This window comes from Bacillus sp. JJ1122, from assembly GCF_036964885.1.
GTDB lineage: Bacteria > Bacillota > Bacilli > Bacillales > Cytobacillaceae > Mesobacillus.
Genome location: NZ_JBALQL010000001.1, coordinates 184,515 through 242,185 on the forward strand (window position 1 = coordinate 184,515; position 57,671 = coordinate 242,185).

The 57,671-nt window shown below is 41.8% G+C and carries 52 protein-coding genes (1 of these 52 only partly in view); 2 read left to right on the plus strand and 50 right to left on the minus strand.

What is annotated here, in order from left to right; translation table 11 throughout:
• Positions 1-79: 79 nt before the first annotated feature.
• From V7201_RS00925 to V7201_RS00960, 8 genes are all read right to left on the minus strand, one after another.
• Positions 80-1,225, minus strand: a complete 1,146-nt coding sequence (locus tag V7201_RS00925; RefSeq protein ID WP_335374904.1) for an FAD-dependent monooxygenase — start codon at positions 1,223-1,225, stop codon at positions 80-82.
• A 172-nt stretch (positions 1,226-1,397) separates the two neighbouring features.
• Positions 1,398-1,766, minus strand: coding sequence for a monovalent cation/H(+) antiporter subunit G (gene mnhG / locus V7201_RS00930; RefSeq protein WP_335374905.1), 369 nt, complete (start codon positions 1,764-1,766; stop codon positions 1,398-1,400).
• Positions 1,744-2,025, minus strand: coding sequence for a Na(+)/H(+) antiporter subunit F1 (locus V7201_RS00935; RefSeq protein ID WP_438825001.1), 282 nt, complete (start codon positions 2,023-2,025; stop codon positions 1,744-1,746). Before V7201_RS00935 ends, mnhG begins: the two co-directional genes overlap by 23 nt.
• A gap of 8 nt (positions 2,026-2,033) precedes the next feature.
• On the minus strand, positions 2,034-2,510 hold the full coding sequence (locus tag V7201_RS00940; RefSeq protein WP_335374906.1) for a Na+/H+ antiporter subunit E: 477 nt from the start codon (positions 2,508-2,510) through the stop codon (positions 2,034-2,036).
• A gap of 6 nt (positions 2,511-2,516) precedes the next feature.
• Positions 2,517-3,998: a Na+/H+ antiporter subunit D gene (locus tag V7201_RS00945; RefSeq protein ID WP_335374907.1), complete on the minus strand. Its 1,482-nt coding sequence runs from the start codon at positions 3,996-3,998 to the stop codon at positions 2,517-2,519.
• Positions 3,991-4,332 carry a Na(+)/H(+) antiporter subunit C gene (locus tag V7201_RS00950; RefSeq protein ID WP_335374908.1) on the minus strand — a complete coding sequence of 114 codons (342 nt, stop codon included), beginning with the start codon at positions 4,330-4,332 and terminating at the stop codon, positions 3,991-3,993. Before V7201_RS00950 ends, V7201_RS00945 begins: the two co-directional genes overlap by 8 nt.
• Positions 4,332-4,754, minus strand: coding sequence for a Na(+)/H(+) antiporter subunit B (locus V7201_RS00955; RefSeq protein ID WP_335374909.1), 423 nt, complete (start codon positions 4,752-4,754; stop codon positions 4,332-4,334). Before V7201_RS00955 ends, V7201_RS00950 begins: the two co-directional genes overlap by 1 nt.
• 2 nt (positions 4,755-4,756) lie before the next feature.
• Positions 4,757-7,159, minus strand: coding sequence for a Na+/H+ antiporter subunit A (locus V7201_RS00960; RefSeq protein WP_335374910.1), 2,403 nt, complete (start codon positions 7,157-7,159; stop codon positions 4,757-4,759).
• 228 nt (positions 7,160-7,387) lie between these two features.
• Between V7201_RS00960 and V7201_RS00965 the strand changes: the two genes are divergently transcribed.
• Positions 7,388-7,606: a hypothetical protein gene (locus V7201_RS00965; protein WP_335374911.1), complete on the plus strand. Its 219-nt coding sequence runs from the start codon at positions 7,388-7,390 to the stop codon at positions 7,604-7,606.
• Between the two features lie 151 nt (positions 7,607-7,757).
• Positions 7,758-8,315 (plus strand): YufK family protein, encoded by a 558-nt coding sequence (locus V7201_RS00970; protein WP_335374912.1) that lies wholly within the window; start codon positions 7,758-7,760, stop codon positions 8,313-8,315.
• Positions 8,316-8,894: 579 nt separating this feature from the next.
• Here V7201_RS00970 and recA read toward each other — a convergent pair.
• The 42 genes from recA to V7201_RS01180 form a co-directional block, all read right to left on the minus strand.
• Positions 8,895-9,935, minus strand: coding sequence for a recombinase RecA (recA, locus tag V7201_RS00975; protein WP_335374913.1), 1,041 nt, complete (start codon positions 9,933-9,935; stop codon positions 8,895-8,897).
• A 265-nt stretch (positions 9,936-10,200) separates the two neighbouring features.
• Positions 10,201-11,451, minus strand: coding sequence for a competence/damage-inducible protein A (locus V7201_RS00980; protein ID WP_335374914.1), 1,251 nt, complete (start codon positions 11,449-11,451; stop codon positions 10,201-10,203).
• A gap of 25 nt (positions 11,452-11,476) precedes the next feature.
• Complete coding sequence (gene pgsA, locus V7201_RS00985) at positions 11,477-12,055, minus strand: CDP-diacylglycerol--glycerol-3-phosphate 3-phosphatidyltransferase (protein WP_335374915.1); 579 nt, start codon at positions 12,053-12,055, stop codon at positions 11,477-11,479.
• 157 nt (positions 12,056-12,212) lie between these two features.
• The gene (locus tag V7201_RS00990) at positions 12,213-13,097 is read right to left on the minus strand and encodes a helix-turn-helix domain-containing protein (RefSeq protein WP_335374916.1); all 885 of its coding nucleotides are present in this window, start codon (positions 13,095-13,097) and stop codon (positions 12,213-12,215) included.
• Between the two features lie 20 nt (positions 13,098-13,117).
• Complete coding sequence (locus tag V7201_RS00995) at positions 13,118-13,909, minus strand: DUF3388 domain-containing protein (RefSeq protein WP_335375098.1); 792 nt, start codon at positions 13,907-13,909, stop codon at positions 13,118-13,120.
• Positions 13,910-14,202: 293 nt separating this feature from the next.
• Positions 14,203-14,460 carry a DUF3243 domain-containing protein gene (locus V7201_RS01000; RefSeq protein ID WP_335374917.1) on the minus strand — a complete coding sequence of 86 codons (258 nt, stop codon included), beginning with the start codon at positions 14,458-14,460 and terminating at the stop codon, positions 14,203-14,205.
• Between the two features lie 103 nt (positions 14,461-14,563).
• Positions 14,564-15,286 carry an elongation factor P 5-aminopentanone reductase gene (gene ymfI / locus V7201_RS01005; RefSeq protein WP_335374918.1) on the minus strand — a complete coding sequence of 241 codons (723 nt, stop codon included), beginning with the start codon at positions 15,284-15,286 and terminating at the stop codon, positions 14,564-14,566.
• Positions 15,287-15,387: 101 nt separating this feature from the next.
• Positions 15,388-16,680: an EF-P 5-aminopentanol modification-associated protein YfmH gene (gene yfmH / locus V7201_RS01010; protein ID WP_335374919.1), complete on the minus strand. Its 1,293-nt coding sequence runs from the start codon at positions 16,678-16,680 to the stop codon at positions 15,388-15,390.
• On the minus strand, positions 16,680-17,957 hold the full coding sequence (yfmF, locus tag V7201_RS01015; protein ID WP_335374920.1) for an EF-P 5-aminopentanol modification-associated protein YfmF: 1,278 nt from the start codon (positions 17,955-17,957) through the stop codon (positions 16,680-16,682). Before yfmF ends, yfmH begins: the two co-directional genes overlap by 1 nt.
• A 235-nt stretch (positions 17,958-18,192) precedes the next feature.
• Entirely contained in the window at positions 18,193-19,281 is a 1,089-nt protein-coding gene (locus V7201_RS01020) for a GGDEF domain-containing protein (RefSeq protein WP_335374921.1), read from the minus strand.
• 190 nt (positions 19,282-19,471) lie between these two features.
• Positions 19,472-20,425, minus strand: coding sequence for an ABC transporter permease (locus tag V7201_RS01025; protein WP_335374922.1), 954 nt, complete (start codon positions 20,423-20,425; stop codon positions 19,472-19,474).
• A 1-nt stretch (position 20,426) separates the two neighbouring features.
• Positions 20,427-21,506: an ABC transporter permease gene (locus tag V7201_RS01030; protein ID WP_335374923.1), complete on the minus strand. Its 1,080-nt coding sequence runs from the start codon at positions 21,504-21,506 to the stop codon at positions 20,427-20,429.
• Complete coding sequence (locus tag V7201_RS01035) at positions 21,503-23,026, minus strand: ABC transporter ATP-binding protein (protein ID WP_335374924.1); 1,524 nt, start codon at positions 23,024-23,026, stop codon at positions 21,503-21,505. The genes V7201_RS01030 and V7201_RS01035 overlap by 4 nt, the downstream gene beginning before the upstream one ends.
• A 192-nt stretch (positions 23,027-23,218) precedes the next feature.
• Positions 23,219-24,313, minus strand: a complete 1,095-nt coding sequence (locus V7201_RS01040; RefSeq protein ID WP_335374925.1) for a BMP family lipoprotein — start codon at positions 24,311-24,313, stop codon at positions 23,219-23,221.
• 87 nt (positions 24,314-24,400) lie between these two features.
• A complete protein-coding gene (locus tag V7201_RS01045) occupies positions 24,401-25,126 on the minus strand; it encodes a GntR family transcriptional regulator (RefSeq protein WP_335374926.1) in 726 nt (241 codons plus the stop codon).
• A gap of 310 nt (positions 25,127-25,436) precedes the next feature.
• The gene (locus V7201_RS01050; protein ID WP_335374927.1) at positions 25,437-27,773 is read right to left on the minus strand and encodes an FtsK/SpoIIIE family DNA translocase; all 2,337 of its coding nucleotides are present in this window, start codon (positions 27,771-27,773) and stop codon (positions 25,437-25,439) included.
• 155 nt (positions 27,774-27,928) lie between these two features.
• Positions 27,929-28,141, minus strand: a complete 213-nt coding sequence (locus V7201_RS01055) for a YlzJ-like family protein (protein WP_335374928.1) — start codon at positions 28,139-28,141, stop codon at positions 27,929-27,931.
• A complete protein-coding gene (locus V7201_RS01060) occupies positions 28,138-28,890 on the minus strand; it encodes a ClpP family protease (protein ID WP_335374929.1) in 753 nt (250 codons plus the stop codon). The genes V7201_RS01055 and V7201_RS01060 overlap by 4 nt, the downstream gene beginning before the upstream one ends.
• Positions 28,891-29,097: 207 nt before the next feature.
• Entirely contained in the window at positions 29,098-30,768 is a 1,671-nt protein-coding gene (locus V7201_RS01065) for a ribonuclease J (RefSeq protein ID WP_335374930.1), read from the minus strand.
• A 386-nt stretch (positions 30,769-31,154) separates the two neighbouring features.
• The gene (gene dapA / locus V7201_RS01070) at positions 31,155-32,021 is read right to left on the minus strand and encodes a 4-hydroxy-tetrahydrodipicolinate synthase (RefSeq protein WP_335374931.1); all 867 of its coding nucleotides are present in this window, start codon (positions 32,019-32,021) and stop codon (positions 31,155-31,157) included.
• A gap of 81 nt (positions 32,022-32,102) precedes the next feature.
• Complete coding sequence (gene dapG / locus V7201_RS01075) at positions 32,103-33,347, minus strand: aspartate kinase (protein WP_335374932.1); 1,245 nt, start codon at positions 33,345-33,347, stop codon at positions 32,103-32,105.
• A 46-nt stretch (positions 33,348-33,393) separates the two neighbouring features.
• On the minus strand, positions 33,394-34,443 hold the full coding sequence (gene asd / locus V7201_RS01080; RefSeq protein WP_335374933.1) for an aspartate-semialdehyde dehydrogenase: 1,050 nt from the start codon (positions 34,441-34,443) through the stop codon (positions 33,394-33,396).
• 186 nt (positions 34,444-34,629) lie between these two features.
• Positions 34,630-35,226, minus strand: a complete 597-nt coding sequence (dpaB, locus tag V7201_RS01085; RefSeq protein WP_335374934.1) for a dipicolinate synthase subunit B — start codon at positions 35,224-35,226, stop codon at positions 34,630-34,632.
• Positions 35,223-36,125 carry a dipicolinic acid synthetase subunit A gene (gene dpaA, locus V7201_RS01090; protein ID WP_335374935.1) on the minus strand — a complete coding sequence of 301 codons (903 nt, stop codon included), beginning with the start codon at positions 36,123-36,125 and terminating at the stop codon, positions 35,223-35,225. The genes dpaB and dpaA overlap by 4 nt, the downstream gene beginning before the upstream one ends.
• Positions 36,126-36,309: 184 nt before the next feature.
• Positions 36,310-36,555, minus strand: a complete 246-nt coding sequence (locus V7201_RS01095) for a YlmC/YmxH family sporulation protein (protein WP_335374936.1) — start codon at positions 36,553-36,555, stop codon at positions 36,310-36,312.
• A gap of 139 nt (positions 36,556-36,694) precedes the next feature.
• Positions 36,695-37,927 carry a M16 family metallopeptidase gene (locus tag V7201_RS01100; protein ID WP_335374937.1) on the minus strand — a complete coding sequence of 411 codons (1,233 nt, stop codon included), beginning with the start codon at positions 37,925-37,927 and terminating at the stop codon, positions 36,695-36,697.
• Between the two features lie 85 nt (positions 37,928-38,012).
• Complete coding sequence (locus tag V7201_RS01105; protein ID WP_335374938.1) at positions 38,013-38,975, minus strand: polysaccharide deacetylase family protein; 963 nt, start codon at positions 38,973-38,975, stop codon at positions 38,013-38,015.
• Between the two features lie 125 nt (positions 38,976-39,100).
• Positions 39,101-41,215 carry a polyribonucleotide nucleotidyltransferase gene (gene pnp, locus V7201_RS01110; RefSeq protein ID WP_335374939.1) on the minus strand — a complete coding sequence of 705 codons (2,115 nt, stop codon included), beginning with the start codon at positions 41,213-41,215 and terminating at the stop codon, positions 39,101-39,103.
• A 262-nt stretch (positions 41,216-41,477) separates the two neighbouring features.
• Complete coding sequence (rpsO, locus tag V7201_RS01115; protein ID WP_335374940.1) at positions 41,478-41,747, minus strand: 30S ribosomal protein S15; 270 nt, start codon at positions 41,745-41,747, stop codon at positions 41,478-41,480.
• Positions 41,748-41,871: 124 nt separating this feature from the next.
• Entirely contained in the window at positions 41,872-42,825 is a 954-nt protein-coding gene (gene ribF / locus V7201_RS01120) for a bifunctional riboflavin kinase/FAD synthetase (protein ID WP_335374941.1), read from the minus strand.
• Between the two features lie 34 nt (positions 42,826-42,859).
• Positions 42,860-43,777, minus strand: coding sequence for a tRNA pseudouridine(55) synthase TruB (gene truB, locus V7201_RS01125; RefSeq protein WP_335374942.1), 918 nt, complete (start codon positions 43,775-43,777; stop codon positions 42,860-42,862).
• A gap of 177 nt (positions 43,778-43,954) precedes the next feature.
• A complete protein-coding gene (gene rbfA, locus V7201_RS01130) occupies positions 43,955-44,329 on the minus strand; it encodes a 30S ribosome-binding factor RbfA (RefSeq protein ID WP_207498393.1) in 375 nt (124 codons plus the stop codon).
• An 18-nt stretch (positions 44,330-44,347) separates the two neighbouring features.
• Positions 44,348-44,629, minus strand: a complete 282-nt coding sequence (locus V7201_RS01135; RefSeq protein ID WP_207498394.1) for a DUF503 family protein — start codon at positions 44,627-44,629, stop codon at positions 44,348-44,350.
• Positions 44,629-46,920 (minus strand): translation initiation factor IF-2, encoded by a 2,292-nt coding sequence (gene infB / locus V7201_RS01140; protein WP_335374943.1) that lies wholly within the window; start codon positions 46,918-46,920, stop codon positions 44,629-44,631. The genes V7201_RS01135 and infB overlap by 1 nt, the downstream gene beginning before the upstream one ends.
• Before the next feature lie 19 nt (positions 46,921-46,939).
• Positions 46,940-47,242, minus strand: a complete 303-nt coding sequence (locus V7201_RS01145; RefSeq protein WP_335374944.1) for a YlxQ family RNA-binding protein — start codon at positions 47,240-47,242, stop codon at positions 46,940-46,942.
• The gene (gene rnpM, locus V7201_RS01150; protein WP_207498397.1) at positions 47,242-47,523 is read right to left on the minus strand and encodes an RNase P modulator RnpM; all 282 of its coding nucleotides are present in this window, start codon (positions 47,521-47,523) and stop codon (positions 47,242-47,244) included. The genes V7201_RS01145 and rnpM overlap by 1 nt, the downstream gene beginning before the upstream one ends.
• 15 nt (positions 47,524-47,538) lie before the next feature.
• Positions 47,539-48,648: a transcription termination factor NusA gene (nusA, locus tag V7201_RS01155; RefSeq protein WP_335374945.1), complete on the minus strand. Its 1,110-nt coding sequence runs from the start codon at positions 48,646-48,648 to the stop codon at positions 47,539-47,541.
• 70 nt (positions 48,649-48,718) lie between these two features.
• Positions 48,719-49,189 (minus strand): ribosome maturation factor RimP, encoded by a 471-nt coding sequence (rimP, locus tag V7201_RS01160; protein WP_335374946.1) that lies wholly within the window; start codon positions 49,187-49,189, stop codon positions 48,719-48,721.
• A gap of 281 nt (positions 49,190-49,470) precedes the next feature.
• On the minus strand, positions 49,471-53,796 hold the full coding sequence (locus V7201_RS01165; RefSeq protein WP_335374947.1) for a PolC-type DNA polymerase III: 4,326 nt from the start codon (positions 53,794-53,796) through the stop codon (positions 49,471-49,473).
• 347 nt (positions 53,797-54,143) lie between these two features.
• Positions 54,144-55,847, minus strand: a complete 1,704-nt coding sequence (locus V7201_RS01170; RefSeq protein ID WP_335374948.1) for a proline--tRNA ligase — start codon at positions 55,845-55,847, stop codon at positions 54,144-54,146.
• A 191-nt stretch (positions 55,848-56,038) separates the two neighbouring features.
• Positions 56,039-57,301: an RIP metalloprotease RseP gene (gene rseP, locus V7201_RS01175; RefSeq protein ID WP_335374949.1), complete on the minus strand. Its 1,263-nt coding sequence runs from the start codon at positions 57,299-57,301 to the stop codon at positions 56,039-56,041.
• A gap of 62 nt (positions 57,302-57,363) precedes the next feature.
• A protein-coding gene (locus tag V7201_RS01180) for a 1-deoxy-D-xylulose-5-phosphate reductoisomerase (RefSeq protein WP_335374950.1) crosses the window boundary here: on the minus strand, positions 57,364-57,671 show its 3' end. The gene runs 835 nt beyond the window's last position; the window shows 308 of its 1,143 coding nt (coding positions 836-1,143); its start codon lies off the right edge, out of view — the gene reads right to left on this strand; it ends in the stop codon at positions 57,364-57,366.

The following is a 57,671-nucleotide window of genomic DNA, read 5'->3' on the forward strand; positions in this document are numbered from 1 at the left end:
CTCAGGTGAAGTCAAAGAAGGACTTCACTGGTCGGCCCTCCAGCGCTTGTCGGGGCTGAGCAAGGCGCTTGCGCTTTTCTTATATTTCATCGTTAATTTCAACCACTTTTCTCAGTTTTTCATTATGATATCCTGCTGGAGCCAGTTGCAGTAATTTATTGCGGATGGAACAAAGTATAGGGAAGTCGACTTTTGCTGCCAGCTCGTATACTTTCGTTTCATTTTTAACTAGCTTCATCCGTGTAAGCCGGTTCAACTCGTACTTCTCGAATGCCTTTTCAATCGAATCTTCTGTACTGATCCATTTTGAAAGATAGGCGGCTTCTTCGATAGCCTGTGAAGCACCCTGTCCGATATTCGGCATTGAAGCATGAGCAGAATCTCCAACAAGGAGGATGTTGCCATAATAAAAGTGTTCCAATGGTTGGAGGACAAATAGTTCATCAAAAATTATATTTTCCGAAGGGGTATTTTCAAGTATTTGCTGGATAGGGTCGTGATAATAGAAGAAGTTGAACAATAAATCCATCGGATTCCAATTGAACATATTCGTTGTGCTTGAAGCGGCTTTTTTAAATGCATACCAGTATAAGCGATTGCCGGGCATTGGAGTGATTCCGAATCGGCCTCTTGGTCCCCAAGTTTCTGTATATAGAATTTCGCTAAATGATGGGTTATCTATGATGCCGCGCCAACACACTGATCCAGATAAGGTAAGTTGGCTTTCTGGAATTAATTTTTTCCGTATAAGGGAATCGGCTCCGTCGCAGCCAATAAGATATTCAGCTTCTGCAGTGCAACCATCCTTGAAGTTCAATTTGATTGTGTGAACATTCTGTTCAAAGTCAATTAATTCCTTATTTATATGGAGAGAACCTGGAAGAAGTGCTCCTGCTAAAATATTCATGATGGTGGACCGCTTCATGAATAGATAATTTGGGATATGAGAGGGAGAGTGGTAATCAAATTTTGTAATAACTTCTCCTGAATGGGATTTAACATAACAATGATTAGTTGTAACTCCATTTGTAAGCATCTGTCGGCTTAATCCCATGATATAAAATGCTCTTATCGCATTGCCGCTTAAAACAATGCCAGTATCAGGGCCAATGAATTCTTTTGCCTTTTCATACACTTCAGTGTAGATTCCTTTTTTCTGCAAGGCCACAGCTGTGCATAAACCGCTAATTCCGCCGCCAATTATGGCAATTCTGACATGAGCCATAAAAACCCCATCCTTTCAAAAAGAAAAAAGCTTAATTTCCCTGTATGGCTCCTGAAGAATAATCTCCTCATCCTTACTATACTTCACGTTATATTAGAAAGGTATGGATATTAATTGAACATTCTGTAAAAAAGTAAAGCCACCAGGTGGTTAACCCGATGGCTTTACTTTTTTACTGATTCATTTTCTGCATTGATTTTCTTGCTTCAGCCAGATCATCCTGTACCGTCTTATCCGACAGCTTGATGCCTGAGTTATAAGCTGCGCGGCTGATTAAGTGGCCTGCAACCGGTGACGTAAGGAAAATAAATCCGATACCCAATAATAATCTTGAATTAAAATGATCCTTAATAAACCAAAAATATAAGAAGGTTCCTATCAGCACAAGCATGACACCCATTGTAGCGCTTTTTGAGGCAGCATGGTTCCGCGTATAAACGTCAGGAAGCCTGATCAGGCCGAACGCGGTAACAAGGCTGAGAAATGCCCCCACAAGGATGAACAAGCCGGCAAAAAATTTAGCTATTTCCATTTCTGTCATATTCCATGATTACTCCCTTCTCAAGATATTTTGAAAAGGCGACTGTGCCGATGAAAGCAAGGATGCCGATGAGCAGGATGATGTCCAAAAAGGCACTTGTTTCAAGCAGGATAGAGACGAGTGCAATAAGGGATACGAGGCTGATTCCGATTGCGTCAAGGGCGACTACCCTATCAGCGATCGTTGGTCCCTTTATCACGCGATAGATTAGGCCGATCATTGCCAGGGATATGAATGTCGCTGAAACCCACATAATCATGTTAAACATCATCTGCTCACCTCCATGATCGATTTTTCAAATGTATCTCTGATTCCTTTGATAGAATCCTCTGCATCATCAATATCCATAGCGTGCACATACAGGATTTTATTATCAGGTGAGACATCAACGACCAGGGTACCGGGAGTTAATGTAATGAGATTAGCGAGCACGGTAATCTCCCAGTCTTGTTTCAATTCCGTTGGGTATGCAAAAATTCCAGGCTTTATATCTAGCTTAGGTTTTAGGATTACCTTAAGGACCGCAATATTCGAAAGGATTAATTCCCTGGTGAAAATATAGACCAGATTTATTACAGCAATGAACCTCAACAAGTAAAACCGCGAATTGAAAAAGCGGCGGAACATATAGATGATGAGCAGGCCAAAGAAATACCCGACGAAAAAGGCGGCCGGGGAGTAGGATGTCTTCAGAAACATCCATACAAATGCCAGAATGAAATTCAGCAAGATTTGAAAAGCCATAGCTCATTACTCCTTTAAAACTGCATCAATGTAGATTTCCGGATTTGCAAGTGTTTCAGCAGCCATTGAGATTACCGGATATATTGCATCTGTTCCAATTCCGTACAGAACAGCAAAGGCTGTTAAGAGCGCTGGTGCGGCAAGGAGCCATTTAACAGGAGCACTTTGCTCAGACTTATATGCCCTCTCAGAACCCCAGAAGCCCTTAATGAAAATCTTCATTACCGAAAACAAGACGAAAAGGCTGGACATGAGGACGGTGAATGCCCCAAAATAACTGCCTGCTTCAAAGCCAGAACGCACAATCATTAGTTTCCCTGCGAACCCGCTAAGCGGAGGGATGCCCGCAAGTGCCAACGCGGCGATAAAAAATGTCCAGCCCAGGCGCGGATATCTATGCAGCAAGCCGCTGATTTTATTAAGATCGCTCGTCCCTGTGATCCTGATGATGATCCCGATCAGCAGGAAGAGGGCAGCCTTGATGTTCATGTCGTGTATCAAGTAAAAGATAGCGCCAGTTAGTGATTCCTGTGTCAGTACGGATACACCAAACAGGATGACGCCGACCGCGACAATAATATTATAGATAATGATTTTCTTAATGTCGGAATAAGCGATTGCCCCTATCACTCCAGCGATGATTGTCAGGATCGCCAGAATTTGCAGCAATTGATGTGTGTAACCAGCATCATGGTAAAAGAATAGCGAGTAGGTCCGGGTGATCGAGTAGACCCCAACCTTAGTCAGCAGTGCTCCGAATAAGGCCATAACCGGTGCGGGCGGTGCGTAATAAGATCCAGGAAGCCAGAAATAAAGTGGGAAAATGGCACCCTTCAGACCGAATACGATTAAGAATAACACTGCAATAACAGTTATAATCCCGAGGTTGCCAAGCTCGCTGATTCGAACAGAAATATGCGCCATGTTGAGCGTGCCGACTACTGAATAAAGATACGCAACAGCGATGACAAACAGCGCGGATGAAATGACATTCACCAGTATGTATTTGATGGATTCGCGGAGCTGGATTTTCGTTCCGCCCAAAACAAGCAATACATATGAAGACATAAGCATGACTTCAAAAAATACAAACAAGTTGAAAATATCACCTGTTGTGAAGGCACCGTTCACGCCAACGAGCAGGAAGTTAACGACAGGGTAGTAATAAAATTTTTCCCGCTCTACGCCGATTGACTTGAAGGAGTAAATCATGGAAGCAAACGCAATGATACTGGTGGTAAGCACTAGCAATGCAGAAAGCATGTCCGAAACGAGCGTGATGCCGTATGGTGCCTCCCAGTTGCTGACGTCCATTGTTTGGATTCCATTTTTATAAACATGGTTAGCAAGCAAGGAGGCAGCAATAATCCCTGAAAATGAGCTTATTGCCGAAACCCATCGCTGTGCCAGTACGTTTTTTGTGAAAAAGATTAGTATAACCCCTGTGATCAGAGGAATTAAAATGGGTAAGATAATTAGATTATTCATGTCCTTCCTTTCCTCTCAAGCGATCCATATTATCCGTTCCAAGCTCCTGATAGGCTCTGTAGGCTAAAACCAGGAAGAAGGAGGTAACCCCAAAGCTAATGACAATTGCTGTCAGGATTAGTGCCTGAGGAAGCGGATCGACATAAGTTTCAGCGTGTTCGCCAAGAAGCGGAGCAGCACCTCTTTTTAAGCCACCCATCGTTAAAATCAACAAGTGGGCGCCGTGGCTCAGAAGTCCTGTACCGATAATGATCCTGAGCAAGCTTTTGGAAAGCATGAGATAGGTCGCTGTCATAAACAAAATACCAATAAGAAAAGCCATTAAAATTTCCATTATTCGCTCTCTCCAATCGTTTGAATAATGGTCATTGTTACACCAATGACAACCAGGAACACGCCAGTGTCGAACAATACCGCAGTATGCAAAGAAGTTTTGCCAAGGAGTGGAAGATCAACATAGGTAAAGGCATGAGTCAGGAAGGGCATGCCCATGATCAAACCACCTACTCCAGTTCCCACGGAAAAAAGGAGTCCAACTGCAATAACCTTGATATAATCGACCGGCAGGATCGCCTTCACTGTTTTTATATCGAAGGCAAGCAGCAGAAGCACAATTGCCCCTGATGTCATCAGCCCGCCGATAAAACCGCCGCCAGGGTGATAGTGCCCGGCAAAGAACAGATGGATCGAAAACAGGATGATGACGAACAAAGTGAATTTAGTAACTGTCTGCAGGATAATATCATTTGTTTTCATCCTTATTCTTTCCCCCTTGTCAGCCGTAGTTTGATCATGGCAAAAATACCAAGAGCGGCAATGCCGAGCACTGTAATTTCGAACATCGTATCAAAACCGCGGAAATCAACGAGAATGACGTTAACCATGTTTTCACCGCCGGCTTTTTTATACGTATTCTCGATATAATACTGTGCTATTGAATCGAACATTTTATTGCTGTGCGCTGATAATGCGATAAGAGTGACGATTGTACCAACTCCAATTGAAACAATTGCATTTCCCAGCTTGAAGCGAATCCGTTCCTCGTTTCTTCCGAGTTTTGGCAAATGGTAAAAGGCCAAGAGGAAAAGGGCTACGGAAACTGTTTCAATCACAAGCTGTGTCAGCGCTAAATCTGGAGCGCGGAAAATGACAAAGAAAAGTGCAACTGTATATCCGACCGCTCCTAGCAGGATGATTGAAGTCAGCCTTGATTTTGCGAACATTATCGTGATGGAGGAAACAGCAATAATCAATACAAGGATCACTTCTAAAAATCTGATCGGCGCGACATTGCTAAAATCGAGTTTGAACGTATTCCGATATACCAAAGTCGTGGCCAGGATCAAGATAAAGAATGAAAAAATGTAAACTAGATATGTCCGGATAAAACCGTTCATATACGTCTTGGTTATGTTTCGAGACGCGATCTGGATGAGCTCCAGGCCGCGGTCATATATATGGTTCAACGCAAGCCGCTCAGGGAAGACCCGATAGATGCCTGTCCATTTTGGCAGTGTTTTGAAAAGTAAAAATCCTAAAATAATGACACCTATCGTCATATATAATTCAGGTGTTGGACCATGCCAGTGAGAGATATGGACATCAAATCCTTCACGGTTTTCAAGCAGTGATGGCAGAATTGCTCCCATAGCGGGAGAAATAATGCTATGAGAAAGCACATTTGGGAAAATCCCGAAAATGATGACGAGTGAAGCAAGGATGACAGGTGAAACCAGCAATCCAATCGGCGCTTCATGCGGTTTCTTTTCCAGTTTTTCTGGCTGGTATTTTCCAGTGAATGTCTTAAATACATACATCATGCTGTACAGGAATGTGAACACACTTGCGGCCCAGGCGATAATTGGGAAAAGGATTCCCCATGTATCAAGGCTGAATATGTCCATTTTCGCAACCCGAAGCATCCCGGTGAAAAACATCTCTTTACTCAAGAAGCCATTGAAAGGCGGAATACCTGCCATTGAAAATGTCCCAATGATTGCGAGAGTGAACGTAATTGGCATGAAATTCATCAAGCCGCCAAGCTTGCGGATATCCCTTGTCCCAGTTTCATGGTCGATGATTCCCGTAACCATGAACAGACTGCCCTTGAATGTGGCATGATTGATTAAATGGAATATAGCTGCTGTGACAGCGACGATATAATATCCATCCTTGATCGTGCCATAGTGAAGGGCGGCGGCGCCAACACCAAGCAATGACATGATCATGCCAAGCTGGCTGACTGTTGAAAAGGCAAGGATTGCTTTTAAATCCGTTTGCTTTACCGCTGAAAAAGAACCCCAGAATAAAGTAAGCACTCCAATACCAGCTACGAGCCACACCCATACGCCAGAATGGGCAAATACAGGTGTCATCCTGGCGACAAGATAAATTCCCGCCTTAACCATCGTCGCAGAGTGTAAATACGCACTGACTGGGGTAGGCGCTTCCATCGCATCAGGCAGCCAGATGTGAAATGGGAACTGGGCAGACTTTGTGAATGCCCCTAAAAGGAACAAAATTAAGGTTGCTGTGAACAAAGGATGATTAATAACTTGATTAGACATTGCAATGGTTTCGGAGATGCTGAAAGTGCCAGTGATGATATAGAGCATCAAGATGCCCCCCAGCATTGACAAGCCGCCGAAAACGGTGATCAGCATTGATTTTTGCGCGCCATATCTCGAACCTTCTTTATGGTTCCAGTATCCAATTAAAAGGAAGGAAGAAAAGCTCGTCAATTCCCAGAATGTATATAGGACAATAAGGTTATCCGATAAAACAACGCCGAGCATGGCTCCCATGAATAAAAGCAAATATATGTAGAATGTATTCAGCTTTTCTTTTTCAGGTGAAAGGTAGTAGATCGAATATAAGACGACCAGTGCTCCAATCCCCGTGATTAGCAGCGCAAAAAGTAATCCTAATCCATCAATCTTAAGGGCGAAATCAACCCCCAGCGAGGAAATCCAAGGAAAGGATTCAATTACTGCATCCCCATTTCTTGTCACGCTTATAAATTGAAGGAAATATACAAAAAGCACGGCGGGCAGCGGCAAAAGGAACCACCCTGTATGTATGGTACGGAAGTGCTTATGTAAAAATGGAATTAATAGCGCTAATAAAAGCGGTGATAAAACTGCAAGGTGAAGTAATGACAAAAGATAATACCTCCTTATAATTCCAAATTTAATTATTCGATCCAATCGTTAACATTATATATTTTGCCAATTTTACCAGGTTCATGCTCCCGAAGATCCGATGTAAAAATTATATCGTAAAAATGAGGGAGATGCATGCCATGGCCCTTAATAATCAAGGACTCGCCAAAATTGCTGTATAAAAATGCAAAACTGTTTGCATACTAACAGGGAATAGGGGGGATAACCATGGCCCGGAAACTTGTTATATGCGTTGGGATATTCCTTAGTTTGTTTACGGGATTCTTCATCCTGGATAACCGGGAAGACAAGGAGTTGTCAAAACAAGGAACTGGTGCAGAATCTGGTGTACTGCGGATTCAGCAAACAGATATGGACGAGGTTGAAACAGCAAAAACATATGTACCATTTGGGTCGAGGGAATACGTCAGGATTTTACCTAAGTAGCCTTCAACCTTTTAATACGGATGAAGATGAATAAAGTTTCAAATCTTTTAAGTTCCTTGAGTAAGGGGCTTTTTCTTTTTGTTGCCGGAAGCATACTTTTCTTTCATAATATCCAAGTAGGAATAAGAAAGAATTGAGTGAAGAGGCTATCATGAAAAATCCGTATTTAACAAGCTATTTTCCGCTGCTCGCCATTGTTTTGTTCAGTTTGTCGCTCTCGGTCCGCACAGAAATGGAGCTAGTGGCACTCCTGAAAAACGCCGGGATTTATGAAGGCATGCTGGAGTTTTTTTCGGAAACAGGAATCAAACTTTCTCTTCTGGCACTGCTGATGGTCATGTACTTCATGGTTTTTGCAGCCATGAAGCTGATTGCCGATACGATCAATGAGGTAAGCCTGCTATTTTTTTCAAAGGATCATGAAGGTGAGAGCCTTAAAATGATACGCAGTGGTGCAACCGTCTATTTTGGAGCTGGGGTGGTTTCCCTTTTCAGCATTTACAGCTTCATAGGAATCGGCGTTATTTTTGCAGCGGCAACATTGATCTACTTTATTTATTTTGTCTATAAAATAAGCCCTAATTTATCTATCACCGGGGTCATAGGGACCGTTTTCTTCCAGGTCATCCTTTGGAGTACCATGCTGCTTGGTATCATTTATCTCGCGGTAAAAGTGTATAACAGCATAATGGCAAGTTTGCCTATTTAGTGAGCTGATTCGACTATAGAATCAGTTTTTTTATCATAAGAGGCCCTAAAACTGAACGGTGTCAGAAGAATAACCGGAAAAATTCCGTTTAAATTGGGAAACACCCATTTTTCCTTAAAAATAAGCGGAGTTTTTTCGCTTATATGATCCAAATGTCTGGATACTGGCTTATTTAGAGCCGATAACCGGAATTCTTCCGTTTATCTTTGCTTCGTAAGCTTCCTCATGTACATTAGCCGGAAATACTCCGCCTATTCATTCTCATACCTATACGAACATCATCAATGAATCATTACAAAGTCAAAGGTTTTCTAATAAAAAGGCTCTGTGAAACAAGGCTGTTGATTTTCATTCCAGGCGTTTTGCGTTCCGCGGGGCTGGCGCTGAGCCCGCAGTATACTGATTTGCTTCCCCGAATCTGCCCACGCACAATTGAAATGCATTAGCATTTTCGCTGGAGGCAATCGCCTTCCAGTCCAATCAACAGTCTTTAAAACTAGCTTTAATAGAGCCTAAAAAACAAACCAAACAAGGCCTCCTGGTTACAGGAGACCTTGTTTTAATATTTAAGCTAGATTTTTAATCCAGTTCAAGTTCTTCCTGGTCTTCTTCACTTTCAGTTACGGTAAATTCTCCATCAAGGCCATAGTGATTCCGAATCTTCTGCTGGATTTCAAGGCGGATGGATGGGTTCTCTTTAAGGAAAATCTTCGCGTTTTCTCTTCCTTGTCCAAGACGTTCTTCATTATAAGAATACCATGAACCGCTCTTTTGAACGATATCGAGTTCAGAGCCGATATCGATGATCTCGCCCTCTTTAGAGATTCCTTCGCCGTACATGATATCAACTTCAGCTGTACGGAACGGAGGAGCAACCTTGTTCTTAACAACTTTAATCTTTGTTTTGTTACCTACCATATCATTGCCCTGCTTCAATGTTTCAGCACGACGAACTTCCAGACGTACACTTGAATAGAACTTCAATGCGCGTCCACCAGGTGTTGTTTCAGGGTTACCGAACATTACACCGACTTTTTCACGAATCTGGTTAATGAAAATGGCAAGAGTCTTAGATTTATTGATAGCACCAGACAGCTTACGCAAAGCCTGAGACATCAAACGAGCTTGAAGACCTACGTGGGAATCACCCATTTCCCCTTCAATTTCAGCCTTTGGTACAAGTGCAGCAACAGAGTCAATAACGATAATATCAATTGCTCCGCTTCGAACAAGTGCTTCAGCAATTTCCAAAGCCTGTTCACCCGTATCTGGCTGTGAAAGAAGAAGTTCATCAATATTTACACCAAGCTTTTGAGCATATACAGGATCAAGAGCATGTTCTGCATCGATAAACGCAGCTTGCCCGCCGTTAGCCTGTACTTCTGCAATAGCATGAAGCGCAACTGTTGTTTTACCTGAACTTTCTGGTCCGTATATTTCGATAACACGTCCGCGAGGATATCCGCCTATTCCTAAAGCAACATCCAATGCGAGCGAGCCACTTGGAGAAGTTGAAATCTTAGTGTCAGTCTTCTCTCCCAATTTCATAACTGAGCCTTTACCAAATTGTTTCTCAATTTGCTTTAACGCCATATCTAATGCAGCTTGACGATCACTCACTCAATTTTCCTCCTTTTATATAAAAAACGAACTGGCATTCTGCCTGCCCGCAAATCTCTTATTTAATTCCTACTATTACTATACCTTTTTCATAGCAGTTTGTCCATCAAAAAGTCGAACATTTATTCGTTTTTTTTCATCAGCATCAATTAGGCAAAACTGATTTTCTATATCCTTTTTTACTAATTTTCAAATTGCCAATCCACTGAAAACACCATTTCCAAAAAGAATCTGTCTATTTCACGCTAACAAAAAAACACGGAGCTCATCGCTTCCGTGTTCCTGCCAATCTATTAAGCAATAAAAAACAGCCATACTTTACTGCACGCGTTCTGATTGCTTTCCTGGATCCGCCAAGCTGAAGTTTTTCGGCATGTGCTGGCTGGCCCTTTATCGATATCCCAATATATACAGTTCCTGCAGGGCGGCCTTCTAATTCATCTGGACCTGCAACGCCCGTAAAACTGATTCCTATGTCTGCGTTTAGGAGTAAAGCTGCATTAACTGCAAGTTCCTTTGCACATTCGCTGCTTACGGCACCAAAAGTTTCGATGGTCTTTGGCGGGACGTTCACTAATCCGATTTTGGCCTCATTTGAGTAGCAAACGATTCCACCTTTAAAAATTCTGCTCACCCCAGGAATAGAAGTGAGTTCCTGCTGGAACATACCTCCAGTCAGACTCTCAGCTGCTGTTAAAGTCAAATCTTTTTCCTTTAGAAGCTTCGAAAGTTCAGCCATAAGTGAAGTTTCGTCATAACCATAAAAAAATTCGCCAACACGTGCCATGATATCAGCTTCAACTCTGTCAATGAGCGTCTGAGCTGTTTCAGAGGAATCATCTCTTGCAGTGAGCCTTAATGTCACTTCGCTGTCCCCGGCTAAAGGTGCAATCGTTGGATTGCTTTGGGCATCGATTAGATCCTCAATTTTAGCTTCGAGTGCCGCCTCGCCAATTCCAAAGAAACGGAGCACCCTTGACTCAATTTTTGCCTGCCTGCCAAACATGCCGGAAATCGCTTCCTGTCCATATTTAGTGAACATTGGTTCCATCTCGGATGGAGGACCAGGGAGAAGCATATATTTGTGATTCTCAGTTGTCAGAAACATTCCTGGAGCCATTCCATAATCATTATTCAAAATAATCGATCCGTCTATCACTAGTGCTTGCCTTCGGTTGTTTTCTGTCATTTCCCTGTTTGTCTTTTTAAAATAATGCTCAATTGATACCATTGCTTCCTCATCCATTACAAGCTGCTTCCCAAGCTGTGCAGCAATCGTATCTTTTGTAAGATCATCTTTGGTAGGTCCTAGACCTCCGGTGAACAGGATGAATTCGGCACGTTCTTGTGCTACTTTTACGGCTTGCTTCAGCCTCTCGGGATTATCCCCAACAACAGTATGAAAGAAAACATTTATGCCGAGGTCAGCTAGTTGCCTTGACAGAAATCTAGCATTTGTATTGACGATTTGCCCCAATAACAATTCAGATCCTACCGCAATAATTTCAGCATTCATCTCCATAATCCCCCAGTGGCTGCCATTATTTTGAGTTCTTGAAAATATCCTTATTTTTCGAAAAATAGTCCCATCCAGACCAAATTGTAAAGAACATCGCTACCCATAAAGCGATGTCTGCAAATGGAATAGAAAACGCTTCGAATATGATATTGTGCAACAGCAACGCAGAGATGGCGACAGTTTGAGCCCACATCTTTATTTTGCCAGGCATTTTAGCTGCTACAACCTCACCGCCCCCTGCGAGGAGAAGGCGAAGGCCAGTAACGGCAAACTCCCTGCTGATGATCACGATGACGATCCATGCAGCAGCATAGCCAAGTTCTACTAATACAATAAGCGCAGAAGAGACAAGCAGCTTATCTGCCAGCGGGTCCAAAAATTTCCCCAGGTTCGTGACAAGGTTGTGCTTTCTGGCTAAATAACCGTCTACCCAGTCAGTCACTGATGCAAAAATATAAATAAGTGCACCAATTAGATGGGTAACTGGCATTGTTGTACCAAGCAGAGAAATTTCTCCCCACGAAAAAGGTACAATCATCACGATTAGAAATAACGGAATAAGAAAAATCCGTGAAATCGTAATTTTATTAGGCAAGTTCATATTCTTTATCCTCCAAGATGAAAAGTAGCAAATTACAGATAACTGCATTCCACTTTAGTATGCAATATGTAGTTATAATTACTATCCATTATAATTTTAGCCCGTATAAACATAAGTCCATACGGGCGGTTCAAACTTACTTTAGGTTCAATAAGAATTATTTCACAAAATTAATGATGATTTTCTGTGTCATGTCTTCTTGCGGGGAAACAGCATACTCCAGCTTTTGGTCATTCACATAAATTTCCGTATCTGGCGCATATCCGACATTAATAATTGCTTGCGTTTCATTTGATAAATCCACTGATTTATTCTCATTCTTTCCTTTTACCAGTGTTTCCTGGAAAACAGCCTTGCCTGTCCCATTTGAAACCCCAACCCATGTCTGTCCTAATGAAACGATCTTCACAACAAATTTATCTGTATTCTTCACTTCATAAGTTGTATTGCTCCCACTGTTAGAGACCATAGTTAGTTCCTGTGCAGGCGTTTCTTCTGGTGCTGTTTCCTCATCTGCAGGCTCTTCCTCGACGTCACCAGATGAATCCCCTTCATCAGTACCGTTGCCCTCATCAGAAATTTTTTCTGATTCTTCTAACGCAGGTTTCCCTTTTTCAGTTGTTGCGGGTTCTTTCGCATCATCACCAGCATTCTGGACAATCAAATACCAGATTAATGCGATTGCACCGATTATAAATACACCAATTAAAATTTTGGGAAGTACATCCAAGATTTTAGAGGTGTCTGGTGAAAGGCTTTTCCTCGACTGAACCCGGGAAAGCTGCTCAGGGAGCTCTTCATTGTATGTATTGGGAATCTCGTTTTTATACTGCTCGAACAACGGATCTGGGTCCAGCCCTACTGCTTCGGCATACTGTTTGATAAAGGCGCGGACATAAAATTTACCTGGCATCATAGAATAATTCCCGTCTTCTATGCCAATTAGGTAGCGCTTTTGTATTTTCGTGATGGACTGCAACTCGTCCAGGCTGAGGCCCCTTGCTTCACGTGCTTCTTTTAAAATATTTCCTAACTCAGTCACGATAACACCTTCCAATACTGTTAAAAATCAAATCCTCCAAAATCAGAATCAGTAAACATGTGGTTTTTCTGTACCATATCGTAAACAATTTCTTCGTTCGGATCATTGCGAAGCTCAATAATATAATCAAAATCATCCAATGTGTATTCCGTATTTTGCACGAAAATATCCGGATGTTCCACTACTTTTACCGCTGGAAGCCGCATGATTTCCCTGACCAGCTGCCAATGACGTTCATTAGCCCTTCTTGTAGAAACAATCCCGTCAATGATAAATAAGTTTTCAGCATTGTATTCATCTTCAATCAATTGATTGCGAATGGTTTGTTTCAACAGGGTAGAAGAAACAAATAGCCATCTTTTATTCGCGCAGACGCTTGAAGCAACAACAGATTCCGTTTTGCCAACTCGCGGCATCCCACGAATCCCTATAAGCTTATGTCCGTCCTGCTTAAACAATTCTGCCATAAAATCGACGAGGAGTCCAAGCTCACTCCTTACAAAACGGAATGTTTTTTTATCATCCGCATCCCGCTGGATATATCGTCCATGTCTGACGGCCATTCGGTCGCGCAGCTTTGGTTGTCGGATCTTGATCACTCTTATTGTATCCATTGTATTTAAAATTGACTCTAATCGCTCAATTTGGTCATCGTCTTTAGCAAGCATTAACAGCCCACGTCTACCTTCATCGACCCCATTGATCGTAACAATGTTTATTGACAGCATCCCAAGCAAAGAAGAAATATCGCCAAGCAGTCCCGGACGGTTGATTACAATCTCATATTCCAAGTACCATTCTTTTTTCTCCATCATTGTCCTCCTCTGCTATTTTGATATTTTTATGCGACACATTTTGACATGAATTATCTAGCTTCTATAATATATGATTTTTGTTGAAGATGAAAGGAAAAACAAGCCAGATTTTAAAAGGTTATGTGCCTTTTGTTTGGATTGTCACCATAACGTCCCGTAACTTGTTACAACCTAACATGAGCATCTCCTTAGTAAGGCAGGCTGATGTTAGCAAACTGTCCATGTGCTTCCTCAGCGCCAATAAAAAAAGAGAGGAACTCATTCTCCCCTCTCTCAATGCCAAGCATATATTACTTGGTTCCGTTGTTTTGTACTAACTTTACCATCATCGTAGCAATAGCATGCTGTTCATCAGGGCTTGCTACTGACCAAAGATCTGAAAGAACTCTTTCTTGCTCATTTTTAGGATCCACATTCTTAGCAAGATAGTCCCCTATTTGGTAGGCAAGGTCGCCCATGACTTCTTTGTTCATGCCTTGGTCGTCAGCCTGATTAAGACGGTCTCCCAAGAAATCCTTCCATTGATTCCAATTATCCAGTACGGACATATTGACAACCTCCTTGTCTAAAATAGTACAAGGTTATTTTGCATACGTAAGACGTTTATTATTCATCAAGCTGGACCTTTTGAAAATTTGTCACAAAATCTTTTTATGTGTGCCATCCTCCATTAACAGCGAGCACTTGGCCTGTTATGTAAGAGGACTTTTCTGAGAGCAGGAATTCAACACTCTCTGCCACTTCACGGGGTACTCCGAGTCTTCCGGCTGGAATTTCATCTGCTATAGCATCAATCTCATCTGCTGTAAAGTCACTCAGCATTGGGGTTGAAATCACTCCTGGGGCAACAGCGTTCACTCTGATACCGGAGGGTGCCAGCTCTTTGCTCAATGCTTTTGCAAAAGAAATCTGTGCTCCCTTCACCATTGAATAGGCTACTTCACAAGCAGCTCCTGTCTGTCCCCATATAGAAGACACAATGACGATGCCACCGCTTTTTTTCTGGACCAATTTAGGTATTAACATTTTTGTCAGGAGAAGCGGGGATGTTACGTGGATTTGAATCAGCTGCTCAGCTTCGTTTTCATCCAGTTCTTCAAGCAATCCATACAATGCGTTCCCTGCATTATGTACAATAGCATCCAAAGAAAAAACATTTCTTGCCAAATCAATATATCCAGTTTTTGAAGCTAAATCTGCTTTGACAGGGATATATTCACCGGGATAATGTTGAAGCTGATCAAGTATTGATTGTATCCCTTTTTCATTGGTGTTGTAATGAAGGTAAAGCGAATAACCTGCTTCCGCAAGCCTCAAAGAAATGGCCTGCCCAAGCCCGCCACTTGCGCCCGTGACTAATGCGAACTTTTTCATTCTAATGTTCCTCTCCTAATTCTCTAATGGAAAATGCGCCGGAAAGCACCGGCGCATACATAGTTTTTATTATGCTCTTCCATTATTGGTGAAACAAGCTTTTATTTCTCTTTGGGAACCACCTGGCATACTGTCAGACGCTCTTCCGCAATTAAGCGATCCGCAGCCTGCTTGATATCGTCCAGTGTAAGGCTTTCAAGGACTGGAACAACCTCAAACAAATCCATTTCATTAAATGCATAGCGGGTAAACTGATTGGCAATATACTCAGGTGAGTTAACTGCACGGAGAAACGCACCGATTTTTTTCTTTTTTGTCCTCTCGAGACTGTCTGCTGTCAGCTTGTTACCTGATTTTGCGTCCATTAGCATGCCTTCAAGCTTCTCAGCAAGGAGGTCCGGTTCGTTCGTGTCGCCTCCCACCATCGCAAAGCCAAATCCTTGCTCTTGCGTGTAGTCATAGGAGAATGTATCATCAATCAGCCCAGAACCATATAATTCAGTATAGTTCTCTGAGCTCTTCCCAAATATAATGTCGAGCATCACATTTGTTGCCAGTTCATTTTTAAGCATTTCTTTGCCAGCCTGATTTGAATCGGCAGCTTTTATGCCCACAAGACACTTTGAGGTTTGGACATTCATTTTGAGAACCTGTTTCTTTTCTGCTACTCCAGCCTGTTCTTCATCAAATTTACGCTTAATTTCTGGTTTATTTTTGTATTCTTTCTTGCTCTGGTTAGCCTTGATCATGCCCATTGTTTCATCAGGGCTTACCGGACCGACAACAAACAAAAGCATATTGCTCGGGTGGTAGAAGGTCTCATAGCATTCATAAAGCATATCCTTGGTAATATGGGAGATCGACTCGATCGTCCCTGCAATATCGATGCTGACAGGATGATTTTTATACATATTCTGAATCAACCCGAAATACAGTCTCCAGTCAGGATTATCGTCATACATGGTGATTTCCTGGCCGATAATTCCCTTTTCCTTTTCAACGGTCTTTTCGGTAAAATAGGGCTCTTGAACAAAATCGATCAGAGTCTCCAGGTTCTTTTCAACGTTTGAAGTACTTGAAAACAAATAAGCTGTTCTTGTAAAAGAAGTGAAAGCATTTGCCGATGCACCTTGCTTACTGAATTGCTGGAAGACGTCCCCATCTTCTTTTTCGAATAATTTATGCTCCAAAAAATGCGCAATACCATCGGGTACCTTGACGAACTCGTCTTTTTCTGGCGGCAGGAAATGATTATCGATTGAACCATATTTGGTCGTGAATGTTGCATACGTTTTATTGAAGCCCTTTTTAGGAAGGATGTAAACATCCAGTCCGTTATCCAGTTTCTCGTAATACATCTCTTCCTGAAGCTGTTCAAAAATAATCTTATCCATTATTTATCCGCCTCCAATCCAGTTAAGAAGTAGATAGTATCCATTTTCACTTTGTTGGCTACTTCGACGATTTCTTCCTTCGTGGTTTTGCCCATTCCTGTGAGCCAGTCATCCAGGTTGACCTTTTGTTCTGACACGACATTGTGATAAAGAACTTCTACCATCCCTCTTGCTGTATCCAGTGTTTCGAGCATCTGGTTCTCAATGACGGCTTTGGTCTGCTCTATTTCCTGTTCGGTGAAATCACCTGCTTGCATAGCCTGCATCTGTTCTCGAATGATTTTCACTGCCAGTTCAAAATTATTGAACTCGATTCCGGACATCACCATCATCAGCCCTTTGTGACTCTCAAGGCGGCTTGCTACATAGTATGCCAGGCTATTTTTTTCCCTAACGTTTATAAACAGCTTGGAATGTGAAAAACCACCAAAAATTCCATTGAACACCTGCAGGGCATAGTAATCGTCATCTCCATAGAGGATATTTGTTCTATAACCGATATTCAATTTCCCTTGTTTCACATCTTCTTTTTCTTTTACTGTTTTTTCTTCGACATTTGCTGAGGGTATTTGTTCAACTTTTTTAGGTGTGCGCTGTTTAAACTTCAGCAGGTTTTCAGCAATGGATTGTACCTCATCTTCATTCACATCACCGATGATAAAAAGGTCAAGCTCATCTTCTGCAAAAGCCTGTTTGTAGTAAGCATAAAGATTTTGCTCATTAATCTCAGAAATATCATCGATTTCACCATTAACATGGAGTGCATATGGCTCCCCTGCGCACATTTCCTGAACAAGCCTGAAATTGGAGTATCTCATTTTATCATCATACACGGCCTGGATACGCTGTTTTAATGTCCGCTTTTCTTTTTCAACAGTTTCCTTGTCAAATGTTTCATTTTCCGCGAGTGGATTCACAAGGATTTCAGCTATTAGTTCCAGCCCCTTTTTTAGCAAAGGTTCAGGGTCGCTTAAGAATTTTTCATTAGCAATTTCAAGTGAAAAGCTGATCACCTGGTATTCACCCTTTTTTGAAACATCAACATATAAATTTGCGCCATAAAGCTCATCTAAATAGGAACGAAGCTTAGATGTTGTTGGATAAGCTTTAGAGCTGCTTTGCAGCACATATGGCAACAAAGCACGCTTGGTAACGTTTTCGCTTGTGAGCGGAGATTTCATCTTCCATACGATTGTATTGGTCTTGAACTTTTCTGTTTTTACTACATGGAGCTTGTAGCCTTTCATATCCTTGATTGATTCTGAAATGACAGCCATAGAAATCCTCCTTATATTTATAACGCCATTTAAAGCCATACACCACTCTTCTTAACACTTTTGAGCAAACAAAACATTTATATTATTTATGTATACGTTGTGATGCCTATATTTAATATTCCTATAAATATACTCTAACTATACCTTTCACGTTTTGTCTAATTTAAGCAATAGCCAAATTGGTGATGCTTTGGGGCTTTCAAATACAGCAAAAGCTCCCCGGATGGGAAGCTTATTATTGAGTTGCGGCTGCGCTTTCAGCATTAGCTGCTGAATAATAATATGTATACCCTGTCTCAAACTTCGCTTGATTCTTGCCAGCCGCCTTCGCACTGTACAGCAGCTGATCCGCGCATCCGAGAAGCTTATCGGGTAATTCCTGGTCTTTTGACGATACGATGCCGAAGCTCATTGTAACAGATACGCATTCTTCACTGAAAGTAGTTGTATCAAGAGTAGAATAGAGGTCATCAAAAAAGCTGATTTGCTGTTTCCTACTCAATTCGGGCAACAGAAAAGCGAATTCTTCTCCTCCATATCGAAACGACTGTGCATCATGCTTTTCGGCAAGCACCTTGAACACCCCACCTAACCTCCTCAGGATTTCATCCCCGGTCAAATGGCCGTATTGATCATTGACTTGTTTAAAATGATCGATATCCCCCATCACTAACATAAATTTTTGTCGTGATGAAGTAAGGATCCTTAACTGCTCCTGAAAATGGCGGTGATTGTACAATCCAGTTAAATAATCAGTGAACATTAGTTCATGGAAAATTTCCTTTTGCCTAAAGTGCTTTCTTTCCCTAATGACGATCATTGACCCGAAAACCCCGACTACCCATATAAAAAATATATTAAGAATAAAAACAAAGGTCGTAAAAAACTCATGTTGGCCCTGTGCCATATAAATGACAGAATAACCAACTGTCAAAGCAGCGGATAAGATGATTGCTCCCATTGTCCTCCAGTAAATTGTTGCATGCATTACAAGCAAATAGGCGATAGGAAATAGAGGTGACATAACTCCATTTGTCAGGACCAACAGCCACATAAGTGCAACATAATCGAATAAGATACCAGCCTTTGCCAGCAAGTTAAGGTACTGGTTACCGGGGGCAATTTTTATTAGAGCAATCTGAGCTGCTGCCATGTATACAAAACCCACCAGCAGCAGTAATGGAAAAGTTTCTTTAGTAAAATTAAGTCTGTCTGCAAGCGGCGGATAATAAAACACAAGCAGACCGACAGCCAGAAAGATCCAGCGTAAATATGAAAAGATTTTCTCCGTTTCACGGTCATCCATATATAAAGAAAGTTTCATTCAATTTAACCTCATACTGCTGTTATTTTTAACCAACTTTCCCTTTATTTTATCATAATAGATTTAAAGTTACTAAAAATAATATGTTCAAAACTTCTTTATTTGAGATAAAAGTATTCATGCTAAAATCAAAAAAGAGGCACCCGGTATCCTGGTGCCTCTTTCGACTTTGTATGTTTCGTAATCGTAATTATCGTTTTCCACTATCAAATGTTTCACCGACAGCCTTTGGTGCCTGTGATGATTTAGAGAAGATGACCAATGCGATCAATGTTACCACATAAGGGAAAATCTTCAATAGGATTGGCGGGATGACAGCCAATTCCGGAATTACCTGTGATACGTTGGCAATTGTACTTGCAAAGCCAAAGAAGAATGTAGCAGCCAACACACCAAATGGTTTCCACTGTCCAAAGATCAATGAAGCGAGCGCAAGGAATCCAAGACCTGAAACAGTTCCAGTAAATTCACCTGCATAGGTAACGATGATCAATGCGCCGCCCAATCCGGCAAACGCTCCCGATATAAGTACGCCACTATAACGGACTCTTCTAACGTTGATCCCAGCTGCTTCTGCAGCTTGAGGGAATTCTCCACATGATCTTAAACGGAGACCAAATCTTGTCTTATATAAAACGAATGAGCTAGCGAATAAGATTAGTAAGACAAACCATGTAGTTGGATATGTCTTTGTGAAAAATAAATCACCGATAACAGGAATATCCGAAAGGAAAGGAACATTTGACGGTGAAAAACCGCTCGTGATCCGGATGTTTCCACTTCCAGTAATATTCCTTGCCAGGAAAATCGTAAGGGCAGTCGCAATCATATTAATCGCAGTACCACTTATGATCTGGTTAGCATTTAAATTTATACTCGCAAAAGCGTGAAGGAGGGAAACAAGCACCCCTGCAACAACTGCAACAAGCAATCCGAGCCAAAGAACCAATGTGTTGTTGTCAATAACGTCACTCATATAATGAATCGAGAGAGCGGCAGAAAAAGCACCAATTACCATTAACCCTTCAAGTGCAATATTAACAATACCGCTTCTTTCGCTGAAAAGACCGCCTAAGGCTGTAATTAGAAGAGGTATTGTAAAGATAATCGCGTAAGGAAATATTTGTTCTATAATTGACCACATCTTAGGAATCTCCCTTCTCGACTACAGGACCACTTTTTTCTTTTTTATGTGATCTATTCTTCATGAATTTGTTCATCAAACGCTCAATCATTACACTTGTTGCGGCAAAGTAAATAATGATCGCGATGATCGTATTCGCCAATTCAGGCGGGATTTCAGTCATGGCATTCATAAAGCCTGTACCTGAGTAAAGGATTCCGAACAAAATAGCGGCAAAAAATACACCAATTGGGTTATTAGCACCAAGAAGGGCTACGGCAATGCCGTCATATCCCTGTGCAGGAAGAATCCCAATTTGAATCGTTGAAGCATTACCAGTGTATAATGCAACACCGCCAAGGCCAGCAAGTGCCCCGGAAATCAGCATTGATAAGATGATATTGCGATTCACCTTCATACCCGCATATTCAGCAGCATGTCTGTTGAAACCAACAGCCTTAAGTTCAAAACCTAAAGTTGTCTTATTAATGATAAACGATACGATGATAACAGCAATAACTGCAAGGAAAAGACCAAGGTTAATGTAAGATCCAGCAAACATTTCTGTTAAGAATGGAGCTTTCAGAGTAGCTGAATCTGCTAATGTCTTAGATTCAGTTTCAAGGAATTCACCCTTAAAATAAGAAGGTATGACATAATAGACTGTCCAGTAGGCAATCCAGTTCATCATGATCGTTGAAACTACCTCGTGAACGTTAAACTTTGCCTTAAGCAAACCAGGTATGAATGCCCATAATGCTCCACCAATCAAACCAACAATGACCATGACAAGGAGCAGAACCGGCCTAGACAGATCATATGTTAAACCTACCGCCGAAGCCAGCAATCCGCCGATCAGCATTTGGCCTGACGCACCGATATTAAAAAGTCCTGTACGGAAGGCAAAAGCAACGGAAAGACCAGTGAAAATCAAAGGAGTAGCAGTTGCAAGAGTATTCCCGATACGTTCAAGATTTTTCAGCGCCCCTTGAAGCAAATAGGTGTATCCTTCAATCGGGTTGCTGCCGATGAAAAGCATCAGGATTCCCCCGGCTATCAGTCCTAAAATAATGGAAATTAATGATACGATGGTATGTCTCATATGCTTCTCTCCTTAGCCACGCCTGCCATCATCAAACCAACTTCATTTTCATTCGTTTCAGAAGCGATTACAGTACCTACGAGTTCTCCATTGTTGACAATGGCAATACGGTCCGATAATTGCAATACCTCATCCAGCTCCAATGAAATCAATAATACAGCGTTTCCTTTATCTCGATGTTCTATTATTCTCTTATGGATGTATTCTATTGATCCCACGTCCAAGCCACGTGTCGGCTGAACCGCAATCAAAAGTTTTGGATCCAATTCCAGCTCCCTGCCGATAATGGCTTTCTGCTGGTTACCACCTGATAGAGTCCTTGCAATCGAAGCAGCACCCTCACCAGAACGCACATCAAAATTCGTCAGGATGTTTTGTGCATACGTTTTCATTGCTGATGGGTTTAAGATTCCATACTTTGAGAAAGGCTGCTTATTGTATATTTGCAATACCATGTTTGATTCTAAAGTATAGTCCAGTACAAGCCCGCGTTTATGTCTGTCTTCAGGAATATGGCTGATTCCTTGTTCAAGTCTCTCGCGAATAGGGAGGTTTGTGATTTCCTGGCCGCTTACGAGGACTGTCCCCGACTCAGCCTTTCTTAATCCTGTTATCGCCTCAACAAGTTCTGTTTGACCATTGCCTTCAACACCAGCGACTCCTACAATTTCTCCTGCTCTTACTTCAAGTGAAAAATCTTTAAGACCCATTACTTTTCTATTATTTTTCACAGATAGAGAATCTATTTTTAGTACTACCTCACCAGGAGTACTTTCTTTCTTATCCACTTTGAATGAAACATGGCGTCCTACCATCATTTCTGCAAGGCTCGCCTCACTTGCTTCAGCCACATTGACAGTGCCGATACCTTTCCCACGGCGGATAACCGTGCAGCGGTCAGCTACTGCTTTAATTTCTTTCAGTTTATGAGTGATAATTATGATAGACTTTCCTTCTTTGATAAGGTTGCGCATAATCTTCATCAATTCTTCGATTTCCGACGGTGTAAGAACTGCTGTTGGTTCATCCAATATTAAGACATCCGCTTCTCGGTAAAGCATTTTCAAAATTTCTACTCTTTGCTGCATACCTACTGATATATCTTCAATTTTCGCGTGAGGATCTACATTCAATCCATAATGCTTGGACAATTCTTCAATTCTTTTAGCTGCCTTATCAATATCAAGCACCATGCCTTTAAGTGGTTCGCTGCCCAATATGATATTTTCAGTAACGGTAAAATTTTCTACCAGTTTAAAATGCTGATGCACCATCCCTATTCCTAGACGGTTAGCAACATTCGGGTTCGTAATGCGCACTTCTTTACCGTTTACTTTAACGACGCCTCTTTCAGGCTGATACATCCCGAATAAAACACCCATCAAGGTTGACTTTCCTGCACCGTTTTCCCCTAATAGTGCATGAATTTCCCCTTTTTTAAGTGTAAGGGTGATATTATCGTTGGCTACGATACCCGGAAACTCTTTCCGGATATTTAACATTTCTACAACATAACTCATAGTAGCACTCACCTTTGTAATAGACTCTATACCTTTTTAAAATAGGGAGTCCCCTATACTGGAACAGTACTTCAGGTAAAAACATTTAAAGACTTGAAAGATTAAAAATATTCCGGCCCTGAATTTCAAATATTTACCGTTCAGACATTGATAGACAAAAGAGACGGAAGCCACCGTCTCTTTCGCTCTAATTTACTTAAACAAATCTCCTTGTTCAGCAGAGACCTTCACATCACCAGATTTAATCTTTTCGAAAACTTCCTTAACTTTGCTTGTTGTTTCGTCGCTCAAGTTAGGGTTCTTTTCAGGAAGACCGACACCATCGTTTTTAGCATCGAAAGTCAATGTCTGTCCACCAGGGAATTTTCCATCTAACTCAGCCTTAACCATGTCGTAAGAAACTTGGTCAAGTTTCTTCATAGCAGAAGTAAGGATAACAGATTTGTCGCCTTCGTATTTTCCATCTTCGTACTGGTCTACGTCTACACCAACGATCCAAACTTTTTCGCCAGCTTTAGCACGATTCTTAGCTTCGTTGATCGCACCTACACCAACACCGCCAGCAGCTGTGAAGATTACATCTACGCCACGGTCATAATATTGAGCAGCAATTTGTCCGCCAGCAGCAGCGTTGTCGAATGATCCTTGGTAGATTACGTTTTCAGCTTTGATTGTTACGTTTGTTCCAAGGTTTTCGTTTGCATATTTAAGACCTTGTTGGAAGCCCCAGTTGAACTTTTGTACAGCAGGGATTTCCATACCGCCGATGAAGCCTGCTTCGCCCTCTTTTAATTCAAGAGCAGCTGCAACACCTGCAAGGAAACCTGACTCATGCTCTGCAAAGAATACAGCAACTGTGTTTTCTTTCACTACAGGGTTATAGTCTCCATTATGTGGATTTCCGTCAAGGATGACGAATTTTGCATCTTTATATTTATCCTGGGCTTTGAAAACAGCCGTTTCGAACTTAAAGCCCGGTGTAACGATAAACTTATATCCTGCGTCGTATAAGTTACCCATTTCTTTTAAGTATTCAGCTTCAGTATTACCTGCTGGCTTTAGGTACTTTGTGTTTACTCCAAACTCATCTTCAGCCTTTAGGATTCCTTCCCAAGTACCCTGGTTGAACGACTTGTCATCAATTGTACCTGAATCAGTAACCATACCAACTTTTAAATCGGACTTCTTGTCATTGTCGCCGCCTTTATCATCGCCGCCACAGCCAGCTAACATTGTGCCTGCTGCCAAAAGCAATGACATTACCAAACCAAATTTACGCTTTTTCAAGGTTTGTACCCCCCAGAGAATGTTTGTGGATTTCGCAGGAATGTTCTGAAAAACCATTCAGTTAGCGTTTTCATTTCCTTAAAAAAATTAAACTCTTTTTCTAAGGACATGAAAACTGAACTTATCGGCTTTAAAATAGTTGACCGAATAAAGGATCGGCACGTCGTTTTCATCGAAATGCATCTGCTTCAAAACGAGCAGGGCAGTTTCAGGGTCACATTCAAGAATGGGCGAAATCTTCTCATGATAGCCAATTGGCTCAATCTGGGCAACTGCGTATGTAACTTTCCTGTTCGATTTAATCTCAAGCAGATGAAGCAATGATTCATCTTCATGAGAGAAATCGCCTGGCAGGATTTTCTCAGGAATTTTGTCTAAGCAATAAACAACTGGTTCCCCATTGGCAGTCCTTACCCTTTCAATCAAAGTGATTTCGTCATCCATCGAACATGAGAAACGGCGGATATCCTCTTCGGTAGGTCCTGTAGTCGTTGAGTTTAAGAAGATTGTACCAGGCGTCATTCCAGCCTGCTCAATCATCGCCGTCACACTGTTAAGCTGTTCGATACCTGATGAAAACAGCGGTTTGGCATTCACAAAGGTTCCTACTCCATGTCTGCGGATAATGACGTTTTCTTCTTCAAGAATACGCAAAGCTTCGCGGAGTGTTGCCCTGCTTACTCCAAGCTGTTTAGCAAGGTCAAATTCTGAGGGTAGTTTTTCTCTTTCTTTATAAACACCCTTTTGAATATCTTGCTTCAGGTGATCAATTACTTGTAAATACAGGTGCCGGTTATCTGACTTGATCGACATGAGGCTTCCTCCAACCTTTTTGCTCAAAGACATCAGACATCTGATGTATAGCATTCCTACTAATCGAAAATACTATAACACTTTTTTTCACATAAATAAATAGAGTTTCAACATTTTGTCGAAAAAAGCTAAGATAAACAGAATTGCCATTTTTTCCGGTACCAAAAGCCTATATTTTTGGTATAATTATATTTTGTAAGCGTTTTTAATAGTATGACATTATTATATTCATCTGATAAGAATGTACTACACAAATATAAAAAGCCGGATAATCTTGTCCGGCTTTTTCCACTTGTGTTTCGTTTTCAGCTTATGCTTCTTCAGACTTTGCAACAAGCACATTCCTTGGTTTACTACCCTCGTAAGGACCGACTACTCCTCGCAGCTCCATTTCATCAATCAGCCTTGCCGCTCTGGAATATCCAATTCTAAACCTTCTCTGCAGCATGGAGACTGATGCGGTTTGCATCTCAACAACAAGGTCAACTGCATCACCATATAAGTCATCTTCGACTTCAGATGTGTTCTCAGGAATATCTTCAGGAATCATTTCTTCCTGATACTGGGCCTTCTGCTGTCCTATTACATAGTTGACGACTTCCTCTACCTCTTCATCTGACAGGAACGCTCCTTGCACCCTTACAGGCTTGGAGGCACCAACAGGCAAGAACAGCATATCTCCTCTGCCTAATAGTTTTTCTGCGCCGCCCATATCAAGAATCGTGCGGGAATCGGTCATGGAAGATACGGCAAAAGCAATCCGCGAAGGAATATTTGCTTTTATAACACCAGTTATGACATCGACAGACGGACGCTGGGTAGCGATGATCAAATGGATTCCTGCTGCACGGGCCATTTGTGCCAAGCGTGTGATTGAATCTTCAACATCAGAAGATGCTACCATCATTAAATCAGCAAGCTCATCTACGATGACGACGATAAAAGGTAACAATGGCTGGTTAGCCTCTTCTTCACTGTTGTATCTTTTAATATATTCGTTATAGCCTTCTATATTTCTAGTACCCGTATGTGAGAAGAGTTCATAGCGCCTTTCCATTTCGTTGACAACCTTCTTAAGTGCCTGAGAGGCTTTCTTCGCATCTGTAACAACAGGTGCCAATAAATGCGGAACTCCATTGTAGACATTCAATTCAACCATTTTTGGGTCAATCATCATCAGCTTTACCTCGTGTGGTTTTGCCCTCATGAGAATGCTTGTGATAATTCCATTGATACAGACACTTTTACCGCTTCCCGTTGCACCGGCTACTAGTAAATGTGGCATTTTATTTAACTCTGCCAGTACCGCTTCGCCCGTGATATCTCTGCCTAATCCGATCTGCAGCTTTGATCCTGGCTTATTATGCTGCTTCGAGTCGATTACTTCTCTTAATGAAACCATTGCTACTTCAGAATTGGGAACCTCAATACCTATAGCCGATTTACCAGGTATCGGCGCTTCGATCCGGATATCCTTGGCTGCAAGCGCAAGTGCCAGGTCATCATTCAAGCTTACGATTCTGCTGACTTTAACCCCTACATCTGGATGTACCTCATACTTAGTAACAGCAGGTCCAAGATGTACTTGTGTAACCCTCGCTTTTACACCAAAACTTTGAAAAGTCCTTTCAAGCTTAGCTGCATTTGCATGGATTAATTCGTATTCGCCACTTTGATCTGTTTTATTTGGAAGCTTTAAAATACTTAATGGCGGCAGCTCATAAGCAGTATTTTCAACTTCGGTAAAAGTAATTGGCTGCTGCAGCTCCTCTCCTTCATCCTGTTTATCCTTTTTAGGCTTTTCAGGATTAGAAGGATGCTGGTTAGCCTCCGGACTTGCATATGCACGTTCGGCAAAACTTGAAATGATTGGTTCAGGTGCTGCTGGTTCTTCAGCTAATTCAACTGTACGATGCACAGGTTCTTCTGTGACAGGCACCTGACGACTGTTTGTTCTTTCCGTTTGGCGCGCTTCACGCTTAGCCGAGCTCCTCTGCTGTTGATTCTCTTTCCAATGCTTAAGATCTTCAATAAATGAATTCCATTGGTCATTAACAAAACGGCCTATTGGCACAAGAATTTTCCCTGCTGCCTCGCCAAATGTTTTCCCAGTAACAAGTATTGTTCCAATGATAATCAACACAAAAGCAACAAGCTGGGATCCAGCTGCATCGAACAAATAATAAAACATTGCAAACATAATCGCGCCAATCATTCCGCCGCCAAGATCCGTTGTGCTTGTTTCACCTTTTGCTTCCATGACAAATAAATCAAATGTATTTTTTATGACACTCGGATTCTCGAACTTTCCGCCATTTGATAATAATTCAAACAACGTGACATGACTTAATAACAATATTGCACTTATAATCAAATATGTACCAATTAACTTCGTATGAAAGATAAATGGAAGACTTCTTTTCCACATTATATAAATGCTGAAAACTACGAGGCCTATCAGGTTGAGCATAAACCATTCCCCAGAAAAAAAGCGGAAAAACATGACGGTCGCCCTTCCAACAGCACCAAGATCAGCCATCCCAATGATGGACAGCGCAAGCAGTGCTAACCCGGCAAGTTCATATTGAACGGTAGTTTTTAAAGTGTTATTTTTCTTTCTGGATTGCCGTCTTTTCTTTTTGGCCATTTTATCACCTTATATTTATAGCTTCACTAACAGCATAATCATTCATACCTTTTCTCAAACTTCATTAAGAAGAAAAGCAGCCATATTCGGCTGCTAATGCTGAGTGTATCCATATTATATCATATTTGCCAGTTTAACTGGGACAATCCGTTGTACTAAGAAAGTGAAATTTTTGATCCAGGCATGCATCCTGGGTCCATGAAATGATTCGGATCCGTACTCATCACGCGTAACACCCGATATTCATGGTTTTCTGTCCATTCAGCCATTACCGGTATGCCATTATACGTTAACATGACTTGGTTTACCGGTTCCACATCCGATGGTGGGAATACCTGTTCATGAGGCATCATCGTATAAAGGATCATTGCACAATCACTTCGTTCTTTTGTTTGTTTAAGTCTATTAGCTCGTTCAGTTTCTTCATCGCCTGCCCGATGCCTCCGACTGAGTGAATCAAACCCGTTTGGACAGCATCATTGCCGATGACATTCGTGCCAATGTCCCTCGTCAAATTCCCTTTCGCAAACATTAGGTCTTTAAATGTTTCCTCAGTAATATTGGAATGTTTTGTAACAAAGTTAACTACACGCTCTTGCATTTTGTCCAGATATTCAAAGGTTTGCGGCACGCCAATGACTAGTCCAGTCAGGCGAATCGGATGAATGGTCATTGTCGCTGTTTCTGCGATAAAGGAATAATCACATGATACCGCAATTGGTACACCGATTGAATGCCCGCCGCCTAGAACCAATGAAACAGTCGGTTTTGAGAGAGAAGCCAGCATTTCAGATATTGCCAAGCCCGCTTCAACATCTCCGCCAACTGTATTTAAAATAACTAGCAATCCTTCAATATTAGGATTTTGCTCGATTGCGACAATCTGAGGTATCAAGTGTTCATACTTCGTTGTTTTATTATGTGGCGGAAGCTGCATATGCCCCTCAATTTGACCAACAATCGTCAGGCAATGTATTTTGGAATCCTGTGACAACTGGGGCACATTCGTTTGGCCTAGCTGCTGGATCTTTTCTAACAGGCCAGATGGTTTATCTTCCTTCTGTGAATCCTGGCCTTCCTGGTTAACAGAGTTAATGATATTCATTTCCTTTTCCATCCATTACTGCTCCCTTCAGGCATGATAGTGTTAGTATGAACATCATGCGCTTTTTCATTCGGTACAGTATGGCAGTATGCGAAATCAGATTGATGGGACTAATATTACTAATTATTTTTTTAAAAAACATTCAACGGCATACAAGACTTCCCTGTCATATACTTAGCAAATAAAAATAGCACTGGGAAAACCAGTGCTTTCTATTCTTTATTTCACTTCCATGATAATTGGCAGGATCATCGGGCGTCGTTTTGTTTTATCGAATAAATAGAGGTTTAGAGAATCACGGATGTCTTGTTTTATGCTGCTCCAATCAAAAGATTCACTGGAAAGATTCTTGTCAACGATTTCCCGAACGAGGATTAATGAATCGGCCATAAGCTTTTCTGATTCGCGAACATAAACAAACCCTCGTGAAATAATTTCTGGTCCGGCAGCAATTTTTCTATCAGCTTTGTTCAGAGTGACTACGACGATTAACACCCCATCCTGCGAAAGAAGCCTGCGATCGCGTAGGACGATATTGCCAACATCCCCTACACCAATTCCATCAATCAGTGTGTTTCCCGCTGGTACACGTTCTGGGGAACGGATCTTGCCTCCAATAATTTCAATAACATCTCCACGCTCTGGTATATAAATATTTTCCTCTGGAATTCCACAGGCCATCGCAACCTTTTTGTGAGCCTTCAGCATTTTATATTCTCCATGGACAGGAATGAAAAATTTCGGGTTCATAAGGTTGATCATGAATTTTAATTCTTCCTGGCTGCCATGGCTGGAAACCTGAACACTTCTTTTGCCTGAAACTACTGAGGCCCCTGCACGGTAAAGCATATCAATGGTTTTATAAATAAAAACCTCACTTCCCTTTAGCGGTGAAGCAGCGATCAAGACAGTATCCCCTTCCTGAATATTTACCTGAGGATGACCTTGTTTAGCCATTTTTTGCAGGGCCTCAATTGGCTCGCCCTGACTGCCGGTAGTTAAGATGACAATTTCATTATCGGGATAATTATTAATTTCTGTAATCGGGATGATTAAATCATCCCCAACACTTAAATAACCTAGTTCAAGTGTTATATCATAAACTCTTTTCAGGCTTTTGCCGACAACCGCCACTTTTCGTCCATTATTCTGGGCACTGTCAAAGAGATGTTGGATCCTGTTGATGTCAGAGGCAAAGCATGCCGCAATGATTCTGCCCTGAGTGTTATAAAACACATTTGATAATTCCTCAACCACAATTGCTTCCGATGGTGTATATCCCGGCTTTTCAGCATCTGTACTATCTGATAAAAGGCATAACACACCTTTGTCCCCAATACTGGCCATTTTACCTATTTCGGGCTTATATAAAGCAGTAGCTGCCTGGTCGAATTTAAAATCACCTGTATGTACGATTGACCCTTCTGATGTATTTATGCTTACACCGACTGAATCAGGGATACTGTGATTTGTTTTGAAGAAAGATACCGATACCGTTCCAAAGTCAAGTATCGTTTCAGAGTTAATTTCCCTGAAGTCAACTGCGCCGGAATACTCCTGTTCATTCATCTTTTCTCTCGCAAGTGCAAGGGTAAGTTTAGTGCCAAATACAGGTACATTCATCTTCCGAAGAACATACGTCAAAGCCCCCATATGATCTTCGTGTCCGTGAGTAAGGAAAATGGCTTTAACTCTTTCTTTGTTTGCTGTTAAATAGGTAAAATCGGGAATTACAATATCAATTCCAAGCATTTCATCCTCCGGGAACATCAGTCCAGCATCTACTACAAATATGTCTCCGTCCACATCGGTGATATACATGTTTTTGCCAATTTCCCCTACGCCGCCAAGTGCGATGATTTTAATGTTCTCATTTTTATTCGTATTCAAATTTACCCTCCTCCTATGTTGACATGGACCGACCCGTGACCAATTAAAATTATTATACTTGATGCAAGAAATTCTTTACAACTTTATTCTCCAGAGGCTTAGCAGACGGCACAATAAGCTTAATTAGACTGTTTTGTATATGGCAGAAGCTTTCAACTCAAATCGAAATTAACGCATCGAGTTGTCTTGGGGAGCTTACAAGAACAATTTTAAAAATGCTATATTTCCATCACCAAATATTCTTTGGATTATCCTATTTAAGGAAATTTATATTTTCACTTCACATTTCATTCCCAAGAAACACTTTCAGGAGATAAGAATTTTCAGGAGAATAATACTATAAATAAAAACGGACCAACCTTATAGGTTGGTCCGAAAATCAATCATTATGAGAATAACTTTGCTACTGCACTGCGTTCCTGTTCAGTCAGTGGCACCATTGGCAATCTTACTGAGCCAACATCCAGCCCTTTTAGCTGCAATGCCGTTTTTACCGGGCCCGGGCTTGGGGCTGCAAAGAGTCCCTGCATGGTAGGCAGAAGGCGCTGGTGAAGTTTTGCTGCGTCAGCATTCCTTCCACTCAAGAACGCATCTACCATTGCTTGCATTTCATTTCCAATTACATGTGAAGCAACAGACACGATTCCAGCTCCGCCAATAGCAAGGACAGGCAGAGTGAGACCGTCATCGCCGCTGTAAAGAAGGAAATCATCTGGTGTCTCAGCAATGATTTTCGTCATGGCATTCAAATCACCGCTGGCTTCCTTAACCGCTACTATATTCGGGATCTCGGCCAGTTTGATAATTGTTTCGGGATGAATATTAACTACGGATCTTCCCGGAATGTTGTAAACCATAACAGGAAGAGATGTTGCTTCAGCAGCAGCTTTAAAATGCTGATATAAACCTTCCTGGTTTGGCTTGTTATAGTATGGCGCAACAATCATGATGGCGTCGACACCAAGCTGTTCAGCTTTTTTTGTCAATTCAATTGTTGCGTAAGTATTGTTGCTCCCTGTTCCTGCAATGACAGGTATTCGCTTATCAACAACTTTTACTACATGTTGAAATAGAGCGACCTTTTCCTCTTTGGAAAGTGTTGGAGATTCACCTGTTGTACCAGCTATTACGAGGGAATCAGTTCCATTATCAATCAAATGGTTTACTAGCTGTGTCGTTTTTGCGAAATCAATGTGCCCCTTATGGTCAAATGGGGTTACCATTGCTGTAGATATTCTTCCGAATTGAACCATTCTGTTCACTCCTCTTCTCTAAGGCTTCTACTACCGGAGGGCACTTTCTCAGCCTCCGGCAGTAAAAACAAGATAATCACTTTAAATATCATGACGCTCAAATTCTGCTTTTTCCTCATCAAGCTGGAATGCATCATGCAAAGCATTTACAGCCTTGCTGAGATCATCTTGCTTCACGAGCACCCAAATTGTTGTATGGCTATCTGCAGACTGCAGGATGCGGATTCCTTTTTCAGAAAGGGCAGTAACTATTTTCGAAGTTACACCAGGCACACCTGCCATACCCGCACCAACAACTGAAACTTTCGCACAGTTACTTTCAATCTGAGGAGTATGCCCCAACCCCTCAAGCACCTTTGCTGCACGGCTGGTCATTTCATCAGAAACTGTGTATACGACACCATTTGGTGAAATATTGATAAAATCGACACTGATGTTTTCATTAGCCATGGCTTTGAAAACTTCAGATTGGAGATTGTATTGATCTTTTTTCGCAAACACCTTAATCTGGCTTACATTGGAAACATGTGCAATTCCAGTTACCGGGCGCTCTTTGATATCGGTACCTTTATTTTCACGATTTAAAGACGTCACAAGTGTACCGGGACTTTCAGAGTAAGTTGATCTGATCCTGATTGGAACTTTGGCTTGCATGGCAATCTCCACCGCACGCGGATGGATGACCTTTGCACCCTGATATGCCATATTGCACACTTCATTATACGTGACAACGGATAGAGGTCTAGCATTTTCAGCAATCCTCGGATCAGCAGTCATGATTCCTTCTACATCCGTAAAAATATCAATCCAATCGGCATTCAATGCTGCACCTAGCGCAGCAGCGGACGTATCACTCCCGCCCCTGCCAATCGTAGTGATGTCACCATTTTTAGCTGCGCCCTGGAAACCAGCGACAACAACTGCATCCACCTGTTCCAGTTCGCGGAGCAGCCGATCACATTTCATGTCTAGGATTCTGGCATTCGTATGCTCGTTGTTTGTCCTAAACCCTGCCTGGGATCCAGTAAGTGCGGTGGCACTGATTCCGTTTTCCAGAAGCATATTGGAAAAAACCACACTGGAAATCGTCTCTCCGCAAGAGAGGAGCAGGTCATGCTCCCGCTTGCTGATCAAACTGTTATTTCCTCCAATCATGCTTAAAAGCGTATCCGTTGCGTAAGGATCGCCTTTCCTTCCCATCGCGGATACTACGACAACTGCTTTATAGCCTTCTGAAATCGCCTTTTTAATATGGCTCATAGCATGACTTCGGCTTTCTTTATCACGCACAGAAGTACCGCCAAATTTTTGAACGATTATTTTCATCGTTACACCTCAAGAGTTTCTGTCATTATATTCGGTTAGATTTTACTTATTTTACAATCCCTAGCTTTACCAGACTCTCAGCAATTTGTACTGAGTTCCATGCTGCACCTTTTAGCAGGTTATCGGAAACGACCCACATATGGAAGCCTGAATCATTATCAAGGTCTTTCCTGATTCGGCCTACAAATACATCATTTTTCCCTACACAGAAAGCTGGCATTGGATATACCTGCTGTTCGGGATCATCCTGCAAGACGATTCCTGGAGCATCTGCTAATAATTCTTTTACCTGGGCAGCCGTTACGCCACCTTGGCTCAGTTCAAAATATACAGATTCCGAATGGCCAGTGCCAACCGGCAGGCGTACACAGGTTGCAGCCACTTGGAGGTCCGGCATGTGCATGATTTTCTTTGTTTCATTGATCATTTTCATTTCTTCATATGTGAAACCATTATCCACAAAATTATCAATCTGTGGGATGGCATTGAAGGCGATTTGATAATGCTTTCCTGCAGACTTTACGGGCAGGATTTTAGGTTCATATTGGTCCCCATTAAGAATTGCCTGAGTCTGTTCTTCAAGCTCCTGTACTGCAGCTGCCCCAGCACCAGATACTGCCTGGTACGTAGAGACGATGATTTTTTCAAGGCCAAAGTTCTGGCGTAAAGGTTCTAAAGCAACAACCATCTGGATTGTCGAGCAGTTTGGATTTGCAATGATTCCATTATGGGAATGCAAGTCTGATTCATTTACTTCTGGCACTACAAGCGGGATATTCTCATCCATACGGAAAGCACTAGTGTTGTCGACTACTATAGCACCACGTTTAACAGCTTCTGGTGCCAATGCCTTGGATACACTTCCTCCAGCACTGAAAAGAGCGATATCTATCCCTTCAAAGCTTTCAGGCTTTGCTTCCTGGACTGTCACTTCTTCCCCTTTATAAGTAACCTTTGTACCAGCAGATCTCGATGATGACAGTAATAATAGTTCTGACACAGGAAAATCACGGTTCTCCAATGTCTGGATCATTTGCTGACCGACTGCTCCTGTTGCTCCAACCACTGCTACTCTGTAACCTTTTCTCTCTGACATTGCTGTTTCCCCTTCCACTACAAATATTGTTTTTTAATCCGGCTGTTGCCGGGCTGTTGGTAATATAAGTATAAAACGGCGGTTCATACGAAATAACCGCCTTGTTTATTATCCTATATTTTATCATAATCAATCATTAAGGAAAGAAACATTTTGCTTCACTGCCGGAGAAAAGCGTTACCATATTTAACTATCCTTGTATCGCTCAACAAGTACTGGCTGCAGCTGGCTTCCATTCATTGCCGAAATGATTGTTTCTGAAAGCATTCCCATCCTTGCTACCATTGAATTTGGCTTCTTGACAGGATCATCCTGACCAAATGGAATGAAGAATATATTTTTTGTTGCCATTAGTCTCATCAGATTTACACCATTCAGCCCTAATGCGTCATTGGTGGAGATGCCAAGCACTACAGGCATGCCATTTCGGAGTGTAGCTTTAGCTGCCATCAGAACAGGTGAATCAGTCATTGCATTAGCAAATTTGCTCATTGAATTTCCTGTCAATGGTGCAATTACCATGCAATCCAGCGGAATTTTAGGGCCAAGTGGCTCCGCTTTTACAATTGAATCGATTACTTTATTCCCTGTCAGTTCTTCAATACGGTGTACCCAGTCTTCACCCTTGCCGAAACGTGTTTCTGTATTTTGTACGGTGAATGTAACGACCGGCAACACTTCCGCTCCTGCATTCACCAGTTTTTCGATTTCCGGGAATACTGCATCATACGTACAGTGGGATCCAGTTAAACCAAATCCGATCTTCTTACCTTGTAAACTCATGCTTCTTTCTCCTTTCGGTCATTAAAGTCTTCCATAAGCAGCTGAGAAAGAACGTTTGCTAAAATTTGTCCAGCCGTCTTCGGTGCTACGATTCCTGGCAAACCGGGTGCCAGCAACGCCTTAATTCCCCGCTTTTCTGCATAGCGAAAATCCGTTCCACCTGGTTTAGATGCAAGGTCAATGATCAAAGTGTGAGCTGGCATCCTTGAAATCACAGAAGCGTTTACGATTAAATGCGGTATCGTATTGATGCAAATGTCTGTATCCCTTACTGCACTGCCTAGATCAGATAGTTGGAAAGGCTCAAGTCCCATTTCCGCAATCCTTGCAATATGTTCGCTTTTTCGCGCTCCAACCTTCACTTTTGCACCAAGTGCGTGAAATGTACGTGCAACACTCATACCCACTCGGCCTAGACCGAGGACAGCAACCTTAGATCCGTGGATCGTGAAGTCTGTATGCTGGATGGCCATCATGATCGTGCCTTCCACTGTCGGAATAGAGTTATAGATCGCCACATCATCACGTTCAAACAGCTGTACGAGTTTGCGGTTGGCCTGTTTCGTAATACCAGTTAAATAGGCATTGCTTATGCCTGAATAAACCGTGCAATGTGCCGGAGTACGTTCAAGCATTTCTTTTATAAGCACTACTTTTTCATTCGAGAATATGGTCTCGACCTGCCCATCCAGACTCGTTCCTGGAACAGGCAAAACCAAAGCATCCTGTACTGAAAAATCCACTTCATCTATCTTTTCTTTTGAGGCACCTGTAAAAGCATGATCCAACTGCTCGAAGCCTATTAAAGAAAGCTTTGCATCAAGCTCTGTCAGCTTGCGAATAATCTCCAGCTGTCTCGCATCACCGCCAATAACCGCGATTTGCATCCCTGTCAGCATGAGAACAATCACCTTCTTTTCCATTAATCCTGGAATAAATATCAATCATTTAGAACTACTTCAACATCATATGTATCAACCTAGAAATAGGTGAGTTTTCCACTAAAAAGAAAAGCTTACCTAGTGGAAATCAACAAACTAATTTAACAAAGCAAAAAAAATAAGCCAGCATGGCAACTGGCTTTCATTCTTCTTCATCTGGTATATCAATAATAATCATGTCGGCACCAATCTTTTTTATATGCTTCCACGGCACCCTGACTTCACCGCCATGCTTACGCAGCCCAAACCACTTTAGCGATGGAATAATCAATGCCTCAATCTGCCCTGTTCTTTCATTGATCTCCAAATCTGTCTGCCCGAGGATTCCCAATCTTTCGGCTCTTTTTACATCGACAATTTCCTTTCCGCCAAGTTCACTTAATTTCATTGTGCCCTCCCGAATCTTTGTCCTTACTATATATGTATCGAGAAATAAGCTGATTTAGAATACCCAAGTATATAAAAAGGCAATAAGAATAATAACCATTATAAAAAACAGCAGCTTCACAAGGAAGCTGCTGTACGAATTATACTTTTGGCAATTCGCCATCCGGGCTGATCAGGGCAACGGAATAGTTATCGGTAAAGATACTTTTACCCATGCTATCCACGCTATCCTTAGTCACCTGGTCAATTTGTTCTACAATTTCGTCAAGGGATCTGTGTCTGCGAAGCAAAAGTTCATTTTTACCGTTTCTGCTCATCCGGCTGTTTGTACTTTCCAGGCTGAGCATCAGGCTGCCTTTAAGCTGTTCTTTGCTGTTGTTAAGCTCTTTTTCGGTTATGCCATCAGCTGTCAGTTTTGAAAGAGTTTCCTGAATCGTTTCGTATAATACATCGAGCTGTTTTGCTCCGGTACCTCCATAAATCGTTACAATCCCGCTGTCAAGATATGCTGAATGGTAGGAGAATACTGAATAGGCAAGGCCGCGCTGTTCACGAACATCCTGGAATAACCGGCTGCTCATGCTGCCTCCAAGGACATTATTCAAGACAATCAGACTGTATACATCCTTATGGCCGATTTGCAATCCTTCAAACCCTAGGCAAAGGTGAGCCTGTTCCGTTTCTTTTTTGCGTGAAATTTTATTTGCATGGAATGCTGGCCTTACATGTTCAATTTTTTCTTTGCTAGCCTCATAAGAGCCAAAGAATTCCTCTGCATTCTTAATGAAAGCCTCTGGTACATTTCCTGCAATCGAAATGACGACATTTTCAGGTGTATAGGTTTCATGCATATATTGCTCCAATTTTTCACCCGTAAATGTTTGGAGCGTTTCCTCTGTTCCTAATATCGGATATCCTAGTGGATGCTCGTTGTAAATCGCCTTGCTGAGCAAATCATGTACGATATCATCCGGTGTGTCTTCATACATTTTAATTTCTTCATTTACAACGTTTTTCTCTTTATTCAATTCTTCAGCAACAAAAGTGGAATTGAAGAACATATCAGCTAAAACCTCTAATGCAAATTGTGCATGATTATCCAGAACCTTTGCATAATAGCACGTATATTCTTTTGATGTGAATGCGTTCACCTGTCCGCCAATGCTGTCGAAGGATTCCGCTATCTCCCTTGCCGATCTTGTCTTCGTTCCCTTAAAGAACATATGCTCAAGGAAATGTGAAATTCCGTTATTCTCTGGATTCTCATTTCGTGACCCTGTTCCAATCCAAACTCCTATCGCGACAGAACGAACAGTAGGGATTTGTTCAAGGACGATTCTTACACCGTTTTGGCATGTATATTTCTTTATCAATTATATTCCTCCTCTGGAACCTGCTGCTAAAAATACTGCATTTAATAAGTATAGTTCATTTATCTTACTTTTTCCAAATACAAAGCTATTCTTTCATTTTTTTTGCCATAACTCTATTTTCACTCAACATATCTGAAACTGTTCCAATTTGCATATCTTTGCCTTTTATTTGAATGATTAGCTGTTCAAGAGAAGATGCTGTAGATTCGGTTGGATGCATCAATATTAAAGCACCATTATGGACCTTCCCCATTACCCTGTTGATCAATTTATCAGGTGAAGGTTTTTGCCAGTCGATTGTATCAACGCTCCACATTACGGTACCTAACTTATGCGCAGCTGCTATTTGGACCACATCATCTTTATAAGATCCGCTTGGGGGAGCAAACCACTTTGTTTTCACCCCTGTTACGGCCTCGATTACATCATTGGTTTTTTTGATTTCTTCATTAATTTCCGGAGCAGAAAGCTGCTTCATGTCTGGATGGGTAAAGGAATGATTGCCAATTTCGTGTCCAGCCTCGGCAATCATTTTAGCCATTCCCGGGTTATTTTTTACCCAGCGCCCCTCAAGAAAGAAACTGGCTGAAACATTATATTTTTTGAGCGTGGCCAGCATACCCGACAAATATTCATTTCCCCACGCAACATTAATGATGAAACTGACCATTGGTTTTTCGGGGTGACCTTTATAAATGGCCATTGGCGGAAGATCGTTTAAATGGACATCAGGCGATACTTGTTCATAAACAAGCTTATCCGGATTAAACTTGCCGTCCTTTTTCATTTTTTTATAGGATTCCTCAGTATTAACTTTTAATCCATTGTAGCCAGGTATGGCCTTCCATACAGGATCCTTCCTGGCATTGGAGGGCTCAATCTCGTATTCCTTCGCTTTTTGTTTAATTTCCTTAATCAAGGAATTCTCATGTCCGACAACAGTCACAACTTCCGTTTTTAGACTAGCTACATATGTATTGGAATATGGATTGTTCACTGAAATCCACGCACCAATTAACAAGACAGAAATCATCGCAATCTTTCTCATATTCTATGCCTCCCTTTTAATAAAAAATATGAAACCGGAGGACAAGGTAGAACGAAAGGTATGATCCCAGATAAGAAAAATCCATATAAAAAGACCAGGGCTAAGGCCCTGGCCTTTTTCATCTATTATTCCTTTTCAGCCTTTTCACGCTGCTCTTTTAAAACCGCTTTACGTGAGAGGTTTACTCTTCCTTGTTTATCAATTTCTGTTACCTTAACAAGGATTTCATCCCCAAGCTTTAAGATATCTTCCACTTTTCCAACCCGCTCTTCAGCTAGTTCGGAAATATGAACCAGTCCATCTTTACCTGGGAAGAGCTCAACGAACGCACCAAATTTTTCGATGCGGCGAACTTTACCAAGGTACATCTCTCCGACTTCTACTTCGCGGACGATGTCTTCAATTATTTTCTTAGCCTTTTGAATCATTTCTTCATCAACTGATCCGATAAATACCGTACCATCTTGTTCGATATCGATTTTTACGCCAGTTTCTTCAATGATCTTATTGATCTGTTTTCCGCTTGGTCCAATGACATCACGGATTTTATCTGGCTTAATCCACATTGAAATGATCTTAGGCGCATATTTAGAAAGCTGTTCACGTGGTTCTTGAATCGTTGCAAGCATTGAATCAAGAATTTGCATACGGCCAATTTTTGCTTGCTGCAATGCTTCTTCAAGAATCTGGCGGGATAAGCCTTCAATCTTGATATCCATCTGCAATGCTGTAACACCTTTTGAAGTACCTGCTACTTTGAAGTCCATATCACCCAGATGATCTTCCATACCCTGGATATCAGTCAGGATTGAATAATGCTCTCCTGATTTAATAAGACCCATTGCAATACCAGCTACTGGCGCCTTAATTGGCACACCAGCATCCATTAAAGCTAATGTACTTGCACAAATACTAGCCTGTGAAGTTGAACCGTTTGATTCCAAAACTTCTGAAACTAGACGTACAGTATAAGGGAAATCCTTTTCATTTGGAATCACAGGTTCAAGAGCTCTTTCACCTAATGCTCCGTGACCGATTTCACGTCGGCCTGGTCCACGGATTGGTCCAGTTTCACCAACAGAGAATAACGGGAAGTTATAATGGTGCATAAAACGTTTTTCTTCTTCGATTCCTAGTCCATCAAGGATTTGCACATCACCCATTGCTCCAAGCGTACAAATGCTCAAAGCCTGAGTCTGTCCCCTTGTAAACAATCCTGAACCGTGAGTTCTAGGCAGCAATCCAACCTCAGATGAAAGCGGGCGGATTTCCTCTAAATTACGTCCATCTGGACGCACTTTATCTTCAGTGATCAAACGGCGGACTTCGCCTTTGACGATTTTATCAAGGATTTGTTTAACCATTTTAAGCTTGTCTGCGTCGACTTCCTGCTCTTCATAACGAGCAACAACGGCATTTTTCACTTCTTTGATGGCATCTTCGCGTGCATGCTTCTCCTGTACCTGGATGGCAGACAGCATGTCTTGTTCACATATTCCGCGAACTTCCGCTTCAAGTTCTTTATCGATCTCGTAAAGAGTGACTTCTCTCTTATCTTTCCCAACCTGAGCTACGATTTCCTGTTGGAACGCAATTAAACGCTTGATTTCATCATGGCCGAACATGATTGCTTCAAGCATTACTTCTTCGGGAACTTCGTCAGCACCTGCTTCAACCATGTTGATCGCATCCATTGTCCCTGCAACGACTAAATGCATATCGCTTTTTTCTGTTTCTTCAACAGAAGGATTTATGATGAAGTTTCCGTCCACTCTGCCAACTGTAACACCAGCAATCGGTCCCTCAAAAGGAATATCAGAAACACAAAGAGCCAGGGAAGAGCCAAACATTGCAGCCATTTCCGATGAGCAATTCTGATCGACACTCATAACAATGCTGATAACCTGAACGTCATTACGGAATCCATCTGCGAATAATGGCCTGATTGGACGGTCAATCAAACGGCTTGCAAGGATTGCCTTTTCACTTGGACGACCTTCACGCTTAATAAAACCACCTGGGATTTTCCCTACAGCATATAATCTTTCCTCATAATTGACTGTGAGCGGGAAGAAATCTAAATTCTTTGGTTCTTTTGATGCAGTTGCTGTACTCAGAACTGCTGTGTCGCCATAACGGACAAGCACTGCGCCATTTGCCTGCTTTGCAAGCTGTCCGATTTCGACTGTAAGCTTGCGCCCTGCCCAGTCAAAGGAGAAACTTTGTTTTTGTTGTTCCATGCTTTTAAGCCCCTCTCTACCATAAAATCCATCCAGGACTGAAGCCTGGGAATTATTTAAAACAGCACATATGCCTGTCTTATTAACAAATATCCATAATAATCAAAATTAAACCCTTCAATGCAAGGCATAATAAGAGCTTGCTTAAATAACTTTTATGTTATAGTATGCGCTAATTAACAGCGCTTAATATCATGAGTTTGTTATGTATCTTCCAAAATTTCTCCTAATAAAAAAGCGGGATAAATCCCGCTTTGACAGACTATCTACGTAGACCTAACTTGTTGATTAAATCGCGGTAACGAGAAACGTCATTGTTACGAAGGTAAGTCAAAAGATTACGACGCTTACCTACCATTTTCAAAAGACCGCGACGTGAGTGGTGGTCCTTTTTGTGAACGCGTAAGTGATCGTTCAATGTGTTGATTTCTGCAGTAAGGACAGCGATTTGAACTTCTGGAGATCCAGTGTCACTTTCGTGAACCTTGAATTCGTTGATAAGTTCGTTTTTACGTGCTTTTGTGATTGCCATCCGTGTTCACCTCCTGAATTATAATCCCCTGTTACCGAGCAAGCGTCGGTGACTCGACTTGCCAAGCAAAGGTTCTTTTTTGATACGTTAATAAGAATACATCTTTTTACGACAAAAAGCAAGTCTAACCCTTGTTTTTTTCAAAGTAGATAATGGCTTCCTGCTTATCTTTATCTATTTGGGATACGAGCTGTTCAATACCGTCGAATTTTCGTTCACTTCGAAGACGTAAATGCCATTCCACCTGTGCAGTTTTCCCATAGATTTCTTCGTTGAAATTAAAAATATGGACCTCAACAGATGGCTTTTCCTTCTTTTCACGGTGGAATGTAGGTTTATATCCTACATTGCAGACACCTTCGTACCAAAGACCATCAATCTGGATCCTTACCGCATATACCCCAGTTGGCGGAGTAATGTACTGATCATCCATTTGAACATTTGCCGTCGGAAAACCTATTGTCCGTCCACGTTTTTCACCGTTAATGACTATTCCTTTTGTTTTGTAAAACCTTCCCAGCAGTTCCGGCATGGAATCCACTTTCCCATCCCTTAACAAGCTTCGGATCAGTGTCGAACTGATCTTTTCATCATTGGCTCTTGCCAACTTGGAAACTACTGTGAATTCAAACTTGTTCCGCGAATGGAATTGAAGTGTTTCCATCGTGCCTTTGCCCATTTTCCCGTAAGTATAATCAAATCCCGCAACAACATGCTGAACATTTAATGCAATAATATACTGATCTATAAATTCCTGAGGAAGCAGGCTGGAGAATTCGGCCGTAAAATGGACGACAAATAAATAATCCACACCCAGTTCCCTTATGACATTGGCTTTTTCATCAATGGGTGTAATGTACTCAATATGCTGCACACTTTTCCCAAGCACAACAGAAGGATGGGGATCAAATGTCATGACAGCACTTTTTATCCCTTTTTCGTCTGCAATACGTTTTGCTTCCATGATTACTTGCTGGTGACCTAAATGGACCCCATCAAAATAACCTAGTGCCATAGTCATGGAAGGAAAATTCTGTTTCCCAAATTCATGAGGTTGGTTTAGCTTAATCAATTCCACGATTTTATTCACCTTTTCTGACCCAGCTGCTCAATTACTGATCATTTCTTAATACTTTATCAGGCTTCATCAAACCATTTTTGGTTGGATGCTCCCTGTAAATAGCGAGCGCTATTCCGTCATCTGTTTCAACTACGATAGGACCGCCATTCCCCGACAAATTTTGCGGAATCTCCAGCAGTGCCCCATTTTTCACTTTCTCTGCTACTGTATCATTTATGCGATATTTCGGCAAATATGAAATGCCGACTTCCAACGGGTGTAAAGCTTTCTGTATGCTACAATCCTCAGCCATTGTTTCAAGCTGCTCGAATGTGAAACAATCCTCTAAGGTAAACTCGGCAGATTGTATCCTGACTAATGAAGACATATGAGCTGGATACCCCAACTTTTCACCAATCATGACGGCCAGTGTTCTAATATAAGTACCTTTGCTGCAGGATACCCTGAATTTAAAGCTTACTGTTTCTCCCTCAAATTCATCCCTGTCATCGAGAAGTTCAATACTGGAGATGGTTACCTTTCTTGTAGGGCGTTCCACTTCAATTCCTTGCCTAGCATATTCATATAATTTCTTTCCATTCACTTTTACTGCCGAGTACATCGGCGGGGTCTGCTCAATTTGTCCAATAAAGGACTCTAGGACCTCTATTATTTCTCTTCGAGTAATAACTCGATCCACTGATTTCTCTTCTACTTTTTCTCCGGAAGCATCCTCAGTAGTTGTAGTATATCCGAGAGACACTTCGCCTTCATAGGCTTTGCCAGCATCCGTGATGTACTCAGCAATCTTAGTTGCCTTACCCACGCATATTGGCAAGACACCTGTTACATCCGGATCAAGAGTTCCTGTATGGCCTACCTTTTTGGTCCTTAACAGCTTCCTGAGCTTAAAGACACAATCATGCGAGGTCATGCCCGCCGGTTTAAAAAGAGGCAAAATCCCTTCCATGCTCTATCCCCCTAATTTCTTTGGTGTATGTATCATTAATTCTAATGGTTTGACTCTAAAATAATTGTTTTACTTAAATTCCTCTTAAGAAGCGTTATTCAAAAAAATGGATAGACTAGGTGTCTATCCATCTCTTTTACATGATGAAACGGCCTGCAAAGCAGCTGGCCAGTATGATCATTCTTTTTCTTCCTTTTCTTCATCAGCTTGCTCTTCTCTTTGCAGCTCATGAATAAGGGAATTGATTCTGTTGCCGTATGCCATCGTTTCGTCAAATTCGAATATCAGTTCAGGGGTTTTTCTAAGGCGGATTCTCTGGCCAATTTCGGTCCTAATGAAACCTTTGGCCTTCGCTAATCCTTTTAAAGTATTTTCTCTCTGTTCCTCGTCGCCTAAAACAGATATATATACCTTTGCCTGCTGTAGATCGCCTGTAACTTGTACATCCGTAACTGTTACGAATCCAATGCGGGGGTCCTTGATTTTGCGGCTGATAATATCGCCGAGTTCTTTCTTCATTTGTTCCCCAACACGATTTACTCTATGACCCATCTCGATCACCTCGTTCTATTAAAGCCATTCTATTTCGGTGATGGTACGTTCGATCTCTGGAAAAGAGTCAATCATTTTAATAGCATTTTGCAGCTCTCTTTCAGTCGCAACCTTTGATGATGAGACAGCAGCAACAGCAATTGTTGTCCGCTGCCACACATCTTGATGGTCAACTTCTGATACTGAAACATTATATTTTTGCTTCAGCCTGGAGATAATTCGCTGCAGTACTGCTCTCTTTTCTTTTAGAGAATGAGCATCATATATGATGCACTCACAGGCTGCTAAGCCTACTACCATTAACGTTCCACTTCTTCCATGATATATGCTTCAACGACATCGCCTTCTTTAAGATCATTGAAGTTTTTAATGGTAATACCGCACTCGTATCCTTGAGCTACTTCTTTAGCATCGTCCTTAAAGCGTTTTAACGCATCAATCTGTCCTTCGAAGATGACGACGCCGTCACGAATCAGGCGAACACCGCTGTCACGGGTAATTTTACCGTCAGTGACATATGAACCACCAATCGTTCCAACTTTTGAAACCTTGAAAGTCTGGCGGATTTCAGCCTGGCCAATAACCTTTTCAGCATAAACTGGATCAAGCATTCCCTTCATCGCAGATTCGATTTCTTCGATTACCTTGTAGATAATACGGTGCAAACGGATATCAACCTTTTCTGATTCCGCAGCACGCTTCGCATTATTATCAGGGCGAACGTTAAAACCGATAACGATACCGTTAGAAGCTGCAGCTAATGTGATATCAGACTCATTGATCGCACCCACACCAGTGTGAATGATTCTTACATTTACACCTTCAACGTCCAGTTTTTGCAATGCTGCTGCAAGTGCTTCTACTGAACCTTGAACATCGGCTTTAATGATTAGATTTAAGTCTTTCATTTCCCCTTGTTTCATATGTTCAAACAAAGTATCAAGACTTACGCGTGCTTTTTCGCTTCTTTGCGCTTGTACCGCTTGTGATGAACGGATTTCTCCAACCTGGCGTGCAGTCTTCTCGTCGTCAAATACAACGAAACGATCTCCAGCCTGTGGAACATCATTTAAGCCAGTGATTTCAACAGGAGCAGAAGGACCTGCTTCTTTAACACGGCGTCCGAGATCATTAACCATAGCACGTACGCGTCCGTAAGTATTACCTACTACAATCGGATCACCGATCTTTAGCGTACCGTTTTGAACTAGCAGTGTCGCAACTGAGCCACGGCCTTTGTCAAGCTGCGCTTCAATTACAGTACCAATAGCGTTCCTATTCGGATTCGCTTTATATTCTTCAACTTCTCCAACAAGCAAAATCATTTCTAATAGGCTGTCAAGACCTTCTCCTGTTAGTGCGGAAATCGGAACAAAGATAGTTTCGCCGCCCCATGCCTCAGGAACCAGGCCATATTCAGTAAGTTCCTGCATAACACGGTCAGGGTTTGCAGTTGGTTTGTCCATTTTATTTACAGCTACGATAATTGGTACATTGGCTGCCTTAGCATGATTCAAAGCTTCAACAGTCTGCGGTTTAACACCATCATCTGCAGCTACCACCAAGATTGTGATATCAGTGATCTTCGCGCCCCGTGCACGCATTGTAGTAAATGCCGCGTGACCAGGAGTATCAAGGAAAGTAATTTTCTTGCCATTCTCTTCGACTTGATAAGCACCAATATGCTGAGTGATTCCGCCAGCTTCGCCTGCAGTAACCTTTGTGTTGCGAATTGAGTCAAGAAGTGTTGTTTTACCATGGTCAACGTGGCCCATGATTGTAACAACCGAAGGTCTCTCAATTAAAGATCCTTCTTCATCCTCAGTGAAGTAAACTTCAAGGTCAGTTGCATCGATTTTGATTTCTTCTTCAACCTCAACACCATAATCAGTAGCAATCAATTCAATTGCGTCTTTATCAAGATCCTGATTGATCGTTGCCATGACACCAAGCATGAATAACTTTTTGATGATTTCTGATGGTTCACGATACAGCTTTTTAGCAAGCTCAGCAACTGTTAAAGACTCACTGAAAGTAATTTTTGCAGGAAGTTCTTTTACTTTCTTTACTTGAGGCTGTGCAGCTTGCTGCTGGTTTTGTTTGCCTCTGTTTTGGTTTTGCTGGTTTCTATTTCTGTTATTGTTGTTTGGCTTATTTTTATTGTTTTTATTAAAAGGCTGTGAGTTTCCAGGCTTTTTAGCTGCAGCTCCGGTTTTTACTTTTTCAGGAGTTGTTGCACGGCGCTCATCATCCGAAAAAGCACTTGCTGTTGTTTTTAACTGAGCCTTGGGCTGAACCTGATTATTTCTCTGCTGGTTTTGACCTTGGCTGCGATTTTGATTCTGGGATTGTTTTTGTCCTTGGTTCTGTCCCTGTGCAGCTTTCGGCTGGCTTTGCTGCTGAGGTTTGGCTTGTGTTTGTTGTTTTTCTTCTTTTGTATTATAAATGGCGTCTAGTCTCCTCACGGTTTCATCTTCCATGGCAGTCATATGGTTTGAAACCTCGATGTTCATTTCTTTTAATTTTATAATCACGTCTTTACTCGATAAATTATGCTTCTTTGCATATTCGTAAACGCGTGTTTTACTCATATTTTCACCCCCGCTAGAATTAATCGAGCAACGTCAACAGTTTTTTTGCAAAACCCTCGTCCAGTAGGGCTACTACAACACGAGCATCCTTCCCAATAGCCTGACCAAGCTGATACCGGTCCGGTACCACCTTGCAAGGTACTTTATAGGAATTGCACTTGTCGGTAATTTTCTTTGTAGTATTTGCGGATGCATCCGCTGAAAGCAAAATGAGTTTCGCTTTGCCGCTTCGGATTTCTTTAACGGAAAGCTCTTCCCCTGAAATAATTTTCCGTGCTCGATTGGCTAAGCCAAGCAATGACATCCATTGATTCGAATTCATCAGGATAGTCTGTTCTCCTTTTCGATAAGTTCATTGAGCTCATCGTAAATTGCATCGTCCACAGCTGTTTCTAGTTGTTTGGACAATATATTTCGTTTTTTTGCAAGCTGAATAGCTTCTTTATCTTTTGAAAGATATGCACCACGGCCTGATTTTTTCCCTGTCAGATCAATGGATACTTCTCCCTCTTTGGAGCGAACGATGCGAACGAGTTCTTTTTTCGGTCTCATTTCACCGGTAGCGACACATTTTCGCATAGGAACTTTTTTACGGCTGTTCACGATCATTCACCTCAATTAATCAATATCTTCATCATCATAATCATCATTCGCTGATAACAATGGTTCATTATCACGAGGATAGATGCCTAACTCTCTAGCCTCTGCCTCTGCTTTAATGTCAATCTTCCAGCCAGTCAATTTAGCAGCAAGACGCGCATTTTGTCCGCGCTTACCAATCGCAAGCGATAGCTGGTAATCCGGGACGATGACAGTGGTAGCCTTATCCGCTTCATTGACAATTACATCAAGGACCTTTGATGGGCTTAATGCATTGGCAACAAACACAACTGGATCCTCAGACCACTTAACGATGTCGATTTTCTCGCCTTTTAGCTCATTGACAACTGCCTGCACACGCGTTCCTCTTGGTCCAACACATGAACCGACAGGATCGACTTCTGCATTATCAGAATGCACGGAGATTTTAGAGCGGTCACCCGCTTCACGTGCAACAGATTTAATTTCAACAGTCCCATCATAGATTTCAGGAACTTCAATCTCGAAAAGTCTCTTTAACAGTCCCGGGTGGGTTCTAGAAACGAAGATTTGCGGGCCTTTAGTGGTTTTTTCAACCTTAGTGATAAATACCTTGATGCGGTCGTGAGGCTTATAATGCTCGTTGGGCATTTGTTCATTTGCCGGCAGGATTGCTTCGATTTTACCTAAGCTTACATAGATGAATTTTGGATCCTGACGCTGAACGATACCTGTCATGATGTCTTCTTCACGATCAATAAATTCAGAATAGATGATGCCTCTTTCTGCTTCACGCACACGCTGGGTTACTACCTGCTTCGCTGTCTGCGCTGCAATTCTTCCAAAGTCTTTAGGTGTAACTTCAAGTTCAACGACATCCTCGACCTGGTAATTCGGATTGATTCTCTGGGCATCTTCTAATGAAATTTCCAGGCGTGGATCAAATACTTCATCCACAACTTCTTTTCTCGCAAAAACGCGCATTGAACCATTGCCAAGATTAAGATCAATCCGGACGTTCTGTGCCTGGTTAAAGTTGCGGCGATATGCAGAGATTAGTGCTGCTTCAATCGCGTCAATTAAAATGTCCCTGGAAATGCCTTTTTCTTTTTCAAGAATTGTAAGAGCATCCAACAATTCGCTGGCCATGAGATATAAATCCCCCTTTTTTACTTCCCAACATTATTTATAAATAGACTATAGATTCTTTCTAGACAGATTATGAAAAAGTGACTGCAAGCCTAGCGCTGGCAATCTTATCAAATGGGAGAACAACTGTTTTCTTGCGCGTCTTGATTTTTACTTCAACAGTTACGGTTTCACCATTGTAATCGGTTAAAATTCCTTCAAAAGCTTTTTCACCATCAAATGGTTCATAAGTTTTAATGAAGACATTTTTCCCAATTGCTCTATGATAATCTTTTTCCTTTTTTAGTGGACGTTCTGCACCAGGTGATGAAACTTCCAAAAAGTAGTTATGCGGGATTGGATCAAGGGCATCAAGCTTTTCGCTCAGTCGCTCACTGACTATGCCGCATTCTTCAATATCAATACCGTTGTCCTTATCAATGTATACGCGCAGGAACCAGTTCTTTCCTTCTTTTACGTATTCGATGTCAACCAATTCTAGTCCATTTTCAGTTAAGATGGGAGTTACTAGCTCTTCCACTGTTTCGGTAACCTTGCTCATAAAATCCCTCCTTTGACACAACATCTTTTACCATTCATTAGCATTAATACTTAATGACTCTTTATCACGAAAAAGTGCGTAACAACACGAAAGAGTGGGTTTCCCCACTCTCATCTGCCAGAGTTATCCGTAGTATTTCCAATAAAAATATAACATAACCAGGTATTTAATGCAAATACATACCAATCCAAAGGCATTGTCAAGGCTTATCATTTAGCTGTTTCAAAAAGTTTTGGCCTTCTTGTTACAATGGTCTGTGTCATGTAAGCATCAGGAATTTTTTAGAATAAGCTTAACTGATTCTGGTCTGGCATCCCCTGCAGGCAGCCATGGTTGTCAAGGTACTCTAGAATCGTCTTGGAAATCTTACCCCGCTGCTGAAGGTCTTCTTTGGACAGGAATTCTCCTTCTTCCCTTGATTTGACAATATTGATGGCAGCATTCGTGCCAAGCCCAGGTATTGCATTAAATGGCGGGATTAAGGTGTTTCCCTCAATGATGAATTCAGATGCACTGGATTTATATAAGTCAACTTTGGCAAAGCTGAATCCACGCTCGCACATTTCAAGAGCAAGTTCCATTACAGTCATCAAGTTCTTTTCCTTCGTAGAGGCGTCAAGACCCTTTGCATTTATTTCCTCGATCGTTGCGCGGATGCTTTCAGAACCGCGTACCATTGCATCGACATCAAAGTCATCTGCTCTTACCGTAAAGTAGGCAGCATAGTACATAAGTGGATGATGAACCTTAAAATACGCTATCCTCACCGCCATCAATACATAGGCAGCTGCGTGTGCTTTAGGGAACATGTACTTGATTTTTTTACAAGAATCAATATACCATTCCGGCACCTTGTTTTTGCGCATTTCCTCTTCCATTTCATCACTCAAGCCCTTACCTTTACGAACCGATTCCATGATTTTAAAAGCGAAAGCCGGCTCCAGTCCCTGATAGATCAGATATACCATGATGTCATCACGGCAGCCGATAACTTCGCTTAAATTACATGTCTTGTTATGAATCAATTCCTGGGCATTTCCCAGCCATACGTCTGTTCCGTGGGAAAGACCGGAGATCTGTACTAGCTCAGAAAATGTAGTTGGTTTTGTATCTTCAAGCATCTGGCGAACGAAACGTGTACCAAATTCAGGAATACCAAGGGAACCAGTTTTAGACATTATTTGCTGTTCTGTAACACCAAGGGATTCCGTACCGCTGAATATTTTCATGACTTCTGGATCGTCCGTCGGGATTGTTTTAGGATCAATACCGCTCAAATCCTGAAGCATCCTGATCACGGTCGGGTCATCGTGTCCTAGAATATCGAGCTTTAAAAGATTGTCATGGATTGAATGGAAATCAAAATGGGTTGTTTTCCACTCCGATGTATTACTGTCCGCTGGAAACTGTATAGGAGAAAAATCATAAATATCCATATAGTCCGGTACTACGATAATTCCACCCGGGTGCTGTCCTGTCGTTCTTTTAACGCCGGTACATCCAGAAGCAAGCCGGTCAATCTCAGCACCCCTGAGCTGAAGATTATTGTCTCCCTGATAACCTTTTACGTATCCGTACGCAGTTTTATCAGCGACCGTGCCAATTGTTCCTGCACGATAAACATATTCTTCCCCGAACAGGACCTTCGTGTAATTGTGCGCTCTTGGCTGATATTCTCCTGAGAAGTTCAAGTCAATATCGGGAACCTTGTCCCCTTTAAATCCAAGGAAAGTCTCAAACGGGATATCATGACCGTCTTTCGTGTATTTTATGCCGCAATCTGGGCAGTCTTTGTCAGGTAAGTCAAAACCGGAACCTACGGATCCATCATTGAAGAACTCCGACTTTTTGCATTTTGGACATACATAATGCGGTGGCAGCGGGTTTACCTCTGTAATTTCGGTCATCGTTGCTACAAAGGATGATCCGACAGATCCACGCGAACCAACTAGATACCCATCATCCAACGATTTCTTAACAAGCTTATGAGAAATCAAATAGATAACAGCGAATCCGTTGTCTATAATGCTTTTCAGTTCTTTCTCAAGCCGCGCTTCTACTATTTCAGGAAGTTCGTCCCCATAGATACGGCGGGCCATTCCATAGCTCATGCTCCGCATCTCTTCATCTGCGCCTTCGATCTTTGGTGTATAAAGGTCATCTTTGATCGGCTTAATGACATCAATCATATCCGCAATTTTATTTGAGTTCTCTACAACGATTTCCTTTGCTTTTTCAGAGCCTAAAAATTTAAAAGCATCCAGCATCTCGTTTGTCGTCCTGAAATGGACATCCGGTAGTTCGTGGCGATTCAGCGGGTTGGCACCACCCTGTGAACTGACTAAAATCTTGCGGTAGATTTTATCATTTTCATTCAGGTAATGGACATTTCCGGTTGCTACGACCGGCAATTCTAATTTCTCTCCCAGTTTGACGATATTTGAAATGATGTCCTCGAGCGCTTTTTGATCCCGCACCAATTCCATTTCAAGCAGATGGGCATAAACTTGTTTAGGGTGCACTTCTAAATAATCATAAAAATGCGCTGCTTCCTCCACCTCTTCTGGGCCCTTCTGCATCATACCCTCAAATACTTCCCCTTTATCACAACCGGAGCCAATCAGGATACCTTCTCTGTGCTTATTCAATACAGACCTAGGGATCCTAGGGACGCGATAAAAATAATCAATATGTGCAATTGATACTAATTTAAAAATGTTTTTCAAACCGGCTTCATTTTGTGCAAGCAAAGTAGCATGGTAAGGACGAGCACGCTGGTATGCTTTACCTTGACCCATGTTGTCATTCAGCTGGTCATGGTACTCCAGCCCTTTTTCAGCAGCATCCTTTAGCATCCTTAGCAAAAGGTACCCGGTTGCCTCAGCATCGTAAATCGCACGGTGATGCTGGGTCAATTCGATGTCGAATTTCTTAGCCAATGTATTCAATCGGTGGTTCTTCATATCTGGATAAAGGAAACGGCCTAATTCTAGTGTATCTATAACCGGATTTGTCGCCTTACCTATACCGATTTTTTTATAACCAACATTCAAGAAGCCCATATCAAAGGAAGCATTGTGCGCAACCAGTACGCTGTCTTCCGTCCACTCATGGAATCTTTGAAGCACCTCGCTTACTTCTGGTGCGTTGCGGACCATATCATCGGTGATCCCGGTTAAATTGATTGTTGTGGCTGACAGACGGTGATGCGGGTTGGCAAATGACTCAAAGCGGTCAATGATTTCGCCATTACGGATCTTGACAGCAGCGAGTTCAATGATCGTATCGTAAACGGCTGAAAGACCTGTTGTTTCTACGTCAAATACGACATACGTATCTTCTGCCAGCATGCGATGCGCATCATTATAGGCAATCGGTACACCATCATCAACCAGGTTGATTTCAACACCATACAGAATCTTGATATCATTTTTCTTACCTGCCCCGTAAGCCTCTGGGAAGGACTGAACAACTGCATGGTCTGTAATGGCAACTGCCTTGTGACCCCACTTTGCAGCCTGTGCGACTAGTGCGCTGACAGGTGTGACTGCATCCATCTGGCTCATCGGTGAATGAAGGTGTAGTTCTACTCTTTTTTCTCCCTCAGGAGCTGTATCGATTCTACCCTTCGCCTTTATTTCATTGATATCATTGCCTATCATGACAAGGTCACGTACGAATGTATCATTCTGAATGCTGCCGCGAACCTTAAGCCACATTCCCTTTGTGACACGCTGATAAAGAGCCGCATCTTCTTTATCGCGAGAAAACATTTTGACCATGATGGAGCTAGTGTAATCTGTAATTTTGAATGTTAACAAAGTCCGGCCGCTTCGCAGTTCCTTCGTTTCTGCAAAGAAAACATATCCTTCAATGGCAACTCTGCGTTCTTCATCCACGATTTCATCCAGTTTGCGAAAATCAGCATCATCCTTGATCGTAAGGCCAATTGTAAGAGGGCCATCTTGAGGTGCGCCATCACCCTGTGCTTTTTCCGCTTCCTTCTTCTGCATTTCAATCATGGCCATCAATCCGCGTTCCTGATCTTCCTTCTCTTTCGCCTTCATGAACTTTTCATATTCATCAGAAGTGCTGTTTTCAATCACTTCCGTATCAATAGTCATTAAAGGAAAACCAAAACTCTGGTATATATCCGTAATAATACCTGCATATTTTCTTTTTATTGCAAGACCTTCTGTTTCATTTCTTACACTTAAGATGATTTTCGTACCCTGGATTTTTGGATTTTGTTCATTTAAAAGTTTTAAAAGCGGAGGTGCGATTCCATCTATTTCTTTCACGCAAGATTTCCAGTATTCAAGTATTAGCTGGTCATTAATTGATTGTTCGAGCACGTTTACCGTGTATGAAATTTTGGCTATATGTGAAAAAGCTCGTTCAAGCTCGCTGGTGAACCTGCTATATAGATCGCAGGGAATGATATTTTCAAATTGAAAATAAAAATGCCACTTCCTCGCCTGTTTTTCAACAACCACTCTATCAATTTCAGCATTGCGAAAGTGAGTGACAATTGTATCCTCTGTAAGCTGCAGCTGCTGCAGCAGGAGCTGAAACCTTTCCTTTTTCCCCGTAGAAAGATCACCCATGGTTACATCTCCTCCCCTCTGAAAAGCATGTAATATTTCTTTATCTGACAGGCATCAGCCTAATATTAATATTAATATTAAGATCATTATGAGTTCAATATAAGCAAAGGTTATTATATCACAAAATGGCGCTGCGGTTACCTGTGTTTGGATTTTCCATTTGACTCTGCTAACCTTAAATATGATTTCCACTCCAATTAACAGACCTAAGAATCAACAATCATCTTTAACAGAGACATCCATGCAAAAATAAGTGCAAAATGAGGTATGTGAATTCGCCATACAGATTCCCTTTTTCATGACCTTACATTTAAAAAGCGGGTCCCAAATCAGGACCCGCTCCACTTCTAAAGTTCTTGCAATATAATCTTAAGCGCTTCAGCAAGCTGATCCTTATGGACTTCCTGCATTTCGCCATTTTTACGGGTTTTCACTTCGACAATGCCCTCACTCGCTTTTTTCCCAACCGTTACCCTGACAGGCAGGCCGATCAGGTCGGAATCAGCGAATTTCACGCCTGGACGTTCCTGGCGGTCATCTAGAAGCACATCCAGTCCGGAAGTCTTCATATTAGCATATAACTCCTCTGCTAAAGCAGCCTGCTCACTATCCTTCATATTGATAGCAATAAGATGGACATCGAATGGAGAAATATTCCCCGGCCAAACGAGACCGTTGTCATCATTGAATTGTTCCGCAACTGCTGCCATTGTGCGGGAAACACCGATACCGTAGCAGCCCATGATCATTGGCTGTGTCCTGCCGTTTTCATCCAGGAATACAGCATTCATTGCCTCACTGTATCTAGTTCCTAACTTGAAGACATGTCCAACTTCAATACCTTTGGCAAAAACGATTGTTCCGTTCCCGTCAGGAGAAGGATCTCCTTCCTTAATGAAGCGGAAATCAGCATATGCACTCACTTTGAAGTCGCGTTCAGGATTAACATTTTGATAATGGTAGTCTTCTTCGTTCGCTCCGCAAACTCCGTTGACAACCGCTTCAACAGCATGGTCAGCTACAACCTCTACATTTTCAATTCCAATAGGACCTATTGAACCAACTGAGCAGCCAAGAACTTCCTTTGTTGTATTGGCATCTGCCAATTCCACAACGGATGCTTCAAAGTAGTTTTTCAACTTGATATCATTCACTTCATGGTCGCCTCTGACTAAAACTAGTGCAAATCGCTCATCTACTTTGAACAGTAATGATTTAATGCACTCTTTTTCCTCTACTTGCAGGAATGCAGATACTTCCTCAATAGATTTCTTATTTTCAGTATGGATTTTCTCAAGCTCGTTTGCTTGCTTCCCGCTCTTTTCATATACAGCGGTGACTGGAGCCATTTCAATATTGGCCGCATAATCAGACGTATCAGAATAAGCAATTGTGTCTTCACCGATATCAGAAAGAACCATGAACTCATGTGTATCCTTACCGCCCATCGCTCCTGAGTCGGCAATAACCGCACGGAAATTCAGGCCGCAGCGTTTAAATATATTTGTATATGCCTGGAAAAGACGCTCGTATACTTCATCAAGGCTTTCCTGTGTGGCATGAAAGGAATATGCATCCTTCATGATAAATTCACGGCCTCGCAAAAGTCCAAATCTAGGACGTTTTTCATCACGGAATTTTGTCTGGATTTGATAGAGTGTTAAAGGCAGGCGCTTATAAGATTTAACTTCGTCACGAACAAGGCTAGTGATCACCTCTTCATGGGTTGCTCCTAGAGCAAACTCCCGATCATGACGGTCTCTTAATCTCATTAGCTCGGGACCATAGGAATACCATCGGCCTGATTCCTGCCAAAGTTCTGCCTGCTGCAATGCAGGCATGAATAATTCTGCAGCACCTGCATTATTCATTTCTTCTCTGATTATTGCTTCAACCTTCTGAAGGACTTTCCGGCCCAAAGGCATATATGTATACACACCGCTGGCATTTTGGCGAATGAAACCCGCACGCAGCAACAGCTGGTGACTCTTTACTTCTGCGTCTGATGGAACTTCTCTTAAAGTAGGAATAAGCGTCATACTTTGCTTCATTGATTTACACCTCATTAGGATATAGAAGATTTTACTTATTGGCTCTGTAAAACTTGTCTGTTGATTTTCACTCCAATCAACAGGTGATTAAAAATTAACATTGAATTTTAACACAGCCTACTTATTAAAAAATTGACCTGCCTGGTATTAACCAGACAGGAAAAAATAACTGCTTAGTTATCGGGAAAATATTACAGGAAGAATCTCTGGATGTCGTTCCAGGTTACAACGAGCATCAGCAACATTAAAATGGCGAATCCGATAAAGTGCACCATGCCTTCTTTTTGCTTATCGATTGGCTTTCCTCTTAATGCTTCAACTGCAAAGAATGTCAGCCTTCCGCCATCAAGGGCTGGGAAAGGCAGGAGATTCATGATTCCAAGGTTAATGCTCAGAATCGCTGCCCATTTCATTAAATAAAAAATCCCGGACTTAGCAACTGTATCTGTTGAAACATATATCCCGACCGGACCAGAGAGCGCATCAATCGAAAATTGGCCGGTGATCAGTTTACCAAGCATAGAAAAGATTTCTGTCGTCCAGAAATAGGTTTCTTTAATCCCATACGAAATTGATTTTAAAGGAGATTTTTCAACAGGGCTATATACCCCGATCAGTCCGATTTTTTCACCTTCAACTGTTTTTGATTCGGGTGTTACAGGCAGCTCTATATTTTCCCCGTTACGGACAATGGAAAAATCAAGTTCATTTCCCGGATTCTTGCGAATGATTTCGACTACATCCTGCCAGCTCGACACTTCAGAGCCTTCAATACTGTTTACGATGTCGCCTTCTTTTAAGCCTGCATCGAGCGCACTGCCATCTGGCGTCAATTTGCCCAATACAGGTTCATTAGACGGGATCCCCTGGAAAATGGCAAGAATGATAAAAATGACCATTGCAAGCAAGAAGTTCATCATCGGTCCAGCAAAAATGGCCATTGTCCTCTGTGCTAATGTTTTAGAACCGAATTGCCGGTCAAATGGAGCGATTTGGGTTTCAGTCCCATTTTCTACTAGCACTGCTGTCTTGCTGATCGGGAACGATTTGATAAGCGTGTCATCCTCGCCCTCTTCATATCCTTTAATATAAAGATCGCGTTCGATATCAGCTTTCTCAACTTCAATAATTCGTGCATCAGGAAACTTTTCCTTGTTATTGAGGATGATTTTGGTAACTTCTTCGTTGCCATTGAACAATAAGCCTACCCGGTGACCGGGTTTAATCTCAATCATTTCTGGATCTTCGCCTGCCATACGGACAAATCCGCCGATTGGCAAAAGACGAATGGTATAGGTAGTTTCATTTTTCTTATGGGAAAATACCTTTGGGCCGAAGCCTATTGCGAATTCACGGCATAGGATGCCTGCACGCTTGGCAAAGATTAAGTGCCCCAATTCATGAAAGAATACAAGGGCTCCAAAAATGACAATAAAGGCAATAACTGTATTCAAATTATCTAACCACCTTTTTAAGGATAAGAATCCACTTCTTTGAATTTTGAAAACCTATTGCTTTATAACAGTGAAAGAATAAAGCTTCTCGTATCTTTATCAGCCTCTTGAATCACTTCAAGGCTCGGGTTCTTTATTATTTTGTGGGCGTCCATTGCTTTTTCGATCATGTCTTCAATTTGCAGGAAAGTGATTTTGTCCTCCAAAAAGGCAGCGACTGCCGCTTCATTGGCCGCATTCATAACTGCAGGCAAAGTACCGCCCGCTTTTCCGGCTTCGTATGCAAATTTTAGACATCGAAAACGATCATAATCCATTTCCTTAAAATGCAGCTTTCCGATTTCAGCAAGATTCAGCCTTGTTCCCGATC

Bases quoted from the DNA above. Each gene is read 5' to 3' on its own strand.
- V7201_RS00925 (WP_335374904.1), bottom strand. From the start codon at position 1,225: ATGGCTCATGTCAGAATTGCCATAATTGGCGGCGGAATTAGCGGTTTA.
- mnhG (WP_335374905.1), bottom strand. From the start codon at position 1,766: ATGACAGAAATGGAAATAGCTAAATTTTTTGCCGGCTTGTTCATCCTT.
- V7201_RS00935 (WP_438825001.1), bottom strand. From the start codon at position 2,025: ATGATTATGTGGGTTTCAGCGACATTCATATCCCTGGCAATGATCGGC.
- V7201_RS00940 (WP_335374906.1), bottom strand. From the start codon at position 2,510: ATGGCTTTTCAAATCTTGCTGAATTTCATTCTGGCATTTGTATGGATG.
- V7201_RS00945 (WP_335374907.1), bottom strand. From the start codon at position 3,998: ATGAATAATCTAATTATCTTACCCATTTTAATTCCTCTGATCACAGGG.
- V7201_RS00950 (WP_335374908.1), bottom strand. From the start codon at position 4,332: ATGGAAATTTTAATGGCTTTTCTTATTGGTATTTTGTTTATGACAGCG.
- V7201_RS00955 (WP_335374909.1), bottom strand. From the start codon at position 4,754: ATGAAAACAAATGATATTATCCTGCAGACAGTTACTAAATTCACTTTG.
- V7201_RS00965 (WP_335374911.1), top strand. From the start codon at position 7,388: ATGGCCCGGAAACTTGTTATATGCGTTGGGATATTCCTTAGTTTGTTT.
- V7201_RS00970 (WP_335374912.1), top strand. From the start codon at position 7,758: ATGAAAAATCCGTATTTAACAAGCTATTTTCCGCTGCTCGCCATTGTT.
- V7201_RS00980 (WP_335374914.1), bottom strand. From the start codon at position 11,451: ATGAATGCTGAAATTATTGCGGTAGGATCTGAATTGTTATTGGGGCAA.
- pgsA (WP_335374915.1), bottom strand. From the start codon at position 12,055: ATGAACTTGCCTAATAAAATTACGATTTCACGGATTTTTCTTATTCCG.
- V7201_RS00995 (WP_335375098.1), bottom strand. From the start codon at position 13,909: ATGGAGAAAAAAGAATGGTACTTGGAATATGAGATTGTAATCAACCGT.
- V7201_RS01000 (WP_335374917.1), bottom strand. From the start codon at position 14,460: ATGTCCGTACTGGATAATTGGAATCAATGGAAGGATTTCTTGGGAGAC.
- ymfI (WP_335374918.1), bottom strand. From the start codon at position 15,286: ATGAAAAAGTTCGCATTAGTCACGGGCGCAAGTGGCGGGCTTGGGCAG.
- yfmH (WP_335374919.1), bottom strand. From the start codon at position 16,680: ATGGATAAGATTATTTTTGAACAGCTTCAGGAAGAGATGTATTACGAG.
- yfmF (WP_335374920.1), bottom strand. From the start codon at position 17,957: ATGGCTGTCATTTCAGAATCAATCAAGGATATGAAAGGCTACAAGCTC.
- V7201_RS01020 (WP_335374921.1), bottom strand. From the start codon at position 19,281: ATGAAACTTTCTTTATATATGGATGACCGTGAAACGGAGAAAATCTTT.
- V7201_RS01025 (WP_335374922.1), bottom strand. From the start codon at position 20,425: ATGTGGTCAATTATAGAACAAATATTTCCTTACGCGATTATCTTTACA.
- V7201_RS01030 (WP_335374923.1), bottom strand. From the start codon at position 21,506: ATGAGACATACCATCGTATCATTAATTTCCATTATTTTAGGACTGATA.
- V7201_RS01035 (WP_335374924.1), bottom strand. From the start codon at position 23,026: ATGAGTTATGTTGTAGAAATGTTAAATATCCGGAAAGAGTTTCCGGGT.
- V7201_RS01045 (WP_335374926.1), bottom strand. From the start codon at position 25,126: ATGTCGATCAAGTCAGATAACCGGCACCTGTATTTACAAGTAATTGAT.
- V7201_RS01050 (WP_335374927.1), bottom strand. From the start codon at position 27,773: ATGGCCAAAAAGAAAAGACGGCAATCCAGAAAGAAAAATAACACTTTA.
- V7201_RS01055 (WP_335374928.1), bottom strand. From the start codon at position 28,141: ATGATCCTTTATACGATGATGCCTCATGAACAGGTATTCCCACCATCG.
- V7201_RS01060 (WP_335374929.1), bottom strand. From the start codon at position 28,890: ATGGAAAAGGAAATGAATATCATTAACTCTGTTAACCAGGAAGGCCAG.
- dapA (WP_335374931.1), bottom strand. From the start codon at position 32,021: ATGGTTCAATTCGGAAGAATATCTACAGCAATGGTAACCCCATTTGAC.
- dapG (WP_335374932.1), bottom strand. From the start codon at position 33,347: ATGAAAATAATCGTTCAAAAATTTGGCGGTACTTCTGTGCGTGATAAA.
- asd (WP_335374933.1), bottom strand. From the start codon at position 34,443: ATGTCAGAGAGAAAAGGTTACAGAGTAGCAGTGGTTGGAGCAACAGGA.
- dpaB (WP_335374934.1), bottom strand. From the start codon at position 35,226: ATGAGTTTACAAGGTAAGAAGATCGGATTTGGTTTAACTGGATCCCAC.
- dpaA (WP_335374935.1), bottom strand. From the start codon at position 36,125: ATGCTGACAGGGATGCAAATCGCGGTTATTGGCGGTGATGCGAGACAG.
- V7201_RS01095 (WP_335374936.1), bottom strand. From the start codon at position 36,555: ATGAAATTAAGTGAACTTGGCGGAAAGGAAATTGTCGATGTAAAAAGA.
- V7201_RS01105 (WP_335374938.1), bottom strand. From the start codon at position 38,975: ATGAGAAAGATTGCGATGATTTCTGTCTTGTTAATTGGTGCGTGGATT.
- pnp (WP_335374939.1), bottom strand. From the start codon at position 41,215: ATGGAACAACAAAAACAAAGTTTCTCCTTTGACTGGGCAGGGCGCAAG.
- rpsO (WP_335374940.1), bottom strand. From the start codon at position 41,747: ATGGCAATCACAAAAGCACGTAAAAACGAACTTATCAACGAATTCAAG.
- truB (WP_335374942.1), bottom strand. From the start codon at position 43,777: ATGGAAGGGATTTTGCCTCTTTTTAAACCGGCGGGCATGACCTCGCAT.
- rbfA (WP_207498393.1), bottom strand. From the start codon at position 44,329: ATGGGTCATAGAGTAAATCGTGTTGGGGAACAAATGAAGAAAGAACTC.
- V7201_RS01135 (WP_207498394.1), bottom strand. From the start codon at position 44,629: ATGGTAGTAGGCTTAGCAGCCTGTGAGTGCATCATATATGATGCTCAT.
- infB (WP_335374943.1), bottom strand. From the start codon at position 46,920: ATGAGTAAAACACGCGTTTACGAATATGCAAAGAAGCATAATTTATCG.
- V7201_RS01145 (WP_335374944.1), bottom strand. From the start codon at position 47,242: ATGAATTCGAATCAATGGATGTCATTGCTTGGCTTAGCCAATCGAGCA.
- nusA (WP_335374945.1), bottom strand. From the start codon at position 48,648: ATGGCCAGCGAATTGTTGGATGCTCTTACAATTCTTGAAAAAGAAAAA.
- rimP (WP_335374946.1), bottom strand. From the start codon at position 49,189: ATGAGCAAGGTTACCGAAACAGTGGAAGAGCTAGTAACTCCCATCTTA.
- V7201_RS01165 (WP_335374947.1), bottom strand. From the start codon at position 53,796: ATGGGTGATCTTTCTACGGGGAAAAAGGAAAGGTTTCAGCTCCTGCTG.
- V7201_RS01170 (WP_335374948.1), bottom strand. From the start codon at position 55,847: ATGAAGCAAAGTATGACGCTTATTCCTACTTTAAGAGAAGTTCCATCA.